This is a genomic window from Marinobacter sp. G11, from assembly GCF_021282325.1.
In the GTDB taxonomy this organism is placed as follows: domain Bacteria; phylum Pseudomonadota; class Gammaproteobacteria; order Pseudomonadales; family Oleiphilaceae; genus Marinobacter; species Marinobacter vinifirmus.
The window spans coordinates 1-56474 of sequence record NZ_JAJSPB010000021.1 but is presented as its reverse complement, the minus strand read 5'-3'; the positions used below and the strand labels follow the sequence as shown (position 1 = coordinate 56474).

The window sequence follows — 56474 nt, the reverse complement described above, 5'->3', positions numbered from 1 at the left end:
GGGTAAGGGCCGCGTGGTGAAAACCGGTTCTCTGGGCGATGTGATGCAGGAGTCTATACAGACCGCGCTCACCGTGGTTCGCAGTCGTGCAGCAGGGCTCGGAATCGCTGATGATTTCCATGAAAAGCACGATCTGCACATCCACGTTCCGGAAGGTGCGACCCCGAAAGACGGCCCGAGCGCCGGTATCGGCATGTGCACCGCACTGGTTTCTGCACTGACCCGGATTCCTGTGCGGGCCGATGTGGCCATGACCGGTGAAATCACATTGCGGGGCAGGGTACTGCCGATCGGCGGGCTCAAGGAAAAGTTGCTGGCAGCCCACCGTGGTGGCATCAAGACTGTCCTGATTCCTGATGAAAATGTCCGTGATCTCAAGGAGATACCGGATAACATCAAGGGGTCGCTGGAGATTCGTCCGGTGAAGTGGATTGACGAGGTGCTGGATATTGCTCTGGAATACGCACCGGATCCGTCTGCCGAAAATGCCCCTGGCAAAGCGGCGTCTTCGAAAGCAAAAGAAGATGCCAGTGATGTTACTGAGCGCATAAATACTCATTAATGACGGGATGAGTTGTTGACACGTCAGAGAGCCCATTGGTATAACTGTTTCGCCGTGAAGCAGCCAATACCAAGGGCTCCCGCGCAGTATGTGCCTATTCCGATCACCGGTGAAACACCGCAAGGAATAAAAAAACAGAAGAATGGAATTCTCCGACTGCTTATGCGATAGTCGGAAAAGTCCGCTAAAAAATCCGACCTATAACATCTTCAACCTGAAATCGAAGGGGTTTAGTGTGAACAAGTCCGAACTGATCGACGCAATTGCAGAATCCGCAGATATTTCCAAAGCAGCAGCTGGCCGTGCGCTGGATGCAATGACCAGCTCCATCACCGGTGCTCTGAAGAAAGGCGACCAGGTTACCCTGATCGGTTTCGGTACCTTCTCTGTGAAAGAGCGTGCAGCCCGTACCGGCCGCAACCCGCAGACCGGCGCTGAAATCAAGATCGCGGCCTCTAAAGTACCTGGCTTCAAAGCAGGTAAGGCCCTGAAAGACGCCGTTAAGTAACGGTTCTTTCTTTGGCGGCTTTCGCACGCGGGAGCTGCCGCAGGAACTCGAGGCGCATTCCGTAAAGGGTGCGCCTTTTTGCGTTAAGAAGGGGCTGCCAGAACAGCTTCTCGCCAACAAAACATCCGCACGACCTTGAACAGGGATTCAGGAATAACATGCTTCAAGATATTCGGGATAATGCCCAGGGCACCATCGCAAAGGTTATTATCGGCCTTTTGATCATTTCCTTGTCGATCTGGGGGATGGACGCGATCATCGGCGGCTTCACCGGTGAACCGGAAGTGGCCACCGTTAACGGCAACGACATTACCGAACGGGAGTTCCTGCGCACCGTTCAGCTGGAAACCCAGCAACGCCTCATGCAGATGGAAAACCCGGATCCGTCACTGGTGGATGAAGACCAGGTTCGCCGAGATGTTCTGGAGGCTTTGATCCAGGAAGCCGTGCTCACCCAGGACGCTGCCAACCAGGGCCTCGAACTTTCCGATGCCGACATCGATTCCCTGATTACCCAGATGCCCCAGTTCCAGGTGGATGGCCAGTTCAACCGCGACCGCTTTGTGGCCACTGTGCGTAACCTGGGTATGGGTGTTGCGGAATTCCGTGAAAGCCTGCGCAAGAACTACGTGGTTAACCAGATCCGTGCGGCGATTGCCCAGACTGGCCTTGCGGTTCCCGCCCAGGCGGAACAACTGCTGGCTATCCAGAACCAGACCCGGGACTTCCGCGTACTGACGATTGATGCCGATACGGTAGCCGACCAGGTGTCGGTATCGGATGCAGACATCGAGGCATACTACGAAGACAACAAAGACCAGTTCCGTAAACCGGAACAGGTTTCCGCCGCCTACATCACCCTGTCGCTGGATGCCCTGGCAAGTGCTATCGAAATCTCCGACGAGGAAGTGCGTGGCTACTATGATGAGCGGGCCGAAGACTTTGCCCGTGAAGAGCGTCGTGCCGCCCACATCCTGATTGAAGCGGGTGCCGAGGCAGAGCAAACCATGGCAACCATCCAGCAGCGTCTGGAAGAGGGTGAATCCTTTGCTGCGCTGGCGGAAGAGTTTTCGGTTGATACCGTTTCCGCCCGTGAGGGTGGCGACCTGGGCTTTGCCGGTCGTGGTGTTTATGACGAAGCTTTCGAGCAAGCGCTGTTTGCACTGGAAGAAGGTGAAACCTCCGGCCCGGTGGAAACCAGCTTTGGTGTGCACCTGATTCGCCTTGTAGAAGTGCGCCGTGCTGATGTGCCGGCATTTGCAGAGCTGGAATCCGAACTGCGTGACGAGCTGGCCCGTGCCCGGGCAACCGAGCGTTTCGCTGAAGTGCGGTCCCAGCTGGCTGATGCTGCCTATGCCGCGGATGACCTGGCGGGCCCGGCCTCCGAACTGGGGCTGGACGTTCAGGAAGTCTCTGGTGTAACCCGCGACGGCGGCCCGGGGCCGTTTGACCACGCCGGACTGGTTCGCCAGCTGTTCTCTGACGACGTGCTGACTGGCGGCTACAACACCGAACTGATCGATGTTGAAAATAATCGTGCGGTGGTGGCCCGGGTTCGCGAGTATCAGGAGCCGCGCCAGCTGGAGTTGGCGGATGTTGAAGGCCAGGTTCGTGACCTGCTGACCAGCCGTGCAACCCGCAAGGCCCTGGATGACCGTGCGGCCGAGCTGGTGGCTGCGGTAGAAGCTGGTGAGCAGCCGATGGCTGACCAGTGGCAGGGTTTTGAAGGCGAGGGCCGTAACGTGGCAGGACTGGATCCGTTCATTGCCCAGGCTGTGTTCTCCCTGCCGCATCCTGAAGGCGAGCAGCCGGTTGTCGGCAAGGCGCTGGGTGGTAGCGAGGCTGCGGTGATCGTGCTGAGCGCGGTTAACCCGGGTGAGGTTCAGGATGATAATCCTGAGTACCGCCAGCTGCAGCAGTTCCTGGCACAGCTTGAGGGGCAGCGTGAGTACCAGGCCTATCAGCAGTACCTGAGAAACACCGCAGAAGTCGAGCGGAATTAAGGTCAGGCTTCAGACTTTAAAGGGTGCCCTCGGGCACCCTTTTTCGTATCCGAGGATCAGCTCTGGGGGAAGCGGGTAGCCTTCAGGCTTTCCTTGATCTTTTTCAGGTGATCCAGGAAATCCGGGCCGCGCTTGAGGGTGACTCCGGTAGCCAGGATATCGATGACCGTCAGGTGAATAATCCGGGAAGACATGGGCATGTAGACCTCGGTATCTTCCGGTGCAGTGACACCCACAACCGCGGTGCAGGCTTCCGCCAGCGGCGACTCCGGATTGGTAATGCCGATAACCGTGGCGCCATTGGCCCTGGCCAGGTGGGCAATCTCCACGGTTTCCCGGGTACGGCCGGTAAAGGAGATCAGCACGATGGCGTCGCCAACCCCGGAACCGGCGGCCACCATGCGTTGCATCAGGGCGTCGTCGTAAGAGGTTACCGGGATGTTGAAGCGGAAAAACTTGTGTTGGGCATCCAGGGCGACCGAGGCCGAACCGCCCATGCCGAAAAAGGCAATCTGCTTGGCCTGGATCAGGTAATCCACCACTGTGGCAATGGCCTGTGGGTCCAGCGCCTGCCTTGCCTTGTCCAGGTTGGCGATGGTGCTGAGCATGATTTTTTCGCCATACTCCGCCGGGCTGTCATCCGGCTCTATATCCTGGCCCACGTAGGGGGTGCCGGTGGCAATGCTCTGGGCCAGCCGGATTTTGAAGTCCGGAAAGCCGGTTGCGGAGAATCCGCGGCAGAACCGGTTGACCGTCGGCTCGCTCACATCCGCTGCGCGGGCAAGGGCAGCGATGGAGTAACGGGTTGCCGCACTCGGGTCTTTGAGAATGGCCTCGGCAACCTTGCGCTCGGATTTATTCAGCGATTCCAGGCGATTCTGGATCTGCTCAAGCAGGTTGTCGTCTCTGCGTCCCGGGTTGTCCGCCATGCAGCTATACTCCCTTCTGTTCTGGTGGTAAGACGTCATTATACCTGCTGCGGGGAAACAAAAGGGTAGTAAATATGTCATATATCGGAAGTGCCCTTGGCTTGGCCCCGGGACAGTGCCATTATTTGGCTAAAGTTACGAAAAATCCGGCCTTGCGGTACGCCGGGCGAAGGAGACGCTGATGGTGGATCAACCTGTGTGTGCCTGCGATCTGATGCTGTTCGGAGCCTCGGGAGACCTGGCCCAGCGCAAGCTGTTCCCGGCGCTGTATCAGCTTGACCGGGCCGGATTGCTGGCGTCGGACAGCCGGGTGCTGGCCATTGCCCGGCGCGACACAGACACCGCAGCCCTGCGCAAAGCGCTGTTGGCCAGGCTGGAAGAGCAGATTCCGGAGCCGGAGTTCGACGCCACCGTAGCGCAGGGATTCGTCAGCCGTGTGGAATACCTGGAGCTGGATTTCACCGATACCGACGGTTTCCTGGTGCTCAACGACTGGCGCCATCCCGGTAACCAGTTAATTGTCTATATGGCCACGCCGCCATCCATGTATGGCGTGATTGCCCGGAATCTGAGGGCCGGTGGTTGCTGTACCGAACGTACCCGGGTGGTGGTGGAGAAACCCATCGGCCACGACCTGGAATCTTCGAAAGTGATCAATGACGAACTGGCTGAAGTTTATCGGGAAAGCCAGCTGTTCCGGATTGATCATTACCTGGGTAAGGAAACGGTCCAGAACCTGATTGCCTTGCGGTTTGCCAACAACCTGTTCGCTTCCCAGTGGGACCAGAACCATATCTCCCACGTGGAGATCACGGTGGCAGAAAGCATGGGCATTGAAGGCCGCTGGGGTTATTTCGACCAGGCCGGCCAGATCCGGGACATGATCCAGAACCACCTGCTGCAGCTGCTGTGTCTGATTGCCATGGACCCGCCATCGGACCTGTCTGCCGACAGTATCCGGGACGAAAAGGTAAAAGTGCTGAAGGCGCTGAAACGGATTACCCCGGATATGATGGCGGAATACGTGGTGCGCGGGCAGTACACCTCCGGCACCAGTGAAGGCAAGCCGGTGCCCGGTTACCTGGACGAAGAGGGCGCCAATAAAGCCAGCGAAACCGAGACCTTTGTTGCACTGAAGGCCGAGATTGATAACTGGCGCTGGTCTGGCGTGCCCTTCTATATTCGCACCGGCAAGCGGCTTCCGGAGAAAATGTCGCAGATCATCATCCACTTCAAACCGGCACCCCATTACATCTTCGATCCGGACCAGAAGCACCTGGCCAACAACAAGCTGATTATCCGGCTGCAGCCCGATGAGGGCATGGCCCTGAAGATCCTCACCAAGGACCAGGGGCTGGATAAGGGCATGCGGTTGCGCCAGGGGCCACTGGAGCTGACGTTCTCCGAAACCTTTGATACCGATCGAATTCCGGATGCTTACGAGCGGTTGCTGTGGGAAATCATGCGGGGCAACCAGTACCTGTTTGTCCGCCGCGATGAGGTAGAGCACGCCTGGCGCTGGGTCGACCAGATCATCCGTAACTGGCACGACAGCGGCGAACCGCCGAAGCGCTACGCCGCAGGCACCTGGGGGCCGGTGGCGTCGATTGCCATGATCACCCGGGATGGCAGGAGCTGGTATGAAGACGTGTGACCTGCCGCTACCCGAAGGGGTGCAGGCATTTTTCAGTGAGACCACGCAGGAATGTGCGGGCCAGCTGGCGTTACACGTAGCGGAAAGCCTGCGTGGCCGGCTCCGCCGGGGCGGACGGGCTTCGCTGGTGGTGTCCGGTGGCTCTACGCCGGTGCCCTTCTTTCAAACGCTGGCGCAGCAGGAGCTGGCCTGGGCCCGGGTCACGATGCTGCTGGCCGACGAGCGCTGGGTGCCGGAAGGGGACCCCGCCAGCAACACGACCCTGGTGCGGCAGAACCTGCTGCAGGGCAGGGCAAAGGACGCACGCTTTCTCAGCCTGCGGCAGCCGCTGTGCAGCGCCGAGCAAGCCTTGCCTGCTATCGAGCAGCTGCTGGCCGAGTTGAAGTTGCCGCTGGATGTGGTGGTTCTGGGCATGGGCAACGATGGCCATACGGCGTCGCTGTTCCCGGATGCGCCCCAGCTGCCGGAGGCAATGTCTATTCAGGCGCCCGGTCGGGTGTGCGTGATGACACCGCCGTCCCAGGCCCATACCCGGGTAACCCTGACCCGGCCGGTGCTGGCGGGCGCCCGGTTCCTGGCGTTGCATCTCAGGGGTGAGGACAAGCTGGAAACCCTGGAGCGGGCCCTGAAGGCCCCGGATGACTGGCGGGAAATGCCAATCCGTGCTTTTCTGAAGCCAGGCTTGCGAATTTACTGGAGCCCGTAACGGGCTGTTGTCCGGTTAGCGCCGGGGGAGACTTGAATGCCATTGCTGTCTGTGGAGCACCAGGAAAAGATCGAGTTTGTGATGGCGCAGTCGCCATTGATACCCGTGATCACCATCCGTGATCCGGACGATGCCATCCCGCTTTGTCGGGCGTTGTTTGACGGCGGTATTCGCGCGCTGGAGATCACCTTGCGCACAGAACATGGCCTGGATGCCATCCGGCGGGTTCGGGAAGCGCTTCCGGACGCGATTGTGGGGGCGGGTACGGTGATCAGCATCGATCAGTACCGGGACGTCGAGCGAGCCGGGGCCGAGTTTGTCATTACCCCTGGTGTAACCGATGCCATCCTGGATTTCGGTGTGACCTCGGAATCCCCCCTGCTGCCGGGCATTGCCACCGCATCAGAACTGATGATGGGGTACAGCCACGGCTACCGGCACTTCAAGTTGTTTCCCGCGGAAGTATCCGGGGGTGAAAGGGCCTTGAAGGCGTTTGCCGGCCCCTTCCCGGATGTCTGCTTTTGCCCGACCGGCGGGGTTCGCCAGCAGACGGCTGCGGCCTACCTGGCGCTGGATAATGTCTCTGCGGTGGGCGGTACCTGGCTGACGCCGGATGAAGCCGTGGCCAGTAAGGACTGGCAGACCATTACCGGCATCGCCCGGGCCAGCCTGGCGGCCATTGGCCACCGGGGCTGACCGGCGCAGGCTACTGGATGTCGGACCCTACACGAACGATTTTCATGGAGTTGGTGCCACCCTGGGCGTTCACATAGTCGCCCTTGGTGATCACCACCAGGTCGTTATCCTGCACAACACCCCGGCTCTTCAGTTCGTCGACGGCCAGTGCATTGACCTTTTCATTGGCGTGGTTGGCAGAATCGAACGGAACCGTCTGCACGCCCCGGAACAGAGCCACCCGGTGCTGGGTGGAGTGGTGCCGTGAGAAGGCAAAGATCGGCAGGCTGGATTTGATCCGTGACATCAGGCGCGGAGTAGAGCCGGTTTCTGTCAGGCAGATAATGGCAGACACACCCTGCAGGTGGTTGGCGGCGTACATGGCAGACAGGGCAATCGCCTCGTCTACCTTTTCCATGCTCTCGTGGATCCGGTGCTGGGACTGGTGCATGGACGGGTGCCGTTCCGCACCGGTGCAGATGCGCACCATGGCTTCCACGGCTTCTTTCGGGTAATCGCCCACGGCAGTCTCGGCGGACAGCATCACGGCATCCGTGTAATCCATCACCGCGTTGGCAACGTCAGATACCTCCGCCCGGGTGGGCATGGGGTTGGTGATCATCGACTCCATCATCTGGGTGGCGGTGATCACGGCCCGGTTCAGTACCCGGGCCCGCTTGATGATGTGTTTCTGAACTGCCACCAGTTCGGCATCGCCGATCTCCACGGCCAGGTCGCCCCGGGCGACCATTACGGCGTCTGACGCTTCGATAACGGCATCCAGTGCGTTGGTATCGTGGGCCAGTTCGGCCCGTTCAATCTTCGCCACCAGGCCGGCATCGGAGCCGGCTTCTTTCAGCAGCTGACGGGCCACGTGCATGTCTTCGGCGGTGCGGACAAAGGAAACCGCCACGTAGTCGGCATCCAGGCGGGCGGCGGTGACGATGTCCTGCTTGTCTTTCTCGGTGAGGGCGTCCGCTGAGAGGCCGCCACCGCGCTTGTTCAGGCCCTTGTTGTTGGACAGCGGGCCGCCGATCAGTACGGTGGAGGTGATGCTGTGGTCGTCGACCGCGGTCACTTCCATTTCAATCCGGCCGTCATCCAGCACCAGGATATCGCCCGGGCTGACGTCGTTGATCAGTTGTTCGTAATCAATGCCAACTTGCTCCGATGTGCCAGCCTCTTTGTCCATGGTGGCGTCGAGCACGAAGGTCTGGCCCCGTTCCAGGGTGACCTTGTTGTCGGTGAAGCGGGCGATGCGCAGTTTCGGGCCTTGCAGGTCGGCCAGGATGGCCACAAAGCGACCTTGGGCCGCGGCCGCTGCACGAACCCGGCGGGCTCGTTCCATATGCTCTTCGGCGCTGCCGTGGGAAAAGTTGAGGCGGGTAACATCAACGCCGGCGGCGATGATACCTGCCAGCGATTCCTCACTGTCGGTGGCGGGGCCGAGGGTGGCGACAATCTTGGTGCGCCTGAGCATAGTGCGTGTCCTTGTCTGTAAAATTTGAGTGTTCAATTGAACCTGAAAGCCTCCGGTAAAGAAAGTACACTTAGGTCTGGAATAACCACGATACAGGGAGAGAGCCCATGCACTCTACGGTTCAGAAGGTGACCAACCGCATCATCGAACGCAGCAGGGCTTCCCGCGCGGATTATCTCGAGAGGATGGCCGGGCTGGCGGCAAAGGACCCCCATCGTGGCACCTTGTCTTGCGGTAACCTGGCCCATGGCTTTGCGGCTTGTAGCCAGGGCGATAAAGACACCCTGAAATTTCTTAACCGGGCCAATGTGGCCATGGTTTCCGCCTACAACGACATGTTGTCTGCCCATCAGCCTTATCAGCGCTTTCCTGACATTATACGCGAAGCGGCCCATGGCATGGGCTCGGTAGCCCAGTTTGCCGGCGGCACTCCCGCCATGTGTGACGGGGTCACCCAGGGCCAGCCGGGAATGGAGCTGAGCCTGTTCTCCCGGGACACCATCGCCATGAGTACGGCAGTGGCGCTGAGCCACAACATGTTCGACGCGGTTATGCTACTGGGTATATGTGACAAGATTGTGCCAGGGTTGCTGATTGGTGCCCTGAGTTTCGGCCACCTGCCGGCCATTCTGGTGCCATCCGGCCCCATGCCGTCCGGGCTGCCGAACAAGGAAAAGCAGCGGATTCGCCAGCTCTATGCCGAGGGCAAGATCGGCCGGGATGAATTGCTGGAAGCCGAAAGCCAGTCTTACCACAGCCCGGGCACCTGTACCTTTTACGGCACCGCCAACAGTAACCAGTTACTGGTAGAGGTAATGGGCCTGCACCTGCCCGGTGCGGCTTTCGTAAACCCCGATACGCCCCTGCGGGATGCCCTGACCCGCGCGGCGACCGAGCAGGTCATCAAGTTGTCCCGGCCCCACGGCGGCGAGTTGGGGCTCGGCCATATGGTGGACGAGAAAGCCATTGTGAATGCCCTGGTAGCCCTGCTGGTGACCGGTGGCTCCACCAACCACACCATCCACTGGATCGCCATTGCCCGGGCGGCCGGGATCCTGGTTGACTGGAACGACTACGCCGAGTTGTCGTCGGTGGTGCCCTCCATGACCCGTATTTACCCGAACGGCCAGGAAGACATCAACGCTTTCCGCGAAGCCGGCGGCACGCCGTTCCTGATTCGGGAATTACTGGCACAAGGCTACCTGCATAACGACGTCAACACAGTGATCGGTAAGGGGCTGGATGCCTACGCCCGGATGCCGGAGCTGGAAGGGGAAAGCCTTCGCTGGCACCCAGCTGTTAGCAAGAGCCAGCGCCCGGATGTGCTGAGCAGCGCCGCAGAGCCCTTCGCCCCGGATGGCGGGTTGAGGGTGCTGGATGGCAATCTCGGGCGCGGAGTGATCAAGGTATCGGCGGTAGCACCGGAACACCATCGGGTTGAGGCGCCGGCGGTGGTTTTCAACGACCAGAACGAACTGAAAGCTGCTTTTGAAGCTGGCGACCTGAACCGGGATTGTGTGGTGGTGGTGCGCTTTCAGGGGCCGAAAGCCAACGGCATGCCGGAGTTGCACAAGCTGACCCCGTATCTGGGCGTGCTGCAGGACCGCGGCTATCGGGTGGCGCTGGTGACCGATGGCCGGATGTCCGGTGCCTCTGGCAAGGTGCCGGCGGCTATCCATGTTTACCCGGAAGCACTGGCGGGCGGCCCGCTGGCCAGGATTTGTGACGGCGATGTTATTTGCGTGGATGCCGTTAGTGGTGTGCTGTCGGTGCAGCTCGGCGAGGCGGAACTGGCTGACCGCAGCCCGGCCAGTACAGACCTGGCAGCGAACCATACCGGCTATGGCCGTGAGCTGTTCGGCTGGATGCGCCAGGGTGTCTCGAATCCGGAGCAGGGTGCCAGTGTGTTCTGGAGCGCCGGCTGATGACGGAAGCTGTTCCGCACGCCATGGCTCTGGTGGGTGATGTTGGCGGCACCCATGCCCGGTTTGCGCTGGTGGTGCCGGGATCGGTGCAGTTGCAGTCGCTGAAGGTTTTCCGCTGTGCTGATTTTTCGGGGCCCGGGCAGGCCATTGCGGCGTACCTGAAGCACATAGGGCCGGTGACTGTCTGCGAAGCCTGTGTGGCCGTTGCCGCCCCGGTTACCGGTGACGTTGTTACCCTGACCAACAACCGCTGGCAGTTCGATACCGGGCACCTGGCGCAACGCTTTGGCCTGGACCGGTTCCGGCTGGTGAATGATTACACCGCCATGGCGCTGGGCGTAATGCACGTGCCGGCCAGCCAACGGGTGCCGGTGGGCGGGGGTGACGCAGACCCGTCGCGCCCGGTACTGGTTCTTGGCCCGGGCACGGGCCTGGGCATGTCGGCACTGGTGCCGGCGGGGGATGGCTGGATACCGCTGGCAACTGAAGGGGGCCATGTGGACTTTGCGCCGCTGGATGACCTTGAGTGCGAGATTGCCCGCCGTCTTCGCGCCGCCTATGGCCGGGTTTCTGTGGAACGACTGCTGTGTGGTGCGGGTATCATGAACCTGTATCGAACGCTGGCGGAGATTACCGGCAGTAAGCCGGTACACGAAGCCCCGGAGCAGGTTTCCGCAGCGGCCATGGCAGCTAATGACGAGCTGGCAGCCCGGGCGCTCAGCCTGTTCTGTGACATTCTGGGCCGGGTAGCCGGCAACAGCGTTCTGACCCTGGGCAGTTACGGAGGTGTCTATCTTTGTGGCGGCATTGTGCCGGCGATTCTCGACTTTTTTATGGCCAGCGGCTTTCGCGCCGCATTCGAAAACAAGGGCCGGATGCGGCCGTTATTGGAGGCCACGCCGGTTCAGGTGGTGCTGGATGGCAACACCGGGCTGTACGGCGCTGCAGCGGCCCTGACCAATGCCGGGAGGTGACCATGACTCAGACGGCTAATCATCTGGATCGCCTGGACTTTGACCAGCTGGTGCAGCAGGTAAGGGCCTGTACCCTGTGTAAAGATGTCTTGCCGGAAGGGCCGAGGCCGGTTGTCCAGCTGTCCCGGTCGTCCCGCATCCTGGTGGTCGGCCAGGCGCCCGGCCGCAAGGTTCACGAAACCGGAATTCCGTTCAACGATCCCAGCGGTGACCGGCTTCGACAATGGATGGGCGTGGACAGGGAGCAATTCTACAACGACGAACAGGTGGCTATTCTGCCCATGGGATTCTGCTTTCCCGGCACCGGAAAATCCGGTGACCTGCCGCCGCGGCCGGAATGCGCCGAAACCTGGCGCGAGGCCTTGCTGGCTCGGCTGGACAAGGTTGAGCTGACCCTGGTGATCGGCCAGTATGCCCAGGCCTGGCACCTGCCGGACAGCCGCAAATCGGTAACAGATAATGTCAAAGCCTGGCGGGAATACTGGCCGGGGCTATTGCCCATGCCTCACCCGAGCCCGCGCAATATCCGCTGGCTGAAAAGCAATCCCTGGTTCGAGCAGGAGGTGATTCCCCGGCTTCAGGCCCGGATCGGGGAATTACTCTGACCCGGCGGCGGTGAACAGGCTCTGGTGCCGGGTTGCCGCCCGATGGATGTAGCTGTCCAGCTGCTCCCGTTGCTGCTCAGTGATATAGAGCCCCTGCTTGGTACGCCGCCAGAGTACGTCTTCCGCGCTCAGTGCCCACTCGTGGGCAATCAGGTAGTCTACTTCACGCTGGTACAGGGTGGCGGTGTAGGCGTGGCCAAGATCCTCTGTGCCGGTACAGCCTTTGAGGATGTGGTGGCTGTCGGTGCCATAGCTGCGCACAAACCGGCGGATAATGGCGCGGTCCAGCCAGGGGTAGTGCAGTTGCAGCTCTTCTGCGAGCTGTTGCTGGCTGGCAAAGTCGGCCCCCGGTAACAGGGCGTTCCGGGTCCAGGATTTGCCCGCTCCGGGGAAGTAATCGCATACGGCATCGGTGACCGCCTCGGCCAGCTTACGGAAGGTGGTGATCTTGCCACCGAACACGGAAATCAACGGCGCCTGGTGATCCTGGTCGTCGACCTCGTAGGAGTAGTCGCGGGAAGCGCTCTGGGCATTGCCGCCTTCATCGTCCATCAGCGGCCGGACCCCGGAGTAGCTCCATATCACATCGCCGGGTGTCAGTTGCCGGCGGAAATACTGGTTCACCACGTCCAGCAGGTAGCGGGTTTCCTCTTCGGAAATTCGTGCTTCCGACGGGTTGCCCTCGTAGTCCACATCGGTGGTGCCAACAAGGGAGAACTCATCTTCGTAGGGAATGACGAACACAATGCGCTCGTCGGCATTCTGGAGAATGTAGGCTTCGGTATCCTGGTTAAGGCGGGGCACCACAATGTGGCTGCCCTTGACCATGCGGATCTGTTTGGGGGCAGTCATGCCCAGGCTTTCACCGAACAGACGGCTGACCCAGGGCCCGGTGGCATTCACCACCACCCTGGCGCTGAGGGTTCGTGTGTGCCCGGTGAGGGTATCTTCCAGTACCGCTTGCCAGCCAGAGCCCTTGCGTTCGGCCCGGATACACCGGGTGCGGGGCAGGATACTGGCGCCTTTTTGCTGGGCTTTGCGAGCTGAGAGTACCACCAGCCTTGCGTCGTCTACCCAGCCATCGGAGTATTCAAAGCCCCGGGTGATTTCCGGTTTCAGGGGGGATTCTTTGCCGAAGTTGATGGCCCGGGAGCCGGCCAGCAGTTCACGCTTGGCGAGGTGGTCGTACAGAAACAGGCCCGTGCGGATCATCCAGGCCGGTCTCAGGTGAGGCTGGTGGGGTAAGCGAAAACGCATCGGCCACATGATGTGGGGAGCATTGCCCAGCAGGGCCTCCCGTTCCGCCAGTGCTTCACGCACCAGCCTGAACTCGTAATGCTCCAGATAACGCAGGCCGCCGTGGATCAGTTTGCTGCTGCTGGACGACGTCGCCGAGGCCAGGTCGTTCATCTCACACAAGACAACCCTGAGCCCGCGGCCGGCGGAGTCCATGGCAATGCCTGTGCCGTTTACGCCGCCACCGATAACAAGTAAATCGCAGTGGTCCGGAAATCCGCCGAGCGGTGATGTTTCTGTGCTGGTTTTTGATGCTTTCCGAACCACTGTCTGCTCACTCCTTGTGTCAGAGCCGGAGTGGCTTGCCGGCCTCGCGGCGGCGCTCCTCCCACTCTTCTTGGGTTTGTGCGGCCTGGTCTCCGGCCATGGAGCCGATGATCTCGAAATAATCCGAGGCAAATTCATCGGCCATCACCTGGTCACGGGGTTTTACCTTCACCACGTAAACGCTTTGTACGTTCTGGTGATCAAACTCGCGCCAGTACTGCTCGTCTTTCAGCAAACTGTAGCGGTGGCCTTCCAGTGCCCGGATCACATCGGCAGTATTCGTAGTGCCGGCACGCTCAACCGCTTCCTTGTACTGGTACACAATACTGTAGGCCGAGGCCGCAGAGGAAGAGGGGCGCATTTCATAGCGGGCAGAGAAGGCTTCAACAAACTCCTTGCCGCGGGGGTAGTTGTTCTCGTACGGCAGGGTCCATACCCAGGGTGCGCCGCCAATCACACCTTCCATCATCGCCGGGCCCACCTGCCGGGCCATGCCCAGAGTCAGGTTGGGAACCACCACCTGCATGCGCTTGGTCAGACCCATTTCATAGGCCACCTGCAGCGCGCGCACCATGTCGTCGCCAAACAGTACCATCATCAGCACCTTGGCGTCAGATTCGGCAGCCTGTTCCAGGGCCTTGCGGAAGTCGGTAATCAGTGCCCGGGGAAACGGGGTTTTGACGCCCGGGTGGCGTTCGGTGTCCTGGGTATTGGAAAACTGGCGAACGGACTCTTCCACTGACCAGCCCCAGGTGTAGTCCGAGGTGATGTAGAAGTAATCGTCGTTTGGGTGGTTCTGGTTCAGGTAGTCGCCCAGTGCCTTGGCGGTCATCCAGGCATTGTATGGCTCCCGGAACATGAACGGGTGGCCTTCACTGCCGGTGGTGGCGTTGGAATAGGTGAGGGTACCGAAGTAAATGCGGTTCCTGTCGCGGGCGGCCTTGCCGGAGGCGATGGCAACGGCGCTGGATACACCGCCAAACACCATCTGAACACCTTCCTGGTCAATCATTTCGGCGGTGTTGCGGGCGCCTTTTTCCGGCTCGCCGCGGGTGTTGCGGATGACCAGTTCCAGTGGTTGCCCCAGCACACCGCCGGCCTGGTTGATTTCCTCAACCGCAAGGTAGGCTGCCAGGCGTTGTTGCAGGCCCTGGTTTTTATAGCGTCCCGTTTCCGGGTAGTTAAGACCGATCTTGAGAGATTCGGCGGAAACAGTGGCGCTGCCGAGCAAAAGCAGACATGCCGAGAGCAGGAAAGTCCTGAAAGTCATTGCAGATTGGCCTCCGGTTTAGGGTTCGCACAGCCTATTCTTGTTTTATGTCAGGCTGAAGTAATAGCGTAGTTTCTGCCCGGGGCTTTGAGGCAACAATGGGACTAAAGTGTAAAACGCCCGCTAATTCGCGGGCGCTTGATTTGCGTCAGTTTACGGGGTTATTGCCGTTGCCGGTTTGCGGGGTTATCGACGGCTTTCGGGTTGAAAAGCTGGTATCCGTCACGGCCACTTTGCTTGGCCAGGTACATCGCAATGTCTGCGCCATTAAGTAATTCTTCGCTGGTCTTGCCGTCACCCGGATACAGGCTGATACCGATACTGGTGCTCACTGCAAGGTGGTGGCCATTGATAACGTAGTCTGGGGCAGACGCCCTGACCAGCCTTTCTGCAACGTTCAGGACGGCTTCGGGGCTTTTTACCTCCGGCAGCAGGATAATAAACTCGTCTCCGCCCAGCCTGGCGAGGGTATCGTCTTCCCGAAGGCAACTACGCACCCTTGCAGTGAACTGTACCAGTAATTCGTCACCTGTCGCGTGGCCGAGGCGATCGTTCACGTCCTTGAATTTGTCCAGGTCCATGAACATGACAGCCAGTAACTGTTTGGTTCGATGAGCATGTCGGATGGCGTGGTCCAGGCGGTCTTCAAGCAGCCGCCGGTTGGGGACCCCGGTCAGGGCATCGTAATAGGCAAGCTGGCGGATTTGTTCTTCGTTTTTGCGGTTCTGGGTAATATCCGTAAACAGGCCGGCATAATGGGTAGCGTTGTCGTTGTCATCGGTGATTGCGGTAATGGTCAGCAATTCCAGGTAAAGCTCGCCGGTTTTACGCCGGTTCCAGATTTCACCGCGCCAGTATCCGTGGTGTTCAAGAGACTGCCACAGACGTGTGTAAAATTCTGAATCGTGGCGGCCGGAGGAAAGAACTTCCGGTGTGCGGCCGATCACTTCTTCCGGGCTGTAGCCTGTGAGGTGCGTAAAGGCCGGATTCACGAACTCGATTCGGGCATTTTTGTCGGTCACCATGATGCCTTCGAATGACGATTCAATAACACGTTCTGCCAGCTGCAGGGTCCGGCTCGACCGGGCAAGGGCTTTGTCGCGCTGTTCGAGTGCCTGCCGAAGGTCATCCAGGTACATTTGCTCGGCACCCGACAGCATATCGTTGTAACCGATCAGCCCGATGATTGCCCCTGTTTGGTCCAGCACACCGAGATGGCGAATGCGGTGGTCCAGCAACAAATCACGGGCGTGGATGAGCGGATCTTCTTCCTTCGCGGTAACCAGCGGGCGGGACGCTAATTCGCCAATACGGGTATTGCTGGTATGCCTGGCGATGAAGCGAACCATATCGCGCTCGGTGACAATACCAAAGCCGTCCTCACCGAAATTGACCACCACTGCGTCGGCTCCCCGGCGGTGCATCAGGTCGGCCACCTGGGCCAGGGGCAGCGATTCAGGTACGACTGCCGGTAAATGCGGAATGGCTGCGCCAACTTCCCTCAAGCGCAGATAGGGTTCCAATCCCTGATTCAGGGCCAGGTCTGTACGGGAAATAATGCCAACGGGTTGGCCGTCTTCGTCGGTAACCAGGGCATGTCGCTGGTTCTGGTTTTTTAGCCTGATTGCCGCCTGGGCAGTATCCATGGTGGCAGGTAACGACAGCACCGGCGATCTCATCACCGAGCGGACCGGTTGGCTGAACTGGTCCGGATCGGCGAAGTTGATGGCCAGGGCATCCCGTTCCGTCCATATTCCGACCACGGTGTTGTCCTGGCTGATCAAAATGGAAATGACCGAACTCTCCGCCATCCGCGCTGCGGCTTCGGAAATCACCGTTTCCGGACTGCATTGAAGCAGGAGGCCACTGTGCATGATCTGGGATACGGGAATTGGTTGCCCCATGTGTGCTCCTGTTGTCGATGCCGGAAGTTCCTGAATTATATCAATGTCCGGCGTCGGCTGCTTTTACTTTCACGTAACTGCCAGGGGCATCTTCAATGACCTCGAGTTTTCCTTCGCCGGGCTGTCGGGCCGGCACCTGGTCGCCTTCATAGCCGGCAATCCATTCCCGCCAGTATGGCCACCAGGAGCCCGGATGCTGCTCCGCACCGGAGAACCAGGCGTCCGGATCTTCCGGCAGGGTGTTGTTGGTCCAGAAGCCATATTTTTTTTTGTAGGGCGGGTTGATCACACCGGCGATGTGCCCGGAACCGGACAGGACAAAGCGGACATCGCCGCCGTAAGCGTGTGCCCCGTGGTAAGTGGTTTTCCACTTGGCGATGTGGTCCTGTCGCGCCGACAGGAAGAACGATGGCACCCGGATTTCCGACAGGTTGATGGTTTCGCCGTTCATGGTCAGGGCATCCGGCTGCACCAGCCGGTTATGCAGGTACATTTCCCGCAGATAGTAACTGTGCATTCTGGACGGCAGGTTGGTGCCGTCGGTGTTCCAGTACAGCAGGTCAAAGGCGGCGGGTTTCAGGCCTTTGAGGTAGTTGTTGGTCCAGTACGACCAGAACAGGTCGTTCTCGCGCAGCAGGTTAAACGTGAAGGCCATGGCCCGGCCGTCCAGGTAGCCCTTGCGCTCCATGGCCCGCTCGATGCCACGGATGGAGTGATCGTTGATGAATACGCCGATGCCGCCGGGATCCGAGAAGTCCAGCAGGGTGGTCAGATAGGTGGTGCTGATGATCGGGTTACGGTTCTTCTTCTCCAGCCAGGCCATGGTAGAGCCCAGTAGGGTGCCGCCAATGCAGTAGCCGATGGCGTTCATCTGCTCTTCGCCGGTGGCCTCTGTTACCGCATCGATCGCCGCGAGGGGGCCGAGCTTCATGTAATCATCCCAGCCGGTCTCTTTCTGGGCCGGTCCCGGGTTACGCCAGGACACTACAAACACCGTCTGGCCCTGGCTCACGAGCCAGCGGATAAACGAGTTGCGCTCGGTCAGATCCAGTATGTAGAACTTGTTGATCCAGGGCGGGATGACCAGCAGCGGCCGCTGCGCTACCGTCCTGGTGGTGGGTGTGTACTGGATCAGCTGCATCAATTCGTTCTGGTACACCACCTTGCCCGGTGTGGTGGCCAGGTTGCCGCCGACTTCAAAAGCCGAACGGTCGGTCATCCCAACATTGAACAGGCCGGGGTTCTGGCGCAGGTCTTCCACCAGGTTACGGGCGCCATCCACCAGGTTCATCCCCTTGCGTTCCCAGGTAATGCGCAGTACTTCCGGGTTGGTCAGGGGGTAGTTGGAGGGCGACAGGGCGCTGGTCAGTTGCCGGGCATAGAACATCATCTGGTCCCGGGCGGGGCCGGGCAGGCCCTCCATGTTTTCTACCCAGTTCAGGAACGCGCCGGAATTGATCAGGTATACCTGCTGAAGCACATCGAAAGGCACATGCTTGCGCCAGTCGTCAGCCAGGAAGCGACGATCGTCGGATTCCGGAACGGCTACCGGCTCTGGCTGTTTGCCGGTCAGCCGGCTGAAAGTGTAACGGGCGAGGCCCAGATGCCTTTTGCCCAGCTCGATCTCGGCGCTGGCAAAGCGAAGCGGATGCAGCAGCAAGTCTTCGGCCATGGCACGATAGGCGTCTGACATTTCGCTGAGGGTGGACAGCTTGGCGTGGTCTACCATGCCGGTGTCGCCCAGCCATTGTTCCAGTTGCTGCTGGCCCTGACGCACGTTGTCGTCAAAGGTTTTCATCATCTGCTTTGCGGTTTTACTGATGTAGTCCATACCCAGCATCGAGGTTCTCCTTGCCACGGATACAAAAAGGCCGGAGCGTCGCAGACGTTCCGGCCCGGCCGGTCATTCAGGGTGTCAGGCAGCGGTTTTGCTGTTGCTGCCTTTACCGGTGGCCGGTGTTTTTTCCGCTGTGTTATCAGCCGGTTTTGCCTCGAACACCTGCTGCAGTTGCTCGCGGGTTTCGTTGGCGTAGTCCTGCCAGGCCTTCCAGTCTGCAGATACCTGCTCGCTGATGGTTTTCAGGGTTTCGGCCTGGTCTGTGGTCAGGGTTTTCAGGCTTTCGAGGTCGCGTACCTCGGCCATCTTCCGGGCCTGTTCCATGGCAACATCGGCATAGCGGCGGAACGCTTCCATCTGCATTTCCGCAGCTTTGCCGAACTGGTTGAACAGGGTTTCATTGAGGCGGTTGGCTTTTTCGAACAGCTCATTGTTCATGGGGTACAACTCCTTTGTAGTTGGAATGACTGGAATCCTCAGTCTAACTTTATATGCGTGACACCATTTTGACAGGCATCAAATGCCGTTCCAGCATATTCTTTAGTCTGGAATTTGTAACCTTACAGTGGAGAAAACCATGAGCAGTCGCAAATCCGAACTGGAAACCCTGAAAGCCGAACTCGAAGCACGGCTGGCCCGTTATAAGGCGCACCAGCACCGTGAGGGCGGGGCGCTTGACAAGGATTTTGAAGAGCAGGCCACGCAAACCCAGAATGACGAAGTGGTCGATTCACTGGAAGTGGAAACCCGCGCCGAACTGGTACAGATTGCCCATGCACTGGAGCGGATCGACAGCGGAGCAGGGGACGAATGCGAAAAATGCGGTGAGCAGATCGATCCGCGCCGGCTTCAGGTGTTGCCTTATACCACCGTTTGTGTAGATTGCGCCGACAACTGAATTCCGTCAAACACTGAGTGGTAAAGATGACACAGAACCCCGCTGGATCAGAACCGAAGCAAGGATTGCCCAAAAGCCAGGTCATTGGTTTGTTTCTTGGCGCCGCTTTCCTGCTGGTTACCCTGCTGGTGCCGGCTCCGGAGACGATGGGGCCGAAGGCCTGGGCCGCCCTGGGCATGATGCTGATGATGGCCACCTGGTGGTCTACCGAAGCCATTCCCATTCCGGCTACCTCCCTGTTGCCGATTGTGCTGATACCGGCGCTGGGGTTGGGAAGTATCAGCCAGGCCACATCGCCCTACGCTAATCCGATCATCTTCCTGTTCCTGGGCGGGTTCACCCTCGGCCTGGCCATGCAGAGGTGGAACCTGCACCGGCGGATTGCGCTGCTGACCTTGCGGGCGATGGGGGACAAGCCGAAACGGCAGATTGCCGGCTTCATGCTGGCAACAGCCTTCCTGAGTATGTGGGTGAGCAACACCGCCACCGCGATCATGATGCTGCCGATCGGCTTGTCGGTCATCGGCATGATGGGTGACAGCAATCCGGACGGGGTTCGCCGTTATGCCACGGCCTTGCTGCTGGCCATCGCCTATTCCGCCAGCGTGGGTGGTATTGCCACCCTGATTGGCACGCCGCCCAATGCCTTGCTGGCGGCTTACCTGAGCGAAAACCAGGGCATTTCCGTGGGCTTTGCCCAATGGATGCTACTCGGTGTGCCTGTGACGGTGGTGATGCTGACATTGACCTGGTGGTGGCTGACCCGCAAGGACTTCGGCATTGAAGGCGCCCAGGAAAGCGGCCAGATGATCCGGGACGAACTGGCCGCGCTCGGCCCCATGAGCAAGGGTGAAAAGCTGGTTGCACTGGTGTTTGTGGTGACAGCGTCGCTGTGGATTTTCCGGCCCTTGCTCTCTGGCAGCATTGCGCCCTGGCTGAGTGACACCGGTATTGCCATTGCTGCAGCCATTGCCATGTTCCTGATTCCGGTAAGCACCCGGGACAGGACCTTCGTGCTGGACTGGGATTCGGCTAACCGCCTGCCCTGGGGCGTGCTGCTGCTGTTTGGTGGCGGCCTGGCCATGGCGGGCGTGATCAGCAGTTCCGGACTGGCCGAGTGGATTGCCGAGAGCATGGGCGTGGCTGGCACCTTGCCGGTACTGGTGATGATGATCCTGGTGGCTGGGGTGATTATCTTCCTCACCGAGGTGACCAGTAACACCGCTACAGCGGCGGCGTTCCTGCCGCTGCTGGGTGCCCTGGCGATGTCGCAGGACGTCTCTCCGCTGCTGTTGACGGTGCCGGCTGCCATTGCCGCCAGCTGTGCCTTCATGATGCCGGTGGCCACGCCGCCGAACGCCATCGTGTTCTCCAGTGGCCACATGAAGATTTCCGATATGATCAGGGCCGGTTTTGCGCTCAATATCATGGGTATTGTCGTGGTAACCCTGATTACCTACGCGCTGCTCGGAACCGTTTTCTCAATGTGATTCAGGGCCGGATGCTGTCCGGCCTTTCCCTCCCTTGAACCAGTTCTCAGTACTGTCGCTGCTGGCCCCGCCTGCAGCGACAGATTTGAGGCACAGTTATCTTTAAGCCCGATTCGATTTCGGTATCTTACGGTTACAACATGTAACGCCGACGTTGCACATCCAAGAAAGTTGCACATCCAATAAAAACAGGAACTTTGCAAAATGCTGCTGGTGCTGGCCGGATCCCTTCTCACATTCGCCATGGTGCAGGAAGCCACCGAGGTAGAGCCGTTCGAGCCGGGCACCATCGTGCTGGAGCACAAGGTGGATGCGAGCCCGGTTGAGCAACGCTCTGATGTGCGGGTGGAGCCCCTGGTTGAGCAGAAGTTCCGGAACATCGTGCGCCAGGCCTACGACTACAGCTGTGGCAGTGCGGCACTGACCACGGTCCTCAATTTCTATCTTGGCCGGACCCTCTCTGAACGGCAGGTGATGGAAGGGCTGCTGCATTACGGTGAGAGCGATCGCATCGTCCAGCGCCGGGCCTTTTCCATGCTCGATATGAAGCGCCTGGTAACGGCTTTGGGTTATCCCTCTGGCGGCTTCAAAGCCGAGATTGACGACCTGATGGAGCTGGATCACCCGGCTATCGTGCCCATCGACCACGCCGGCTTCAAACACTTTGTAGTGCTCCGCACCATCCGGGATGACCGGGTTTACCTGGCCGATCCCGCCGTCGGCAATATTTCCTTTACCGTGGCCCAGTTCCAGGAGAAGTGGGACGACAACGTGCTGTTCATTGTCTTCCCGGGCAGCGACAAGCCGCTGGACAACCTCGAACTGAAAGAGGAAGACCTGCGCTTTGTAGACGACCAGACCATGACACTGCTGGCTATCCAACAGATGCCGGCGTTCGCCGAATCCACAGAAAGACGCGTCCAGAACTTGCTGGAACGCCAGAAGAACAATCCTGACGGTAGCGTTGAGAATACCCGTAAACAGCTTTACTACCGTCGAAACTAATTTTCCGGGCGGTTTTCCCCGGATCAGGAATAAAACCAATAAGAGTAGGGAGTCAGGATGAATCGTTGGTTAGTGCGAGGTTTTATCCTTGTTTCCGCGGCCGGTGTGCTTCCGGGCATGGCGATGGCCCAGGACGGAAATGTTGACCAGGCGCGGGAAGCCCTGTCACGCCAGGAAGGTGATGAAGATTCCACCAAGCAGCTCGAGGAAGTGTTCCTGGCTGCCGAGAAGAACTATTCGTTGCAGAAGAAGGGATCTCACTACCTGAACTATTCCTTCGACTATTCCTACACCGGGGATCAGCGCCTGGACCTGGCCATTACCAATGGTTCGGTGCGCAATCTGGATGTGGTGCCGTCAGCTACCCATAACTTCACCAATGCCTTTTCCTACGACTACGGCTTGCTGGACAACCTTACGGTTGGTACCCGGGTACCGCTGGTGGTCAAGTACGATACCGAGGACGAGCTGAATGTTTACGACTTCGGCGACATCTCCTTTACGGCCCGCTGGCAGCCCTTTGCCTACGTACCCGGCAAGGCATCGGCTACCTTCTTTGGCACCCTGAACAGCAAGACTGGTGTCAGCCCCTACGAGATCGACATCAAGGAACAGCTGTCTACCGGTAGCGGTTATTACTCCGTTGGTGGCGGCCTGAGTATGTCCAAGGTGCTGGACCCGGTGGTGGTGTTCGGTTCGCTCAGTGCAACCTACAACCTGACCGAAGACGGCCTGGAACAGGTTCGTGGTGCCCGCCTGCTCGAGAAGGTGGAGCCCGGCTTTGGTCTCTCCGGCTCCGCGGGCTTTGCCTATTCACTGTCTTATGACATTTCCCTGAGTATCTCGGCCCAGGTCAGCTACAGCGACCAGACCGTTCTGACCTTCTCCAACGGCGACCAGGCCGTAGCCCAGGACCAGATGACGGGCTTCCTGAGCATGTCGCTGGGTACCCGGGTCAGTGATATGACCATCGTAAACACCAGTCTGGGGATTGGCCTGACCGAAGATGCCCCGGATTTCTCTCTGGGTATATCCCTGCCCATTAATTTCTCCGGCCTCAAAGAGTGATTGGAGCTGCAGACGTTTCACGGGAAGGGAAGATTTTCATGGGACAACCTAGTCAAAAGCGACGCATTCTGGGAGCGCTGATCGCGGCAAGCCTGTCCGGCGGTGCCCAGGCGCAGCTGACCCAGAACCTGACGCTGCACCCCAAGGCACTGGCACTGGGGAACGCGGTCACCGCCGATCCCCCGGGTTTGATGGCCATTCACTACAACCCGGCAGGCCTCACCAAGCTGGATGGTCGCCAGCTTGAAGTCAACGTGTTGAGTATCTACCTGGATATTGATGCCGACTTCATTGCGGATGAAGACTACGAGATTTTCGGTATCAAAGGCCTGGAAACAGACCCCCTGACCGGCAAGCAGCGGGACCCGGTGGCCAATACTCGCAGCCACACCAACAACGTCGCCCTGTACGTTCCCGGGTATGGCATTCTGCGGTTGCCGCCGGGGCCGGCGGTAGCGCCCTCTGCGGGTATCAGTATCAAGCCACCCGGCTCAAAGCTGACCTTTGCCAACGCGTTCTATATGCCGATGGCCGCGGGTTTTTACCGGGAGAAAGACGATCCCGGCCGTTACCAGCCCCAGGCCGCAACGCTTCAGCGGACAACCTATCTTTCCCCCACGGTTGGCTATGAGATAAACGATGAATGGTCGGTGGGTGCCGGTATTCACCTGTCCCATTTCGGGTTTGCGGCAGACCAGTACATGCGGGCGCCGAACATGCTGATTGGTGTGGCAGAGGTTCTGCAAGACGCCTTCAACTGTGAAAGCGGTGACGAACCCCTGCAACCCTGGCTGGCCCTGTGTGGCGGTAATGTGGGCCCCTGGGACGATATCGGCGCGATGAACCTGAACCTGCAGGAAACCATCTCGCCCACCTACGCCCTGGGTGTCATGTGGGAGCCCACGGACTGGTTCCGCTGGGGTGCCAGCTACACCTCCGAAGCGGACATGAACCTGAAAGGCCAGTTCGAGATCCAGTACACCGATGACTGGTCCGGGTTCTGGCAAAGCGTTAACGGCTCAGTGCTGGGGGCCATCACCTCGGCTATTCTGAGCCTGCCTTCCGGTGCCCCCCGGGAGGCCGGTAACGTCAGTATGGACCTGGTGTATCCGCAGCATTTCCAGACAGGGATCAGCGTGGATGTACACCCGCTGCTCACCCTGAACGCCGACATCGGCTGGACCGACTTTGCCCAGTGGGACGCCTTCGAATTCAAGTTCGACCGCAAGCTGGAGTTCCTGAACGCTGCCCGGATTTTGTCGCCGGACAACGCCACACCAGACAGCCTGCGCCTGCCGCTGGGCTACAAAAGCCAGTGGAACTGGGCCTTTGGTGCGGAACTGCATGTGTCTTCCCGGCTTGACCTGCGCGCCGGTGTCGAGATAAGGGACTCGGTGATTCCCGATGACCAGCGCTCGATCATGGCGCCGTTCGGCGGAGCCAACCTGTACAGCGTAGGGCTGGGGTATCGCTGGGACAAAGACACGGAAATCGACCTGAACCTGTCTTACCTGCAGTCTATCGAGACTATTCCGGCAGACAGCAGCTGTAACGTAAACTGTGACAACATCACCAATATCATTTACAACCCCTATGCGGATCTGGAGATCAAGACCTCGCTGCGGGTTGTGATGGCGGGGCTGAGTTTCCGTACCAAATTCTGATGCAGTCCGGGGAGTAGTTTGTCATGGTTCTGATGCGATCCGTCCGGTTGGCAGGCTGTGTCCTGGCAGTGGCCCTGTCGGCGGGCTGCCAGTTGGGTGGAACCCCCATCGAGCAGCGGGACGGTTACTTCACCTGGGTAGACGAACAGGGCCAGGTACGTTACTCCCGCATTCCCGAAACAGAATCCGAATCCGAAAGTCCGGAAAGCGAAGATGTTGCCGAGACTGCGGGCTTACCTCCCAAGAGGGCACTGGGCGAGCCCGATGCTGCCAGCAAGCTTGAGGATGCCGGCGACTACACCACCGAAAACTACCCGGATGGCGAAGAGCTGGCCCGGGACGGTTTTATCCGGCCGGGCCAGCGGCAGCCCTATTACACCTGGCGAGATGCCGACGGCATTGTCCGGGTCAGCTATTACAAGCCCGATACCCGCACCGAGCGGCAACGTAACCCGGACATGGCGCCACTGAACCTGACCCCCGCCAGCGTTTACCTGCCCCGGCAGGAATCCGGAGAGGCCGAGCCCGTAGCCGGCCATGATCCGGATGCCTTTGCCGTCCTCGGCATCGAGCGTGAACCGGAGAACGTGTTGACCACCTTTGCCGGCAACTGCTGTGAAGCGTTATCCAACAAGGAGTTCGAGCACTGGCAGGAGGGAAGGGAGTTCGGGGTTCGTATCACCGAAGATTCCCCGGTTTATGATTTCAGCAGTGGCGAGTCCGCCTTCCAGTTGGTGGCCTTGCCCTCCGGTGAGTTTACCCATGGCTTTGTAACGCGCCTGCGCTCCTACGCCCACAAGGGCGTGTTCGTGCCTACACTGGCGTTTCTGGATCGGGATTTTCGCCCGGTTCGCCTGATTACTGACCTGGTGATGGATTATTATCCGGAAACCTGGCGTAAGCGGGGCTACCTGGAAGCCTGGGTGCCGGTATTTCCGGGGCAGGGTGAGCGTTGGTTATTGGTGATCACCCGTAGCGAAGACCTGCGCGCGCAAACCGTGTATGACGCCGATCACGGCCCCGTGGCGATTCCCCATGTGCCTTACGGTGAACTCGGCTTGACCACCTTCGAAGAGTAAGGGATCAGTCTTCCGGAGCGTCCAGGTTCAGCCATTGCTGGGATAGCCAGTAGTAGCGGCCATCACCTGCCGGGTGGGTACAGTTATAGCGAAAACGCCGGCTGTCGAATGCCTTAGGTGCCTTCACCGAGACCCGATTGCCGGTTGTCCGGAATTCGATGCGGCCCTGGCCGGAGGCAAAGCAGGTGAGCCGGTCTGCGGTCAGTTTTTCCCCCAGTTCGAACACCAGTTCCGGCGGGTTGGCTTCCAGTACGCCGTCGGGTAACTCGCTGGCGGGCACCGGGAAGGCCTTGCTCAGCAACTTGTCTTTCAGGCTTCCAAGCTGGCCAAAGCTGTTCGCCATGGGAAAACGGGGCAGTCGGGTGCTGTGGGAATAGCGGCCAATCGCCCCGGACTGTTGCCCGAATCCCAGCCAGCCCCTGGCTTCCAGTTTGCCCTCCAGTTTTTCGTCGAACTCACCGTAGGGGTAGGCAAACATCGGCTCCTCCACCCCGAGCCTGGTTTTCAGCGTGCCCTGAGCCTGGTCCAGGCTGTGCTCTGTCCGCTTGTGCCATTGCGCTTCGGGTTCACCGGGCTTGCGCGCCAGGTGGCCGTGGTCAGTGCTGTGGTTGGCAATGGTCACCTGTTCACCGGTGGCCAGCTCCTGTAACTGTTCCCAGCTCATGTAGCCCCGGCTGCCGATGGCGTCGGTGTTCACGAAGATGGTGAAGGGCAGGCCATGACGTTCAAGCAACGGGGCGGCATTTTGATAGACTGACTCGTAGGCATCGTCAAAGGTGATGGCAACACGGTTGCTGTCATCCTCACCGGCCAGCGCCTGCCGGGTTGCGGGCAGCAGTGGCACAACCTCAAGGTTCAGGTCCCTGATCATGTCCAGCTGGGCTTCAAACAACGAGCGGGAGGTGCTGGTGGCCGGAGGCGTATGGTCCGCCACATGGTGATACTGCAGCACAACAAGGTCGGCAAGGGCGTGGGGTGCGGAGGCAGTCAGGCCAAGAATGGCCGCGGCTGCGAATCGGTTGAGTCGAGTCATGTCAGTCTATTGCCGGGTAAAGTGACGTTTGAGGACGGAAAACGCCCGGTTCAGCTCCTGGATATCTTCTGTGCGCCCGCCGCGATCCGGATGGGCTTGCATCACCCGCCGGCGGAATCGCTGCTTCACGGTATCGAAGTCGCCGGGCAGTGTATCAAAGCCGAGCACCTGCGCGGCTTCCTGAACGTCCTCCGGGCTGCCGGCCAGTGTTACGCCAGCCAGGAAACGCTCCATCATGCCCCGGATATCGTGGCCGGACAGGAAGTACCGGGACAGATCCAGGTAAAAGCTTCTGAGTGGATCTTCTTCTGCCGGCAGGGCCCGGGTATTGCCGGAGCCGGTGGTCAAAATACATAATCGAAGCGGGGAAATCACCAGTGTTTCCCCGGCCTGGGCCAGCTCCGATTGCAGCCGGTAAAGGGCATGGAACAGCAGGAAGTGCACAGGATAGAGCGCGGTCGGGTCGCTGAAGGTGACGGGCTCGATGAGTTGCCAGCGCGGGCTTTGTAAGGCACGGATCAAAGCCAGTTCTGTCAGCCCGGAAGCCCCCGCCGCCCGAAGTTCATGTTCGGCAGCCACCTGCAGGTGATCGGCCTGCTGCTCAAGCCAGGCGAGCTGATCGCGGCTGATCGGGGATTGATCCGGTCGGGCGGAAGGTGCGGGTGTATTCATGGCGGCCATGGTATGACACTCTGCCAGCACGTGAAAGCACAGGAGTTGAGGGAAGTGGCGTGCGGCGCACTTAGGAAAGTACCGAGCGCGGGGCCCCTGTCACTCGGCAATCGGGGCGCGTATAATTGCCGCCTCATTTACCTTGCAAGTGTGCCAACAGAATGTCCGAAGCCATGATCGCCAATGCCGAGCAGGCGCCGATGTCCGAGCAGGAGCGTCGCCAGAAACTGGAGCTGAACAAACTGCAGAAACGGCTGCGCCGGGACGTGGGGCAGGCCATTGCCGACTTCTCGATGATCGAAGCAGGCGACAAGGTGATGTGTTGCCTGTCTGGCGGCAAGGATTCCTACGCCATGCTGGATATTCTGCTGAACCTGCAGAAAAGCGCGCCGGTACGTTTCGAGCTGATTGCCGTCAACCTGGATCAGAAGCAGCCGGGCTTCCCGGAAGAGATCCTGCCTGAGTACCTGAAGTCGCTGGGTATCGAATACCACATCATCGAGAAAGACACCTACAGCATCGTCAAAGAGAAAGTGCCTGAGGGCAAGACGACCTGTGGTCTGTGTTCCCGCCTGCGGCGAGGCATTCTCTACAACTTTGCCGAAGAGCACGGTATTACCAAGATCGCCCTGGGCCATCACCGCGATGACATGCTGGAAACCCTGTTCCTGAACATGTTCTATGGCGGCAAGCTGAAATCCATGCCCCCGGTTCTTCACAGCGACGACGGCCGTAACACGGTCATCCGGCCGCTGGCCTATGCCCGGGAGAAGGACATTGCCCGCTATGCGGGACTGCGGAATTTTCCCATCATTCCCTGCAACCTGTGCGGTTCCCAGGAAAACCTCCAGCGGCAGGTGATCAAGGAAATGTTCCAGGCCTGGGACAAGCAGCATCCGGGGCGGCTGGAAACCATGTTCCGGGCCCTGTGCAACGTAGAGCCATCGCACCTGGCGGATCCAAACCTGTACGACTTCAAGGAAGGCAAGCGGCTGGGCGGCAAGCGCCAGGCGGTGGTGCAGTCTGCGGAGCCGGAACAGGACTTCGGCCGGCTGGACGTGCTGAATCTCTGATCAGCCAGCAACCGTCGGCCGTTGGATCAGTGCATCAACAAGGCCTGGAACGGTAGCGTCCACAAGCCGAACAGGATCAGCAGGACACCGCTGATCTTGCGGAAGCCCTGATGGCTCTTGATGCCGCGAATCCAGTTGGCGGCGTAGCCGGTGGCCAGCATCGAGGGCAGGGTGCCCAGGCCGAAGAAAAACATGGTCAGGGCGGCGGCCGGCACCGTTGGCTGAAGCGCCGCCCAGCCCAGCGTGCTGTACACCAGTCCGCAGGGCAACCAGCCCCACAGAGCCCCCAGGGCCAGCGCCTGGCCGGCATTATTGACCGGAATAAAACGTTTGGTCAGCGGCGATAACGCCTTCCAGACCGGTGTCCCCACCCTTTCAACAAAGCGTATGCCCTGCCACCACTGGCCCATGGAAAGACCCATGAAAATCAGCAGCAGGCCGGCTATGGTCATCAGCAGCAAGCCGGCCCAGCGCCATTGGCTGGCGGCCTGGGTGCTCAGCAGGGCCACGAGGGTGGCGATCAGGGCGTAACTGCCAATCCTGCCGAAATTGAAGGCCAACAGCAGTAGTGTCTGGCGCAGGCGAAACCCTTTGCCGACCGGCAACGCCACCGACAGCGAAGCGCTGATTCCCCCGCACATGCCCAGGCAATGGGTGCTGCCCAGCAAGCCGATAACGAAGGCGCTCGAATAGCTCAGGTAAAGTTCCGGCTGCATGGTTCCGGTCAGGCCTTGTTATCGGGGTTTTGGTCAGAATCCCCGGTGCTGGCCTGTCCTTCCTGATCCGCTTTTTTGTCAGTGCGGGCATCATCCGGAATCATGTCTTTATCGTCGTCATACAGAATGCGATGGGCCGGCCCGTCCAGGTCGTCATACTGGCCATTCTTGACGGCCCAGGAGAACAGGAACACGCCCAGGGCCACCAGAAGCAGCATCAGGGGGACCAGGAACATGACAATGTGCACGACAACCTCCTTGCATGGGGAATGCGACAGGTGTTTCAGGCCTTCCGGCTAAGGCGCAGGGCGTTAAGCACCACAATGAGTGAGCTGGCAGACATGCCGATCGCGGCCAGCCAAGGCGCCACCAGCCCTGCGGCAGCCAGGGGCAGCGCACAGACATTGTACCCGAAAGCCCAGATCATATTCTGGCGGATAATCCGGCGGGTCTGCCGGCTGGTGTTGAGAGCCTCCACCAGCTGGTAAAGCTGGCCATTCAGCAGGACCGCATCGGCTTTGAGCTGGGTCAGGTCGGCGGCAGTGCCCATGGCCACCGAAATACCGGCGCCGGCCATGGAGGGCAGGTCGTTCAGGCCGTCGCCGACCATCATTACCCGATGACCCTCGGCCCGGAGCTGGTCCAGTACTTCCAGCTTTTTCTCCGGAGAGGCTTCCCCGATTGCCCGTTCAATGCCCAGCATTTGCGCAACAGTTTGCACGTGGCCAGAGCGGTCCCCGCTGAGCAGGATCGTCTGGATGCCTGCGTCCTGCAAGGCGCGCACGGCCTTGCCGGCATCGTCCCGAACCTGGTCGTCCAGCTGGAAACTGGCCAGCCACTCGGTATCGCTTGCAAGCCAGATCTCCATGCCCCGGGTGGGGGCTGACTCGGGCGCAGGTGCCCGGGTGTATCCGGCTACAAAGTCCTTGTGGCCGATATACACCGGCTGGCCCTTGAAGGTGCCGGACAATCCGCCACCCAGATGGTTGGTTACGTCGCTCACAGGCACCGATGGCAGGCTGTGAAAGACCTTGGCAATCGGGTGCTCCGAGTGCTTCTCCAGCCCGGCTGCCAGTTTTAGGGCGTCGGCTTGCTCCAGGCTGCCAAATTGCTGCTGGCCACTTAGGCTGAGTTCGCCGCGGGTCAGAGTGCCGGTTTTGTCGAACACTACCGTGTCGATGGTGTTCATAGATTCCAGGGTATGGCCCCGGGTGGGCAAAAAACCGAGTTTGCGCAGGCGCACGGTGGCAGACGTAATGGCCGTTGGCGTAGCCAGTGACAGAGCGCACGGGCAGGTGACCACCAGAACCGACAGGGTGATGTCGAAGGCGTTATCGGCACCGGCCAGCCACCATCCGATCCAGACCACCGGCGCCAGAATCAGGACACGGCCAACGAACTTGCCGGCAATCCGGTCTGCCATCCGGGCCACCGGCGGCTTTTCGGACTGTACGCGATCCAGAACTCGCAGGATTCCGGACAGCCGGGTCTGGGCCCCGGCATGGGTCACGCGGATGTCGAGAGGGTTTTCACCATTTACGCTGCCGGCATGTACGGTGTCGCCCGGCTTCCGGGTTTCCGGCAGATATTCGCCGGTGAGGGCAGCTTCGTTCAGGGTGGACTCTCCCGAGACGATTTCGCCATCCACAGGCAGTGTTTCCCCTGGCCGAACCCGGATCACATCACCCGGTTGTACCTGGTGAATGGCGATGATCTCTGCCTCACCGTTCCGCACCCGTGCGGCTACAGAGGGTTGGAAGCCGGCAAGCGCATTGCCGCTCAGCCCGGCGCGATAGCGGGCCTGAACTTCAATGTATCGGCCCAGCAGCAGGAAAAAGGTAAACATGCACACGGATTCGAAATACACTTCCTCGCCGCCGACCACGGTTACCCAGGCGCTTGCGCCGTAGGCCAGCCCGATGGCGATGGCCACCGGCACGTCCATGGTCAGATGGCGGGAGAGCAGGTCCCGGCGGGCATTGCTAAAGAACGGGCGGGCACTGTAGAACACCACCGGTGTGGCAACCAGCAGGCTGAACCAACGGAAAAAATCCACGAAATCCGTGGAAAGATCGCTGATTAGCTCAAAATACAGTGGGAATGCCAGCATCATGCTCTGGAAGGAACCGATGCCGGCCACCGCCAGACGAATCAGCATCGACCGGTGTTCCGCCTTGAGCGCCTGTTCTGCTTCGTCGGCCTGGTAGGGACGAGCGGTGTATCCCAGTTCATGGATGGCAATCAGCAGGTCGCTCAGACGTGCCTTGTCCGGTGCCCAGACCAGGCGAGCGCGCTGCGTGGTATGGTTTACGGTAAAGCTCTGCACGCCAGGCTGCTGCTTCATGTGATTCTCAAGCAGCCAGATGCAGGCAGCGCAGGTAATGCCGCCGATCAGTAGCTGTGCCTCCTGGCCAGCTTTGACTGGTGCCACAAAGGCTTGCTGAACCAGGGGGTGATCCAGCTCCCGGATACGGTCAAGTTCCGACCGGGTCAGCTCCCGCGGTGTAACAGCAGGTTCGGTGCGAAACTCATAGAAGCCGGTCAGACCTTCCTGGTGGATGGTCTGACACACCGCCTTGCAACCCTGGCAACAAAAATGCCTTTGCTGTCCCTGCAGTTCCAGGGTGATCGGGGGCTCGCCGTCCGCTGGTTCTCCGCAATGGAAACAGTTCAGGGTGGTCACCCTTGGGCGTCGCCTTCTGCGTTAATGCTTATGGGGGTAGAGGAAGGGAGTCTTGCCTCACCCTTTATCCTCCAGTCGTTATCCGGCCCCTGGAGGTCGTAGTACCAGCGACCACTGACATCCTCAAGCAGTTGGCCCCGGTACTGACCGGGAGCGACCTGCGTAAACTGGACGGTTTTATCCTGACCTGACAATGTCGGGTGATACAGGTTGAACACAAGATAGGGGTAATCCGCAGCACCATTCACGGTACTCAGATCCAGTGTTGCAGAACGGCCATTCAGGCTCAGTGAGCCTTTCATCTGGAGATCGGCCGCCTTTTCATCCCGGGCAATGGACATATTGATGCCACGCCCCTGTTTGGAGTAGTCGTCGGTCACCAGCGAATTGTCCATGTTGGATGATACTGTCAGGGCGGTAATTCCCCACATGATCGACGCCAGCGGGAAAATGGTCAGAAACCAGAACCACGGCTGGCGATACCAGGGGGCAGGAGTTGCGTTATCAGTCATTACGGTCTTGTCTCGGTTTATGACTTCAGAGCCGATTGTCGGGCCCTCTTGTTAGCGGGGCCTTGGACCAACAAATCGGCTTTCAGTTTCAAGTTTAATCAAGGAGTCCGGTTGGGATTCCGCGTAGAAACGAATATCGTTATTGGTGTCCACCAGCGCTTCCGGCGGCACGTCAACAACCGTGGGCAAGGAGAGGTTTTCGCCGCTGCTCACCGTCACCGTGGTGTCTGTCAGAATGCGCATGTCCTCAAGGCCATCCACAGACAGGCTGAAGGTTTGTGGTACTTCTGACATGTTCTGGATCTTGACGGTATACGAGTTTTCCACCCGCCCTTCGCCGTTGAAACTGAACAGTGCACCACGGTCTCGCAGCACATCCATCTTGGCCGGAACCCGGGTAGCGATGGTGAAGATCACCGCGCTGATCATCAGTACGAGCACTGCGCCATAACCGAAGGTACGCGGGCGCAGCAGCTTGGAGGTCTTACCTTCCAGCTCGTTCTCGGTGGTGTAGCGAATCAGCCCTCTCGGGTAATTCATCTTGTCCATGACTTCGTCGCAGGCATCAATACAAAGTGCGCAGCCGATACACTCGTATTGCAGGCCGTCGCGGATATCGATGCCGGTCGGGCACACCTGCACACACTGTTCACAATCGATGCAGTCACCCAGGCCAACTTCTTCCGGTGCGACGCCTTTCTTGCGTTTGCCGCGCGGCTCGCCCCGGTTCGGGTCGTAGGAGACCACCCGGGTGTTCGGGTCAAACATCACAGACTGGAACCGGGCGTACGGGCACATATACAGGCACACTTGCTCGCGCATCCAGCCGGCGTTCAGGTAGGTGGCAATGGTAAAGAAGGCGACCCAGAAGTAGGCCCAGCCGTTGGCCTGCAGGGTAAACAGGTCAATGATCAGTTCGCGAATCGGGTAAAAGTAGCCAACGAAGGTGAGGCCGGTGGCAAGGGCAACAAACAGCCACAGTGCATGTTTGATGGTTTTCTTGGTGACTTTTTCCCGGGAGTTGGGGGCCTTGTCGAGTTTCATCCGCTTGTTGCGGCTGCCTTCCACCTTCTCCTCAATCCACATGAAGATAAAGGTCCACACAGTTTGCGGGCAGGTGTAGCCGCACCAAACGCGACCGAACAGGGTGGTGATGAAGAACAGGCCGAAGGCGCTGATAATCAGCATGCCCGAGAGCAGGAAGAAATCTTTAGGAAAGAAGGTGACCCCGTACAGGTGGAACTCCCGGGCGGGCAGGTCAAAGTGGATCAGGGGCTGGCCGTCGAGGGTGAGCCAGACAAACAGGAAGTACATGCCCATGAGCACGGTCAGGCTGACATTCCGGATTCTCTGGAAAAAGCCTTTTACCTCTTTTACGTAAATCTTCTCGCGGCTTGCGTAGAGGTCAACCGTCTCATCTTTCTTGTTGTTCTTGTTCGAGTGATCGGAAGATGGGTCAACCTGCTTGACAGGAATCTCGTTACTCATGGGTACCTCCCGGTATAGGGTAAAGCTGGGAGCGGGCCTCGGCGGGTCTGCTGATCTTCTCAAGCCTGTACCCGCGGGCGCAGATACAGGGTTGAAAAGACCGGGCCAGGGCGAGCCTGGCCGGGTCGGATTTAGTTAGACAGGCTGTAAACGTAGGCTGCCAGGATCTGGATCTGATCGTCTGTCAGACGACCTTCCTGTGCGGGCATCTGGTTCTGTCGACCGTTAACCACGGTCTCCTTGATCCACTCATAGGTGGAGCCATACAGCCACACGTTGTCGGTCAGGTTCGGCGCGCCCATGGCGGTCATGCCGGTGCCATCGGCACCGTGACAAGCCGCACACGCCTGAGCGAACACCTGCTCGCCGGCTTTCGCCGCTTCTGCGTCCAGTTCGCGGCCGCTGAAGCTCAGCACGTAGTTAACCACCTGGTCGACCTGCTCGTTGGTCATGTTCGGCATAACGCCCTTTGCCGGCATGTTGCCGTTACGACCCTTGGCGATACTGTGCAGGATCTGGTCCGGCTCGCCGCCCCACAGCCAGTCGTCGTCAGTCAGGTTGGGGAAGCCCACCTGGCCGCGCGCGGCAGTGCCATGACAAACCGAACAGTTGTTGGCAAACAGGCGCTGGCCGATCTTCATGGCGTCATCGTTCTGCGCCAGTTCAGGAATGGCAGTGTCGCCGAACTGGGCATAGATTTCGCCATATTTCTCTTCGGCAGCTGCCACTTCCGCTTCCCACTGGTTGGTGGATGTCCATCCCAGCAGACCCTTGAAGTTGCCCAGGCCCGGGTACAGAGCCAGGTAGCCAAGGGCGAAGATGCAGGTTGCTACGAACAGGTAGAACCACCATTTCGGCAGAGGGTTATCGTATTCCTCAATGCCATCAAAGGAATGGCCCATTGTCCGGTCGGTTTCAGTATCGGTTGTCTGGCTCTTGCGGGTGGCCCAGAGGAGCCACCAGCAGCCGAAAACGGTACCGAGCACGATCACACTGACCCAGATGCTCCAGAAGGTACTCATTGTTTCTTCTCCGTTTTTTCCTGTTCGAGAGTACGCTTTTCGACTTCGTCGTCATCGAAGGGCAGGTGTGCTGCCTCGTCGTTGGCCTTCTTGCGGTGGGCGCTGTAAGCCCACCAGACGATTCCGAAGAACGCTGCCATTACCAGCAGTGTGTGAATGCCGCGTAACTCATTAATATCCATGGGATCACCGCTTCTCTGAAATCACAGTACCCAGCTGTTGCAGGTATGCGACCAGCGCTTCGATTTCAAATTTTCCTTCAATCTCACTCGCTGCGTTGGCAACCTGCTCGTCGCTGTAGGGCACGCCAAGCGTCTGCAGCGTCTTCATTCGGGACTCAATGGAACCGTGATCAACACGATTCTCGAACAGCCACGGGAAGGCAGGCATGTTGGATTCGGGTACCACGCTGCGAGGATCGTACAAGTGCTGGCGCTGCCAGGCATCTGAGTAACGACCTCCTACACGAGCCAGATCCGGCCCGGTACGCTTGGAACCCCACAGGAACGGACGGTCATAAACGAACTCGCCCGCAACGGAGTAGTGGCCATAACGCTCAGTCTCAGCCCGGAACGGACGGATCTGCTGGGTATGGCACACGTGGCAGCCTTCACGGATGTAAATGTCCCGGCCTTCCAGCTCAAGAGCGGACAGAGGCTCCAGGCCTTCGACCGGCTGGTTAACCTCTTTATGGAAGAACAGGGGCACTACTTCCGCAAGGAAACCACCACTGATGGTCAGCACGATCAGCACGATCATCAGACCAAGGTTCTTTTCGACTATTTCGTGTCTCATCTGGTCTCTCTCCCTTACGCCGCCTGAACCGCAGCATTATCTTCTGCAACGGCGTCTTTCTGGCGTACGGTCATGTACACGTTGTAGGCCATGATCAGCATTCCGGTCAGGAAGATCGCGCCACCAATGAAGCGTACAAAGTAGCCAGGGTAGGAGGCTTCAAGCGCTTCCACGAAGCTGTAGGTCAGGGTGCCGTCTTCGTTCACAGCACGCCACATCAGGCCTTGCATGATGCCGTTAACCCACATGGCAGCGATGTAGAGCACGGTGCCTACGGTAGCCAGCCAGAAGTGAACGTTGATCAGCGCAGTGCTGTACATCGCCTGGATGCCCCACAGTTTCGGAACCAGGTGGTAGATCGCACCGATACTGATCATGGCAACCCAGCCCAGGGCACCGGAGTGCACGTGGCCGATGGTCCAGTCAGTGTTGTGGGACAGGGCGTTTACGGTCTTGATGGACATCATCGGGCCTTCGAAGGTAGACATACCGTAGAAAGACAGGGATACCACCAGGAAGCGCAGGATCGGGTCAGTGCGTAGTTTGTGCCACGCGCCAGACAGGGTCATCATGCCGTTGATCATGCCACCCCAGGACGGAGCCAGGAGGATCAGGGACATTACCATACCGGCAGTCTGTGCCCAGTCAGGCAGGGCAGAGTAGTGCAGGTGGTGGCCGCCGGCCCAGACGTAGGTGGCGATCAGTGCCCAGAAGTGGACGATAGACAGGCGGTAGGAGTATACCGGACGGTTGGCCTGCTTGGGTACGAAGTAGTACATCATGCCCAGGAAGCCGGCGGTCAGGAAAAAGCCTACAGCGTTGTGGCCGTACCACCACTGCATCATGGCGTCGGTAACACCGGCGTATGCAGAGTAGGATTTGAACGCAGTAGCCGGCAGCGCCAGGTTGTTACCGATGTGCAGTGCTGCAACGGTAATGATGAACGCGCCGTAGAACCAGTTAGCCACGTAGATGTGGGGGGTGCTGCGCTTGGTCACGGTACCGAAGAATACCAGGGCGTAGGTTACCCAGACGACGGCGATGGCGATGTCGATCGGCCATTCCAGTTCGGCGTATTCCTTGGATGAGGTCAGGCCCATTGGCAGGGTAATGGCCGCAGCCACGATAATGGCCTGCCAGCCCCAGAAAGTGAATGCCGCCAGGCTATCCGAGAACAGGCGGGCCTGACAGGTCCGCTGAACTACGTAATAGGAGGTAGCAAACAGGGCACTACCACCAAAGCCGAAGATAACGGCGTTGGTATGCAGCGGCCGCAGTCGGCCGAAGTGGGTAAAGGGCAGGTCGAGGTTGAGGGATGGCCAAACCAGCTGTGCTGCAATCAGCACACCCAGAGCCATGCCTACAATACCCCATACCACTGTCATGATGGCGAATTGTCTCACCACCTTGTAGTTGTATGTCAGGTTCGCATTTACTGTGCTCATAGCCTTACCAATGGGTTCAGGATGGGGAATTATGCGGGCGCAAGTATGGAGAAACCGTTAGGTGTTTGCAATGATTCAGGTCAACTCCTGATATCCGTCAAATTCGCCGGATTCCGGCGTTTTACCAGTAAGTTGCAATGAAAATCATTCCCGGCCCGGCGGCAGTGCCAGGTCAACGGGTACCCCCTTGCACGGGGTTAAATGATACCCCCTCAGAGTTAACAGGTGAACGATGTGGAGCTGATTAAGACCAAAAGCTATGGTGAACAGGCCGAAATGATCATGATTCTGGCCCATGGGGCCGGTGCGCCGATGGACTCTCCGTTCATGGAGGCCCTGGCCGAAGCTCTGGATGATCAGGGCATTGCCTGTGTTCGCTTCGAATTTCCCTACATGCAGAAGCGGCGGGAAGACGGCAGGAAGCGACCGCCAGACCGTCAGCCGAAATTGCTCGAATGTTTTTCCGGAGTGATCTCGGCCGTCCGGCAGGAAATCGGCTCCGGGGCCAGGCTGCTGATCGGCGGCAAATCCATGGGCGGGCGCATGGCCTCAGTGCTGGCCGGCGAAGCCGGAGCGGGAGTCAGTGGTGTGGTGTGTTTTGGCTATCCGTTCCACCCTCCGGGCAAGCTGGACCGCTGGCGCATCGATCACCTGGCTGGGGTGACTTGCCCTCTGATGGTGGTGCAGGGTACCCGGGACCCGTTCGGTAAGCCGGATGAGTTGGCAGCCCAGGGCGATATTTCCGGCATTTCGAAATTGGTGTGGCTGGATGGCGGCAACCATGATTTCCAGCCGCCGGTCCGGCATCTGGAAACCCAGGCCAGCCTGATTCAGCAGGCCGCGCGCCATACCCGTCAGTTTGTTGCGGATTTTGTCCCCGCCTTGTGAATGCCCGGTGCGACGGGCTTCGGCACAGAGTTCCTCGGCTCGGTCCGCGCCTGGTGCTCGATATCCAGCAGTTTCCAGTGTGACGGGCAGCAGGTAATAACGGTAATCTACGCCCCGGCTGGCGAAGGGGAAGCGGTCACCTGTTTGCAGGGGTGGTTCCTTGAGTATAGACAACATCCCGTAACAGCAAAGCGGGAAGTGTAGCCAGAACAGACCAGAACGACCGTTAAACAGGTTCAACTTTCTTGGCCGGCCAGGTGTCATTTTCCTGACGGCCCCGGGAAACACATTATATGCAACAGATCATGCTGATATGCCGGCCAGGTTTCGAGACCGAAGCCGGTCAGGAGTTGACCGACCAGGCCGCAGCGGCCGGTATCTTCGGGTTCTTTCAGCCCGGCAAAAACACCGGGTTACTCCGCTTCACCATTGGTGGAAACGAGCCGGCCGAAGAGCTGATGCGCCGTGTGGCCCTGGAGGAGCTGGTCTTCACCCGGGACTGGTTTGCGGTTCTGGGCGATTGTGAGCTGCCGGTCCAGGACCGGGTAGGGGCAATCCTGGCGTTTATGAACGATCAGGGTTGGCAGGGTAACCGCTGTGCCCGGCTTGAAGTAAGGTTGCCGGAAACCAACGACGACCGCGACCTGGGCAACTTCGCCCGCAAATGGGTTGCCCCCCTGTCGAAGGGGCTGCGCGGGGCCGGCCTGCTGAAAGACGACCCCGAGGCTCCGGCACCGGCGCGGCTGGAAATCCTGCTGACCGGCTTTACCACCGCCGTGGTGGGCTACAGCCTGACCGGCAACCGGGCACCCTTTGTTGGCGGGATACCCCGGTTGCGGCTGCCGGCGTCGGCCCCCAGCCGCTCGGCGCTGAAGCTTGAAGAAGCCTGGAAGGTATTCTTGCCGCAAGAGCGTTGGTTAGAGTATCTCGGCGGCGGCAAAAAGGCGGTTGACCTGGGCGCCGCTCCCGGCGGCTGGACCTGGCAGTTGGTGCGGCAGGGCATGATGGTAACGGCGGTAGACAATGGCCCCATGAACCCGGAGCTGATGGCCAGTGGCCATGTGGAACATGTGGAGGCCGATGGCTACGCCTGGCGGCCGAAGCGGGCCGTGGACTGGATGGTGTGCGATATTGTTGATAAACCCCGCCGGACGACGCGGATGGCGGTGGACTGGATGGGTGAGAAGCTGTGCCGCTACGCGGTATTCAATCTCAAGCTGCCGATGAAAAAGCGATACGAGGAATGGCTGGTGTGCCGGGAAATCCTGGTTCAGGGCCTGGAGGATGCGGGCCTGCATTGTCAGATGAAGGCCCGCCACCTGTACCATGACCGTGAAGAGATCACCTGTTTTATCGAGCGGCTCGACTAGCCTCTCAAGGCATGGGGCTTTGCTCGAGCACGGTGATGGCCTCATCCTGGTCCATCATCGGTATCAGTTCGGCCATCAGGTTCTTGCGGGTTTCCGAGTGGAACCAGCGTTGCCAGTCGGCTTCGGAGCGCCAGTTGGCCAGGGTGATGCGATGGTTGGGGTCGTGGCTGTCGACCAGGGTTTCGCCGGAAATAAACCCCGGCGCGCCCACCGCCTGTTGCAGCACCAGTCGGGACCGCTCTTCATAGGCAGTTTCGAGTGTTTCGGCAATATGGCGTTCAATCAGAACCCGGATCATTAAAATCTCCTTTATTTTCGATGCTATAAACAATAATTTAGCACTGAATTCTGAAAAATCACGAGAACTTCTGGAGGCAATGTTGGCAGGTTCAGATTTTGACGCGGAACTCGATGCCCGGGGGCTGTTTTGCCCGGAACCGGTGATGATGCTGCACAACCGCATTAACGATGTGGAGCCCGGGCAAGTGCTGCGGGTACTGGCCACAGACCCGTCGACGACCCGCGATATTCCGCGTTTCTGCCAGTTCCTTGGCCATGAGCTGATAGGTGAACACGAGCAGGATGGGGAATACGTATACCTGATCCGGCGCAGCGAAGGCTGACGCCGGACAGGTCAACGCAAGTCAGCTCAGCTTTCCCGGGCGACCTTGCCCAGATGATCCATGAACTGCTCCCTGTCCATTTCTCCCAGAATCCGGGCCTGGCCCAGCTCCTCGCCATTGTTGCGGTAAAACAGGATGGCCGGCGGGCCGAACAGGCCCAGTTCGTCCAGAAGGGCCTGCTGGGCCCGGGTGTTATCTGTCATATCAATCTGCAACAGGGTGTAGGGCTGTAATGCCTGAATCACATCCGGCTTGCTGAACACGTTGCGTTCCATCACCTTGCAGGAAATACACCAGTCGGCGTAGAAGTCGAGCATTACGGGCTGCCCGGCGCTGCGGGCATCGGCCAGCATGGCGCGGATCTGCTCCGGGTCTTCTACCCGCTCGAAAGGCGCGTGGGCTTCGGTAGCGCCAGCCGCTGACACGGTACCGGCGGTGGCTACAAAGGGATCCAGCGGGCGCAGGGGATCACTGGCCCCGCCAGCCGCGCCGGCCAGCAAGGCCAGGCCGTAGGCAAAAAACACCAGGCCGAAGCCTTTGCGGGTGCGCTCCCAGCCGGCCCTGGCGGCATCAAAGGCGCCCAGTTGCACGCCGGTGATGGCAATCAGCAGACCCCAGAGCGTCAGCCCGGCCCAGGCCGGAATCAGCCGCTCGACCAGCCAGATGGCCACGGCCAGCAGCATCACACCATAGAAGTGTTTGACGGTAGTCATCCAGTGGCCCGAGGTAGGCAGCAGCTTGCGCCCGCCCACGGCTACCAGGATCAGTGGCACGCCCATACCCAGGCCCAGGGACAACAGGGCAACGCCGCCAATGACCGCATCCTGGGTGGTAGAAATATAGAGCAGGCTGCCGGCAAGGGGCGCCGACACGCAGGGTGAGACAATCAGGGCAGACAGCGCGCCGATACCGAACAGGCTCAGTACCCGGCCGCCGGTCATCTTCTGGCTGGCATCGTTCAGGGGCTCCCGGATAAAGCGCGGCAGCTGGATTTCAAACATGTCGAACATCGACAGGGCAAAGACAACAAACATCGCCGCAAAGACCCCGAGCACCCAGGGCGATTGCAGGTGCGCCTGCAGGTTGAAGCTGGCTCCCAGCAAACCGGTGATCACCCCGGCGGCGGCATAGGTAATGGCCATGCCCAGCACATAACTGCCGGACAGCATTAGCGCCTGGCCGGTGGAGCGGGTGTTATGGCCCGAAACCATGCTGGACATGATCGGCACCATGGGCAGCACGCAGGGGGTAAAGGTCAGGCCCAGCCCCAGCAGGAAAAACAGGCCGGCAATCATCCAGATGGTCTGGCTGGACAGGAAGCTGGCAAGGCCGCTGGCGCTGGAAGTGTCTGCCCCCGGAACAGAGCCCGGGCCGGAATTTGTGCCGGAAGCGCTGCCGCTGCCGCTGCTGTTGCTGGTTGCGACAGCGGCGGATTCACTGCCGTCGCCGCCCGGATAATACAGCACATCCCGGGTCTGTGGCGGGTAGCAAAGACCGGCTTCCGCACAGCCCTGATAGGTCACCTGGAGCTCTGCTTCGCGGACGCCATCCGGCAGATTTACCGGTACCCGGGCTTCTACGGGATCAAAGAAGACCTCCATTTCACCGAAAAAGTCGTCTTCGGTGAGGGTGCCCGGCCGGGAAAAGACGGGGTCCCCAAGGGTAACGCCCTCGGTAACGGCACTGACCCTGATTCGGGCTTTGTACAGGTAGTGCCCGGGCGTGATATCCCAGGACAGCACAACAGCGCCCTGATCGGTGGAGAAGTTGAAGGGCAGGGCTTCATCCACGGGCAGGAAGTCGCCGTTTCCGCCGCCGAAAAGGGAGTTTCCGGAGTTGCCGAAAGCCTGCACGGGCGAGGACGCCAACAGGCCCAGCATGGCGAGCAGGAGCAGTGCAGGCAGCAGCAGGGCGTGGCGGCGGATACTGGGGTCAGAGAGCGTTGTCATGAATTCGTGATAATCCTGTGTCGTAAATGCATGAAGTCGTTCTGCCTGGGGTGGACACGGGGGCCCCGCTAAAGTTCCCTCTGGTATTGGCCGCAGTAAAGTCGCACAATAGCCAACCGATGAACCACAATCCAGACGATCTTATCATGCTGTTCAATGACCTGTTCCGGGAAAGCTGCCGGACGCTACTGGTCAGGGGCAGCGACGAACCGGAATACATTCCTGCAAGTGAGCCCGACGGGTTTGCCCGGGTGGTTTTTGCCCACGGATATTTTGCCAGCGCCCTGCACGAAATTGCCCACTGGTGTATTGCCGGTGAGCACCGCCGCACACTGCACGACTATGGTTACTGGTATTGTCCGGACGGGCGTACCCCGGAGCAGCAGCAGGCCTTCGAGAACGTTGAAATCCGGCCCCAGGCCATCGAGTGGCTGTTTTCGCTGGCGACCGGTTCGCGGTTCCATATCAGTGTGGATAACCTGGCAGGCGACGGCGCGGCCGACGAACAGGCCTTCCGGCGCAACGTTTGCAAACAGGCTGCGGATTACCTCGAGCATGGCCTGCCGGAACGGGCCCAGCAGTTTTTTGACACACTTAAACAGTTCTACAACACTTCAACCCGCATCGGCCATGACTGGCATCACGACAAGGTTCGCATCGCACCGGCGGGGAATGAATACCTTAAATCAAGGACAGCAGACACTCTATGACATCTGAAACCAAGCACACAGGCGATCTACGCTTCAGTGACCTGAACCTGGACCAACGCCTGCTGGATGCCATTACCAAAATCGGCTTTGAATACTGCACGCCTATCCAGGCGGAAACCCTGCCCTGGACCCTGGCCTGCGAAGACCTGATTGGCCAGGCCCAGACCGGCACCGGCAAAACCGCGGCCTTCCTGATTACCGCTATCCAGACCTTGCTGGAAACCCCGATCGACGAAAAAGATCGCTTTGCCTCGGAGCCGAGGGTCCTGGCCCTGGCGCCAACCCGCGAACTGGCCATGCAGATTGCCAAGGATGCCGAGCAACTGTGCCAGTATACCGGCCATAATGTGGTGACCGTGGTGGGCGGCATGAACTACGACAAGCAGCGGGAGCAGTTGCAGAACGAAATCGTGGATATCCTGGTGGCTACGCCGGGCCGCTTGATCGACTTCCTGGGCTCCCAGGATGTGTTCCTTGACCAGCTCGACATCCTGATTCTGGACGAAGCCGACCGGATGCTCGACATGGGCTTTATTCCGGACGTCAAGCGCATTATCCGCAAATGCACCCCCAAGGACGAGCGCCAGACCCTGTTGTTCAGCGCCACCTTCAACCAGGACGTATTGAACCTGGCCTCCATGTGGACCCGCAATGCCGAGTTTGTGGAGATCGAGCCAGAGCAGAAAACCGCCGAGCGGGTTGAGCAAACGGTCTACCTGGTGTCTGACGACGACAAACTGCCAGTACTGGTGAATTACCTCAAGCGGCCGGAAGTGGATAAGGCCATCGTGTTTGCCAACCGCCGTGACCAGTGTCGTGACCTGGAAGAAGACCTCCGCAACCAGGGCGTGAAAGTGTCCCTGATGTCCGGAGAAATTGCCCAGAACAAGCGCCTGAAAACCCTGGACCAGTTCAAGAAGGGGCAGATCCAGGTGCTGGTGGCAACCGATGTGGCGGGCCGGGGTATTCACGTAAACGGCGTAACCCACGTGTTCAACTACAACCTGCCGGAGAACGCCGAGGACTATGTGCACCGGATCGGCCGTACCGGCCGGGCGGGCAGCACCGGTGTTTCCATCAGCTTTGCCGGAGAAGAAGACTCTTTCGCCTTGCCGGAGATCGAGAAGTACATCAGCCAGAAGCTGAAAACTGCGGTGCCTGATCAGGACCTGATGGCGTCCATGGAGAATCCGCCGATCACCCGCAAGCGGGGAGGTCGCCGGCCCCAGGGCAACCGGGGTTCTGGTGGCCGTGGTGGCCCGCGCCCGCGTCGCAACTGATCGGGAGTCCGGAGACAGGTTATGTTGATTGTTGCAGATGAGAATATTCCGTTACTCGACGCCTTTTTCGGGGATATCGGTGACATTCGCCGGGTTACCGGAAGAACCCTGACCCGGGACCAGGTGCAAGATGCCGACATCCTGCTGGTGCGGTCGGTCACCCCGGTAGGGTCCGGATTACTGGAAGGTACCCGCGTAAAGTTTGTGGGCACCACCACCATCGGCACCGATCACGTTGACCTCGACTGGCTGGAACAACAGGGTATCCGCTTTGCGGCCGCCCCCGGTTGTAACGCCAGCAGCGTGGCGGAATACGTGTTATCGGTGCTTTCCCTGTTCGCAGAGCGTCAGGGCCTGGATGACTGGAGTTCCCTGAGTGTCGGGATTGTCGGTGTCGGCAATGTGGGCGGAACCCTGGCCCGGGTGCTGGACCGGCTCGGCTTTGAGGTCCGGTTGTGTGATCCGCCAAGGCAGGATGCCGAGCCGGAGTCAGAGCAAGCCTTTGTCAGCCTGGCGGAAGCCCTGGAGTGCGATGTCATTACCTTGCACACGCCGCTGACCCGAACCGGCGCCCATGCTACCCACCACATGATTTCCAAAGCCGAACTTTCGACCCTTCGGCCCGACCAATTGCTGATCAACTCAGGCCGTGGCGAAGTGATCGATAACGGAGCCCTTAAGCAGCGTCTCGAGCAGGCAGATGCACCACTGGTGGCGCTGGATGTCTGGGAAGGTGAGCCCCGTATCAGTCCCGAGCTGGTGGCGCTGACCTGGCTGGCAACGCCCCATATTGCCGGCTACAGCCTGGAAGGCAAGGTGCAGGGAACCGAAATGATCTACCAGGCACTGTGTCAGTTTCTGGGGTTGCCGGTGCGCAAGAAGGCTGGCCAGTTTTTGCCGGAACCGGCCATGAGCAAGGTGTCGTTCACCAGCAATGCCGCCGAGGATGTGGCCAACCGCATTGCGCTCCGGGCCTGTTACGATCCCCGACAGGACGATGCCCGTCTGCGTCTGGCGATGAAAGGAAGCCCGGAAGAGCGGGGTGTGGCCTTTGACCGGCTTCGCCGGGACTACCCGGTACGGCGGGAATGCTCCAGTCTGAAGGTTCAGCTAAAGGGCAGTAGCAAGTCCCTGCAGGACAGCTTCAAGGCGATGGGTTTCAAGCTCAAGATCTGAGGGCTGGCAGGTAGCTGCGGATACAAAAAAGGGGCGTGAATTCGCCCCTTTTTGCTTTTTAAACCCTACGCCTCAGAGCTGCGCATTCTGTAGTGCTGCAATGCGGTCTTCCAGTGGCGGGTGAGTCATGAACAGGGCCGCCAGGCCGGAGCGGGCTCCGCGGTTGATAGCGAAGGCCTGCAGGGTATCCGGCATCTGGTCCGGTACCTCGCTTTCCTGTTTCAGGCGGGCCAGGGCACTGATCATGGCACCGCGCCCTGCCAGTTGGGCGCCGGCAATGTCAGCCCGGAATTCCCGGCGACGGGAGAACCAGAACACAATGGTGCTGGCCAGGATACCCAGTACAAGTTCCGCGACCATGCTGACCACAAAGAAACCAATCCCGTGGCCGTTTTCGTTCTTGAATACCACCCGGTCGACAAACGAGCCGATCACCCGGGAAGCGAAGATCACAAAGGTGTTCACCACGCCCTGGATCAGGGTCAGGGTCACCATGTCGCCATTAGCGACGTGGCCGATTTCATGGCCTAGCACCGCACGGATTTCGTCTTTGTTGAACCGGTGCAGCAACCCCTCACTGACGGCGACCAGCGAGTCGTTCTTGTTCCAGCCGGTGGCGAAGGCGTTGGACTGTGTGGCCGGAAAGATAGCCACCTCCGGCATCCCTATACCCGCTTTCTTTGCCAGCTCTGCGACGGTGTCTACCAGCCAGCGTTCAGCCGGTGTGCGGGGGGAATCAATCACCCGGGCCTTGGTGCTCCACTTGGCCATGGGCTTGGAAATCAACAGCGAAACGATGGCCCCGGCAAAGCCGAAGACTGCGGCAAACGCCAGCAGTGAGCCGTAGTCAATGCCTTGCCCGGCCAGATAACTGTCGACCCCGAGCAGGCGCAGGGTAAAACTTGCCACCAGGATAACGGCCAGGTTAGTGGCCAGGAACAACAGTATGCGCATAGCTTTTTCCTGTGTTGAAGTACGCAGAACTTTGTCGGCTTTCTGACCGTTATATGTGGCCCGGGTTCACGGCTTCAAGATCCTTACAGCGATTTAATGCAGTTCCCGGGCACTGAAATCCGTAAAGAAAGCGGCCTGAACGGCCAGGCTGATCCGGGTGGAACTGCCGTTCTTCAGTGCGGCCCGGAGCAGGTGGATATAGGTAGACAGGTCTTGCTGGACCGAGGCCGGAAGGCTGGCTTCCCCGGGGGGCAGGGCATTCAGCTTGCGGGCGAGTGCTTGCGGTGCCGGGGCGCTGAGGCGAACGAAGGCTTCCCGGGTCAGCACCGCCTGGTCCAGAGCTTCCTGGCGGATGGTGTCGACGTACCGCAGTAAACCTTCTTCCTGAAGCCACAGCAGGGCGCCAAAGCAAGCCATGTGGCGTTTACTGTGAAGCCCGAATTCGTCCGGTTCGTCCGGGCCGGCAATGTCTTCCACAAACAGGTTGGTGCGCCTGGGGAAGGCAGCGTATAGCTGCGCCAGGGCGATGGCGACGTCCTTGTAAAATTCCTCGACATGAATGTCGGCCATGATAAATCCTGATTATTGGCGGTAGTGTTCCAGGAAGTTGGCCAGCCGCCCCATGGCATCAGCCATGGTGTCCTGGCGGGGCAGGAACACCACCCGGAGGTGTTGCTTGTCGTCGATGTTGAAGGCGGAACCCTGTACCAGCAGGATTTTTTCCTGCAGCAGCAAGTCCAGCACCAGTTTTTCATCGTTGGCGATGGGGAAGTGCTTCGGGTCCAGCTTCGGGAACATGTACAGGGCGCCCTGAGGTTTCACACAGCTGACGCCCGGAATGTCGTTGAGCATGCGCCAGGTGGTTTCGCGCTGTTCATAGAGCCGGCCGCCGGGTGCCACCAGGTCGTTGATGGACTGGTAGCCGCCCAGGGCGGTCTGGATGGCCAGCTGGGCCGGCACGTTGGCGCACAAGCGCATGTTCGACAGCATCTCGATGCCTTCGATCAGGTCCCGTGCCCGGTGCTTGGCGCCGCTGATGATCATCCAGCCGGAACGGTAGCCGGCAGCCCGGTAGTTTTTCGACAGGCCGTTGTAGGTAAAGAACAGCACGTCTTCGGCCAGGGAGGCGATGGACGTGTGCACGGTGCCGTCGTACAGAATCTTGTCGTAGATTTCGTCAGCCAGGATGATCAGGTTGTGCTTGCGGGCCAGTTCGATCACCTGGTGCAGCAGCTCATCCGAATACACCGCGCCTGTGGGGTTGTTCGGGTTGATCAGAACAATGGCCTTGGTGCGACGGGTGATCTTCTTCTTGATGTCGTCGATATCCGGGAACCAGTTCTGCTGCTCGTCGCAACGGTAGTGCACCGGCTTGCCGCTGGACAGGGTGACGGCTGCGGTCCACAGCGGGTAATCCGGGGCCGGTATCAGCACTTCGTCGCCGGTATTGAGCATGGCCTGCATGGACATCACGATCAGTTCACTGACGCCGTTACCCAGGTAGATGTCATCGATGTCTACCCGGGGAATGCCGCGCTGCTGGCTGTAATGCATGACCGCCTTGCGGGCAGAGAACAGGCCCTTGGACTCCACATAGCCCTGGGCCTGGTGCATGTTGTAGATCACATCTTGCTGGATCTCTTCGGGCACATCCAGTTCGAAGGCGGCCGGGTTGCCGATATTGAGCTTGAGTACCCGGTGGCCTTCTTCCTCGAGCCGACGCGCCTCACGCAGAACCACGCCACGAATTTCATAACATACGTTGTCGAGTTTGGCGGATTTGAAATAGTTCTGCATGGCGTGATGCGTCCTTAACGAAAAACGGGAAAAGTTTCCGGATAACGGAAGCTTACTATTCTAGCGGAGGGATGTACCGGGGTAACAGGGGCAATTGTGACCAATTGTGGCGAATTACGGATTGATCACATAGCAGCTCTGGTTTTAAGCAATTAAATTGTGCACAATTGATATTCATTCGGCTCACAACAGGACAGGTGATTTATGTCGGAAGCAACCGTTTACGATTTCAGTGCCACGGACATCAAGGGCAACGAAACGTCCCTGGCGGATTATCGGGGCAAAGTTTTGCTGATCGTGAATACCGCATCCAAGTGCGGCTTCACGCCCCAGTTCGAGGGGCTGCAAGCCTTGCACAAGGACCTGGGAGAAAAGGGCTTTGAGGTGCTGGGATTTCCCTGCAACCAGTTTTTGAGCCAGGACCCGGGTGACGATAACGCTATCAGCCAGTTCTGCTCGCTAAACTACGGCGTGAGCTTCCCGATGTTTGCCAAGATTGAGGTGAACGGCGAGGGCACCCATCCGCTGTTCCGGTTCCTGAAAAAAGAAGCCCGGGGTGTGATGGGGTCGGAGAAGGTCAAATGGAACTTTACCAAGTTTCTGGTAAACCGTGATGGTGCTGTAGTCCGGCGCTATGCACCCACCGCCAAGCCGGAGGATATCCGCGCTGACATTGAGAAGCTGCTCTGAATCCATGACGGACCACAGCCCGATGCTGGCACTCGATAACCAGATTTGTTTTGCGCTCTATGCGGCCAACCGGGCTGTGACGGCCCGGTACCGTCCTTTATTGGCCGGGCTCGGGCTCACCTATCCGCAGTACCTGGCGATGCTGGTGCTGTGGGAGCTGGATGACGGTGGAGCCGGGCCAAGGGTGTCTGACCTGGGGCAGCGGTTGCGGCTGGATTCCGGAACCCTGACACCCTTGCTCAAGCGGCTCGAAGAACGCAAATTGCTGTTGCGTACCCGCCGGGGGGATGACGAGCGGGTGGTGCGCATAGCCCTGACCGATGCTGGCCGCGAACTGAAGGCCCGGGCCGCGGGCATACCGGAACAGTTGTTGTGCGGGCTTGACGTGGAGCCCGCTCAGTTGGTGGCGCTGCGCCAGCAACTCAGGGGGCTGCTGGCGGTTCTTGAGCAGGCGGAGCCCAGCGCTCAATAACCGCCCTGAGCTCGTCCCGTTTATAGGGTTTGGTGATGTAATCGTTCATGCCGCAGGCCAGGCAATGTTCCCGGTCGCCCTGTAACACGTTGGCGGTAACGGCAATAACCGGAAGTTCGGCCCACTCGGGGTTCTGGCGAATGGTCCGGGTTGCCTCGAAGCCGTCCATGACGGGCATCTGGCAATCCATCAGGATGATGTCATATTGCTGGCGCTGCAGTGCAGCCAGCGCCCGCTCGCCGTTCTCGGCCATGTCAACCCGGTGCCCGAGTTTTCTCAGCAGCCCGCTGGCAACCAGTTGGTTTACCCGGTTATCTTCCACCAGCAGAATCTTCAGGGGTGACACCTTTGAAGATTCGTCTGCTGGTTCGGAGGCTGGCATCCGGGGTTCGGTCTTCGCCACTGCCAGGGGCAGGATGACGGTGAAATGGGTGCCAGCGTCTATGCGCGAATCGACCAGGATCCGGCCCTTCATGTGTTCCACGAGCTGCCTGCACAGGGCCAGGCCCAGACCGGTTCCGCCATAGAGCCGGGTTGTGCCGGTATCCGCCTGAGAAAATGGCGAGAAAATTCGGTCAAGGCCTTCGTCAGACATGCCGATGCCGGTGTCTATCACTTCGATACGCAGGCTGCCCCCGGTCCAGCTGGTGCGCACTTTCACGCTACCGTTGTCGGTGAATTTGATGGCATTGCTCAGAAGGTTATTGATGACCTGTCGGGTGCGGGTCGGATCACCAAGAAAGCAGTCGGGTAAGTCCGGATCGGTTTCGCTGATCAGCTGGATCTGTTTGCCTACGGCCTGCTGGCGATGCAACGTGGTGCATTCGTCGATCAGCTCGCGCATGCTGAACGGTATGGTCTCCAGGCTTAGCTTTCCGGCCTCCACCTTGGAAATGTCCAGGATATCGTTGAGCAAACCAAGCAGGTTTTCCCCGGCATTCAGGGCAATTTCCAGGCGATTGCGCTGGCCCTGGTCTTTCTCGCTATCCAGCGCCAGCCCCAGCATCCCAAGCACGCCGTTCAGGGGGGTGCGGATTTCATGGCTCATGCTGGCCAGGAAGTTGGCCCTGGTGCGGGCACGCCGTACCGCATCTTCCTTCGCCTTGACCAGGGCCCGGTTACCCCGCTGAAGGGCGTCGTTTTTCTCGGAAATTTCCCGGGTCCGGTCCGCAACTTCCTGTTCCAGCTGGCTGGAATAGTTCTTCATGGTAGCTTCAGCCGTTCGCAGTTGCGAAACGCTGTTGTCCATGTTTTCCAGGTGTTCATTGATAATGCCCACCATGGTGCCGATCTCGTCTTCCCGGTGGTTTTCCGGAACCGGCAGGCGAACTTTTTCCGGGGAGCTGGCGTTTACCTGGCTCAGGGCGTTGATTACGTTGAGCATGGGGCGGGTGAGCACAAAGTAGAAAATGGCCAGCAACACCCCGGATAACGCCAGGCTTTTCAGTAGCCCGATAACCAGGGTGTAGGTGGCACGCTCAAGGAACCGTATGCCGTAGTGGTAGGTATCGATGGTCACCACCAGCCGGCCCAGGGGCAGGTCTGCCAGCTGGGGTACCCGAAGGTTTTCCCGGAACACCCGGTCTGCGCCGAACAACAGGTCGCTGGCCCAGCGGTAGCGGGATTCCGGGCTGCTTTCGCTGGAGGCCGACATGGTCTGGCCTTCGTTATCGATCAGCCGGGCATCGATGGCCGCCGGGTGCTGCAGCAGGCCGTCGAGGAGTTCATCGGCCAGCCGCATGTCTATGTTGTAGGCAATCTGCGACGCGGGGCTGTGGCTGGTTTCAATCAGGGCTTTGACTTCCCGCTCCATGGAATCGCGGGCGTCAAAATAATCCAGGGTAATCTGGATCAGGTTCAGCACCAGGCCTACGGCCATGGCAACCAGAACGGTGTCCCGGGTAAGGCGGTAGGAGAGCCGTTGCCTGAAACTTTTGAACACGGTGGTGGTTGATCCCTGGATAAGCGCGGTGTTTTGCGCCAGAGCGTAGCAGAATTCTCCGGATCAGTCCGTTAACCTGCGTAACCGCATCATCCCATTCATTTAATGAATCATGTGATTCCTGTATATTGAAGCGGTGAATAGTCGTCCGGTTGTCAAGCCGTGAACCCCTGATGGAGTCGCCCATGGATATTTCCCGCGTAGACCTCAACCTGCTCGTATACCTGGATGTGTTGCTGCGGGAGCGCAATGTAACCAAGGCCGCCAACCATCTGGGCATTACCCAGCCGGCCATGAGTAACGGCCTGCGCCGCTTGCGGGACTTGTTCGGTGATCCCTTGCTGGTTCGTACCAGCGAAGGCATGACCGCGACTGAACGGGCCCGGGAGCTGCAGCCCCTGGTGCGGGGGATCTTGTCGAACATCGAACAGGCGGTGCAGGAAAAGACGCCGTTTGCGGCCCACGACAGCCAGCGCGTGTTCCGGATCATGGCCAGTGACTACGCAGAATCCTGCCTGATGCCGAGGGTATTGCGGCGGATTCGCCAGGAAGCGCCCCATGTGACCCTGGATGTCCTGACCCCCAGTGATGTCAGCTTCCTGGACGTGGAGCAGGGCCGGCTCGACATGGCTATCAACCGCTTCGACAAGATTCCCCAGTCGTTTCACCAGAAAACCCTCTGGACCGAATACTTTGCCTGCCTGATGAATTCCCACAATCCGATCCTCAGGCAGCCGTTCACCCTGGACACCTACCTGGAAGCCAGCCATATCTGGGTCAGCAAAACCGGTTTTGGTGTGGGTGTCGGGGTAAACCCGAAAGATGTCCAGCGTTTGGGGTGGGTAGACGAAGCTCTGGGGCGGATGGGGCGTAAACGCCAGATTTCCGTGTTTACCCGCCATTACCAGGTGGCCATGTTGCTGGCCGAGCAGCACGACCTGATTGCAACGCTGCCGTCACGGGCGGCCTGGTTGCAGAAAGATAATCCGAACCTGGTGGTGAAGGTGCCGCCGTTCGAAATCCCGCCGTTCGAACTGAAAATGGCCTGGAGTCCCTTGCTGCAGCACAACAGTGACCATCAGTGGTTGCGCCGGCTGATTATTGAAGTGGCCGAGGAGGTGGATGAGGAGTTTGCGCCGTTCGGTGCCCGTTTCGAATCGCCCCAGGCAATCTACGGGCAACACTCAGAGCGGTAGTTCCCGCAGTTCCATGGAGGGACGGGCGGCGTCCCACATGCGCTGGAAGGATTCTTCCATCAGCTTTACCCGGCCTGATGCGGCGAAGCCGGCAAAGCCGTCGGGTTTGTTGAAGTGGTGGCGGTAAAGAACCCCTTCACGGTCAACCAGCATGAACGGCTGGTCTTCCATCGGGTAGTCGGCGTTTACCAGCCTTAGCTCCATGCGGCTGCTCAGGCGACGCATCAGCTCAACCAGCTGGTGCCGGCGTTTCACCAGGGGTTTGTCGTCGTGGATCAGCAGGCGGACTTCGCTCAGGCGGTGTCGGCGGGCTACCGCAGAAATCAGTTCCCGCAGCCGGTAACGGTCATACAGGTCGTGGTCCAGCAGGTTGTCATACAGCCACAGGCGCTGGCCGGCCTGGCCCACCAGCGAATCCATCAGGCCGAGCATGGTGGCTTCGTCGTGGAACAGCCAGCTCTCGGTGTCGGCCCCGAGAATCAGCGGTTGGGTGCGGTCAGCGAGTGCCTGGTGGGCCAGCGAGGGCGCAAGGCAACGCATATCCAGGTGGGGGATGCCGGCGTCATCGTAGGGCTCGGAGCAAATATGGAAGCCGAAGCGCCCGTAGAAGCCGGTGGCGTGGTTCTGGGCTGATAGCCGAAGTTCCTGGAAGCGCCCGGCTGATTCCGCAACCAGGTGCCGCAGCAGCGCCTCGCCCACACCTTGGCCACGGTATTCCGGAAGCACAGCCATTCGCCCGATAAAACCGGTTTCTTCCATGGTGGAAAACAGCCGGGCGGTGGCCATGGGGGTATTGCCATGATCGACTGCCAGGTAATGATCGGCAATCTCGTCAGTGTCGTCCCACTCAAGCTCCGGCGGCACCTTCTGCTCATCGATAAACACCCGCTGACGGATGTCGCGGATGGAGGCAGGGGCCAGTTGCCAGCTGTATTTGCGAAATCTCGGAGTCATAGCTTACTCGAAGTACAACGAACCCTGGTTATACAGGTTGGTCAACAGGCCCAGCAGGGCCTCGTCACCGGCAAATTCGGCCAGGGCCGACATATCAATGCGGGCTCCGGCACACAGCAAGGGTGCCAGTAGCTGGGCATCGCCTTTCAGCAGGTATTGCTCACCATCCACAAACAGGGCGGTTTCACCGGCCAGTTCATGGTAGGCAAAGCGGGAGCCTTCGTTCCAGCGCAGCTGCTCGCCGGCGCGGATGGCTTCCGCCAGGTCTTCTGCTTCAGCGGGTTCCTCTGCCGGCACCACGATGTCCATGCTCTTGGGAGCGGTGGTGAACTGGCCGAACCACAGGGCCAGGTTGCGGCGGTCGCCCAGCTGTTCGCGGATTACCGTATCCAGCCGGTCGATAACCTCCGCACCGATGGTGCCCGGGTTGTCCTGAACCTGTAGGTCCGGGTCGTCCAGGTGTTCGGCGGCCTTTTCTTTCTGACTCAGGAAATCGGTAAAGCTGGTCAGGATGTCGTCGATGGTGGGCGCACGAAAGCCGACAGACAGGGTGATGCAGTCGTCTTCCGCCACACCGTGGTGGCCGATACCCGGGGGCAGGTACAGCATATCGCCCGGTGCCAGGGTGACGGTTTCTTCGCCGCCCCAGCTGCTCAGGATGCGCAGGGGCGTGCCTTCCACCCTTGGCGATGTGTGGTCGCAGTGGCCGCCAAAGGTCCAGCGGCGATGGCCCTGGGCCTGCAGCAGGAAGACGTCGTACATGTCGTAGTGAGGGCCAACGCTGCCACCTTTCGGGGCATAGCTGGCCATGATGTCATCCAGGCGCCAGTTGGGGACGAAACGGAAGTTGTCGAGCAGGTCGGCAATTTCCGGTACCCAGTGGTCCAAGCCCTGAACCAGCAGGGTCCAGTCCTGTTCCGGCAGGTCGCTGAAGCGATCCGGGTTGAACGGGCCGTTGTGCAGTTGCCAGGGTTTGCCGGCATCGTTCTCGATGACGATGCGGGATTCCACCGCTTCTTCACAAGCCAGGCCGGCCAGTTCGTCCGGGCTGACCGGGCACTGGAAACCGGGAAATGCCTGACGGATCACCAGGGGCTTTTTCTGCCAGTAATCCCGCAGAAATTCAGAAGCTGTCAATCCGCCAAGCATGTCCATGGTGTTGCTCCCGTTTAAATGTTGCCGGCCTGTTCGACGGCATTACCGATGTAGGTGTCCGGAGTCAGGTTGCGCAGTTCGGCCTTGGCTTCTTCCGGAATTTCCAGGGTCTCCACGAAATTCTTGATGACTTCCGCGCTCATGGTTTTGCCGCGGGTCAAGTCCTTGAGTTTTTCGTAGGGCTTTTCGATGTTGTAGCGGCGCATCACGGTCTGGATCGGCTCGGCCAGTACTTCCCAGGCGTTGTTCAGGTCTTCGTTCAGGCGGGCCGGGTTGATTTCCAGCTTGCCCAGGCCTTTCAGGGAGGCTTCGTAGGCAATCAGGCTGTGGGCGAAGCCAACGCCCAGGTTGCGCAGTACGGTAGAGTCGGTCAGGTCACGCTGCCAGCGGGAAATCGGCAGCTTGGCAGACAGGTGGCCGAAGATGGCGTTGGCGATGCCCAGGTTGCCTTCGGAGTTTTCGAAGTCGATGGGGTTCACCTTGTGGGGCATGGTAGAGGAGCCAATTTCGCCGGCCACCGTCTTCTGCTTGAAGTAACCCAGTGAGATGTAGCCCCAGATGTCCCGGTCGAGGTCGATCAGGATGGTGTTGAAGCGGGCAATGGCATCATACAGCTCGGCAATGTAGTCGTGGGGCTCGATCTGGGTGGTGTACGGGTTCCAGTCCAGGCCCAGGCTCTCGACGAACTCTTCGGCGTTGGCGGCCCAGTCTACATCCGGATAGGCAGACAGGTGGGCGTTGTAGTTGCCCACGGCGCCGTTGATCTTGCCCATGATTTCCACTTCACGAATCTGCAGCAACTGGCGGCGCAGGCGGTAAACCACGTTGGCCAGTTCCTTGCCCACGGTCGTGGGAGAGGCGGTCTGGCCATGGGTGCGGGACAGCATCGGCTGTTCGGCGTGTTCCTTGGCCAGCTCGGCCAGCTTGTCGACCACCTTTTCCATGCCTGGCAGCAGTCCATGGTCCAGTCCTTCGCGCAGCATCAGGGCGTGGGACAGGTTGTTGATGTCTTCGGAGGTGCAGGCGAAGTGCACGAATTCGGTCACTGCGTGCAGCTCGGGCACCTCGGCGATCTTTTCTTTGATCAGGTATTCGACCGCTTTCACATCGTGGTTGGTGGTGCGTTCGATTTCCTTGATGCGCTCGGCATCGGCCAGGCTGAATTCGCTGACCAGCTTGTCCAGGAAGGCGTTGGCTTCGGCAGAGAACGCCGGCACTTCGGTAATGGCCGGGTGTGCGGCCAACTGTTGCAGCCAGCGGATTTCGACGGTTACCCGGTTACGGATCAGGCCGTATTCACTGAAGATGCTGCGAAATACGCTGACTTTACTGCCGTAGCGGCCATCGACCGGGGAAATAGCGGTCAGGGCGGTGAGTTCCATCGAAAACCTCTCAGTTCATCAAAGAAAAATCGGATCGGGAAAATATGAAGGCGTTAATGATACACCAGAGGGCGCTGCGAATCAGCGCAGCAGCTCCCTGGCGTGCAGGATCACTTTCTTGCGCTTGAAGATCAGTTGCCAGCGGTGGCCGCCACTCTGGCGCCAGAGTACAGCCGAACGGATGCCGGCCAGCAGCAGGGCACGGACTTTGTGCTGGTTGTCTTCCCGCTGCAGCATGTTGGGGTTACCGCTGACCTGGATGCGCGGGCCCAGGGTACTGATGGTGTCGCTGTATACGGATGCCAGGTTGCTCAGCAGGTTGCTGTGGGTGTATCCGAAATGGCTGGCGGTGTGGCGGGCCTGCTCAATGCGGTTGCCGAGCACATCCATTACATCGCCCTTGCGCTTGAGCTTGGATTCCAGGTGGATCAGGTTCAGCACATAGCGCAGGACCTCTGCGTCCTGCGGGCGGGCTTGCTGGGCGAATACGGTCGACAGCACCTGCAGGCCATCGCGGATGTCGGACAACTCACCACCGTAAACATCCAGCGTGGTCTCGGGATCTGTGGCAAACAGCGAGCGGATGCAGGTTTCCATGGCCGCTTCGTTGCAGTAACCGGTGTGTGCAATTTCCCGCACCAGCGCGGCTGCCTGGAAGATACCCGCCAGGGCCAGGGTCTGGTCGTGCAGGGAACGGC

At 59.5% G+C, this 56474-nt stretch carries 53 protein-coding genes (1 of these 53 running past the window's edge); 25 read left to right on the top strand and 28 right to left on the bottom strand.

The genetic code is table 11. The features are described from left to right. The 3 genes from lon to LWH94_RS13460 form a co-directional block, all read left to right on the top strand. A protein-coding gene (gene lon, locus LWH94_RS13470) for an endopeptidase La (protein ID WP_232902553.1) crosses the window boundary here: on the top strand, positions 1 to 562 show its 3' end. The gene continues 1856 nt to the left of window position 1, outside the view; only the last 562 of its 2418 coding nucleotides appear in the window; the start codon falls outside the window, past its left edge; the stop codon is at positions 560 to 562. Positions 563 to 797: 235 nt separating this feature from the next. Further along, positions 798 to 1070, top strand: a complete 273-nt coding sequence (locus LWH94_RS13465; RefSeq protein ID WP_022988046.1) for an HU family DNA-binding protein — start codon at positions 798 to 800, stop codon at positions 1068 to 1070. 158 nt (positions 1071 to 1228) lie between these two features. Further along, positions 1229 to 3073 (top strand): SurA N-terminal domain-containing protein, encoded by a 1845-nt coding sequence (locus tag LWH94_RS13460; protein ID WP_232902552.1) that lies wholly within the window; start codon positions 1229 to 1231, stop codon positions 3071 to 3073. Positions 3074 to 3129: 56 nt separating this feature from the next. Here the strand turns inward: LWH94_RS13460 and LWH94_RS13455 are convergent, their stop codons facing one another. Further along, on the bottom strand, positions 3130 to 4002 hold the full coding sequence (locus LWH94_RS13455) for a MurR/RpiR family transcriptional regulator (protein WP_232902551.1): 873 nt from the start codon (positions 4000 to 4002) through the stop codon (positions 3130 to 3132). A 181-nt stretch (positions 4003 to 4183) separates the two neighbouring features. Between LWH94_RS13455 and zwf the strand changes: the two genes are divergently transcribed. From zwf to LWH94_RS13440, 3 genes are read left to right on the top strand one after another with little or no spacing between them, the layout of a single operon-like run. Beyond that, positions 4184 to 5656, top strand: a complete 1473-nt coding sequence (zwf, locus tag LWH94_RS13450) for a glucose-6-phosphate dehydrogenase (RefSeq protein ID WP_058340075.1) — start codon at positions 4184 to 4186, stop codon at positions 5654 to 5656. After that, positions 5643 to 6362, top strand: coding sequence for a 6-phosphogluconolactonase (gene pgl / locus LWH94_RS13445; protein ID WP_232902550.1), 720 nt, complete (start codon positions 5643 to 5645; stop codon positions 6360 to 6362). Before zwf ends, pgl begins: the two co-directional genes overlap by 14 nt. 36 nt (positions 6363 to 6398) lie before the next feature. Further along, complete coding sequence (locus tag LWH94_RS13440; RefSeq protein WP_022988041.1) at positions 6399 to 7058, top strand: bifunctional 4-hydroxy-2-oxoglutarate aldolase/2-dehydro-3-deoxy-phosphogluconate aldolase; 660 nt, start codon at positions 6399 to 6401, stop codon at positions 7056 to 7058. Positions 7059 to 7068: 10 nt separating this feature from the next. Here LWH94_RS13440 and pyk read toward each other — a convergent pair whose 3' ends face one another. Then, the gene (gene pyk, locus LWH94_RS13435) at positions 7069 to 8517 is read right to left on the bottom strand and encodes a pyruvate kinase (protein WP_199455947.1); all 1449 of its coding nucleotides are present in this window, start codon (positions 8515 to 8517) and stop codon (positions 7069 to 7071) included. 107 nt (positions 8518 to 8624) lie between these two features. Between pyk and edd the strand changes: the two genes are divergently transcribed. From edd to LWH94_RS13420, 3 genes are read left to right on the top strand one after another with little or no spacing between them, the layout of a single operon-like run. Continuing rightward, positions 8625 to 10442: a phosphogluconate dehydratase gene (gene edd / locus LWH94_RS13430; RefSeq protein ID WP_232902549.1), complete on the top strand. Its 1818-nt coding sequence runs from the start codon at positions 8625 to 8627 to the stop codon at positions 10440 to 10442. After that, complete coding sequence (gene glk, locus LWH94_RS13425; protein WP_232902548.1) at positions 10442 to 11416, top strand: glucokinase; 975 nt, start codon at positions 10442 to 10444, stop codon at positions 11414 to 11416. The genes edd and glk overlap by 1 nt, the downstream gene beginning before the upstream one ends. A 2-nt stretch (positions 11417 to 11418) precedes the next feature. Continuing rightward, the gene (locus tag LWH94_RS13420; protein ID WP_232902547.1) at positions 11419 to 12021 is read left to right on the top strand and encodes a uracil-DNA glycosylase family protein; all 603 of its coding nucleotides are present in this window, start codon (positions 11419 to 11421) and stop codon (positions 12019 to 12021) included. Here the strand turns inward: LWH94_RS13420 and glpD are convergent. The 5 genes from glpD to LWH94_RS13395 all read right to left on the bottom strand — a co-directional run bounded on the left by glpD (position 12013) and on the right by LWH94_RS13395 (position 19033). Continuing rightward, on the bottom strand, positions 12013 to 13584 hold the full coding sequence (glpD, locus tag LWH94_RS13415) for a glycerol-3-phosphate dehydrogenase (RefSeq protein WP_332875497.1): 1572 nt from the start codon (positions 13582 to 13584) through the stop codon (positions 12013 to 12015). The two genes, LWH94_RS13420 and glpD, sit on opposite strands and share 9 nt — an antisense overlap. Before the next feature lie 19 nt (positions 13585 to 13603). Continuing rightward, a complete protein-coding gene (locus LWH94_RS13410) occupies positions 13604 to 14854 on the bottom strand; it encodes an ABC transporter substrate-binding protein (RefSeq protein ID WP_232902546.1) in 1251 nt (416 codons plus the stop codon). Between the two features lie 161 nt (positions 14855 to 15015). Then, positions 15016 to 16758 carry a diguanylate cyclase domain-containing protein gene (locus LWH94_RS13405; RefSeq protein WP_232902545.1) on the bottom strand — a complete coding sequence of 581 codons (1743 nt, stop codon included), beginning with the start codon at positions 16756 to 16758 and terminating at the stop codon, positions 15016 to 15018. 40 nt (positions 16759 to 16798) lie between these two features. Further along, positions 16799 to 18598: a PHA/PHB synthase family protein gene (locus LWH94_RS13400; RefSeq protein ID WP_199455954.1), complete on the bottom strand. Its 1800-nt coding sequence runs from the start codon at positions 18596 to 18598 to the stop codon at positions 16799 to 16801. 75 nt (positions 18599 to 18673) lie between these two features. After that, complete coding sequence (locus tag LWH94_RS13395) at positions 18674 to 19033, bottom strand: phasin family protein (RefSeq protein ID WP_094624211.1); 360 nt, start codon at positions 19031 to 19033, stop codon at positions 18674 to 18676. A 139-nt stretch (positions 19034 to 19172) separates the two neighbouring features. Between LWH94_RS13395 and LWH94_RS13390 the strand changes: the two genes are divergently transcribed. The 6 genes from LWH94_RS13390 (at position 19173) to LWH94_RS13365 (ending at position 25799) form a co-directional block, all read left to right on the top strand. Beyond that, the gene (locus LWH94_RS13390; RefSeq protein ID WP_199455955.1) at positions 19173 to 19493 is read left to right on the top strand and encodes a TraR/DksA family transcriptional regulator; all 321 of its coding nucleotides are present in this window, start codon (positions 19173 to 19175) and stop codon (positions 19491 to 19493) included. Between the two features lie 26 nt (positions 19494 to 19519). Continuing rightward, a complete protein-coding gene (locus LWH94_RS13385) occupies positions 19520 to 20983 on the top strand; it encodes an SLC13 family permease (RefSeq protein WP_232902544.1) in 1464 nt (487 codons plus the stop codon). Between the two features lie 204 nt (positions 20984 to 21187). Continuing rightward, positions 21188 to 21988 (top strand): C39 family peptidase, encoded by an 801-nt coding sequence (locus LWH94_RS13380; protein WP_022988030.1) that lies wholly within the window; start codon positions 21188 to 21190, stop codon positions 21986 to 21988. A 57-nt stretch (positions 21989 to 22045) separates the two neighbouring features. Continuing rightward, the gene (locus LWH94_RS13375) at positions 22046 to 23056 is read left to right on the top strand and encodes a transporter (protein WP_199455958.1); all 1011 of its coding nucleotides are present in this window, start codon (positions 22046 to 22048) and stop codon (positions 23054 to 23056) included. Between the two features lie 38 nt (positions 23057 to 23094). Beyond that, positions 23095 to 24720, top strand: a complete 1626-nt coding sequence (locus LWH94_RS13370) for an OmpP1/FadL family transporter (protein ID WP_199455959.1) — start codon at positions 23095 to 23097, stop codon at positions 24718 to 24720. Positions 24721 to 24743: 23 nt separating this feature from the next. Then, on the top strand, positions 24744 to 25799 hold the full coding sequence (locus tag LWH94_RS13365; protein WP_199455960.1) for a MalM family protein: 1056 nt from the start codon (positions 24744 to 24746) through the stop codon (positions 25797 to 25799). Positions 25800 to 25803: 4 nt separating this feature from the next. Here the strand turns inward: LWH94_RS13365 and LWH94_RS13360 are convergent, their stop codons facing one another. Then, positions 25804 to 26832, bottom strand: a complete 1029-nt coding sequence (locus LWH94_RS13360; protein WP_082640843.1) for a polysaccharide deacetylase family protein — start codon at positions 26830 to 26832, stop codon at positions 25804 to 25806. A gap of 6 nt (positions 26833 to 26838) precedes the next feature. Next, positions 26839 to 27513: a DNA-J related domain-containing protein gene (locus LWH94_RS13355; protein ID WP_199455962.1), complete on the bottom strand. Its 675-nt coding sequence runs from the start codon at positions 27511 to 27513 to the stop codon at positions 26839 to 26841. A gap of 191 nt (positions 27514 to 27704) precedes the next feature. Between LWH94_RS13355 and ttcA the strand changes: the two genes are divergently transcribed. Further along, positions 27705 to 28577, top strand: a complete 873-nt coding sequence (gene ttcA / locus LWH94_RS13350) for a tRNA 2-thiocytidine(32) synthetase TtcA (RefSeq protein WP_232902559.1) — start codon at positions 27705 to 27707, stop codon at positions 28575 to 28577. A 26-nt stretch (positions 28578 to 28603) separates the two neighbouring features. Here the strand turns inward: ttcA and LWH94_RS13345 are convergent, their stop codons facing one another. The 9 genes from LWH94_RS13345 to ccoN all read right to left on the bottom strand — a co-directional run bounded on the left by LWH94_RS13345 (position 28604) and on the right by ccoN (position 37238). Further along, positions 28604 to 29293: a sulfite exporter TauE/SafE family protein gene (locus LWH94_RS13345; RefSeq protein WP_232902543.1), complete on the bottom strand. Its 690-nt coding sequence runs from the start codon at positions 29291 to 29293 to the stop codon at positions 28604 to 28606. 8 nt (positions 29294 to 29301) lie between these two features. Beyond that, positions 29302 to 29541: a cbb3-type cytochrome oxidase assembly protein CcoS gene (gene ccoS, locus LWH94_RS13340; protein WP_022988021.1), complete on the bottom strand. Its 240-nt coding sequence runs from the start codon at positions 29539 to 29541 to the stop codon at positions 29302 to 29304. Positions 29542 to 29576: 35 nt separating this feature from the next. Continuing rightward, complete coding sequence (locus LWH94_RS13335) at positions 29577 to 31976, bottom strand: heavy metal translocating P-type ATPase (protein WP_232902542.1); 2400 nt, start codon at positions 31974 to 31976, stop codon at positions 29577 to 29579. Beyond that, positions 31973 to 32488 carry a FixH family protein gene (locus LWH94_RS13330; RefSeq protein ID WP_232902541.1) on the bottom strand — a complete coding sequence of 172 codons (516 nt, stop codon included), beginning with the start codon at positions 32486 to 32488 and terminating at the stop codon, positions 31973 to 31975. The genes LWH94_RS13335 and LWH94_RS13330 overlap by 4 nt, the downstream gene beginning before the upstream one ends. A gap of 51 nt (positions 32489 to 32539) precedes the next feature. After that, positions 32540 to 33976 carry a cytochrome c oxidase accessory protein CcoG gene (ccoG, locus tag LWH94_RS13325; RefSeq protein WP_232902540.1) on the bottom strand — a complete coding sequence of 479 codons (1437 nt, stop codon included), beginning with the start codon at positions 33974 to 33976 and terminating at the stop codon, positions 32540 to 32542. Between the two features lie 131 nt (positions 33977 to 34107). Continuing rightward, entirely contained in the window at positions 34108 to 34998 is an 891-nt protein-coding gene (gene ccoP / locus LWH94_RS13320) for a cytochrome-c oxidase, cbb3-type subunit III (protein WP_232902539.1), read from the bottom strand. Beyond that, positions 34995 to 35180: a CcoQ/FixQ family Cbb3-type cytochrome c oxidase assembly chaperone gene (locus tag LWH94_RS13315; protein WP_011785266.1), complete on the bottom strand. Its 186-nt coding sequence runs from the start codon at positions 35178 to 35180 to the stop codon at positions 34995 to 34997. Before LWH94_RS13315 ends, ccoP begins: the two co-directional genes overlap by 4 nt. Positions 35181 to 35184: 4 nt before the next feature. Further along, the gene (ccoO, locus tag LWH94_RS13310; protein ID WP_232902538.1) at positions 35185 to 35793 is read right to left on the bottom strand and encodes a cytochrome-c oxidase, cbb3-type subunit II; all 609 of its coding nucleotides are present in this window, start codon (positions 35791 to 35793) and stop codon (positions 35185 to 35187) included. A gap of 14 nt (positions 35794 to 35807) precedes the next feature. Then, complete coding sequence (ccoN, locus tag LWH94_RS13305) at positions 35808 to 37238, bottom strand: cytochrome-c oxidase, cbb3-type subunit I (RefSeq protein WP_232902537.1); 1431 nt, start codon at positions 37236 to 37238, stop codon at positions 35808 to 35810. A gap of 234 nt (positions 37239 to 37472) precedes the next feature. Between ccoN and LWH94_RS13300 the strand changes: the two genes are divergently transcribed. Further along, a complete protein-coding gene (locus tag LWH94_RS13300; RefSeq protein WP_232902536.1) occupies positions 37473 to 38126 on the top strand; it encodes an alpha/beta family hydrolase in 654 nt (217 codons plus the stop codon). 293 nt (positions 38127 to 38419) lie between these two features. Further along, positions 38420 to 39496, top strand: a complete 1077-nt coding sequence (gene rlmM, locus LWH94_RS13295; protein ID WP_232902535.1) for a 23S rRNA (cytidine(2498)-2'-O)-methyltransferase RlmM — start codon at positions 38420 to 38422, stop codon at positions 39494 to 39496. A 4-nt stretch (positions 39497 to 39500) separates the two neighbouring features. Here the strand turns inward: rlmM and LWH94_RS13290 are convergent, their stop codons facing one another. Beyond that, a complete protein-coding gene (locus tag LWH94_RS13290) occupies positions 39501 to 39794 on the bottom strand; it encodes an antibiotic biosynthesis monooxygenase family protein (protein ID WP_058340050.1) in 294 nt (97 codons plus the stop codon). A 79-nt stretch (positions 39795 to 39873) separates the two neighbouring features. On the opposite strand from LWH94_RS13290, the gene tusA reads away from it, so the two are divergent. Continuing rightward, on the top strand, positions 39874 to 40119 hold the full coding sequence (gene tusA / locus LWH94_RS13285) for a sulfurtransferase TusA (protein WP_022988009.1): 246 nt from the start codon (positions 39874 to 39876) through the stop codon (positions 40117 to 40119). A gap of 26 nt (positions 40120 to 40145) precedes the next feature. Here the strand turns inward: tusA and dsbD are convergent, their stop codons facing one another. Further along, complete coding sequence (gene dsbD / locus LWH94_RS13280) at positions 40146 to 42068, bottom strand: protein-disulfide reductase DsbD (protein ID WP_232902534.1); 1923 nt, start codon at positions 42066 to 42068, stop codon at positions 40146 to 40148. Positions 42069 to 42214: 146 nt separating this feature from the next. On the opposite strand from dsbD, the gene LWH94_RS13275 reads away from it, so the two are divergent. The 3 genes from LWH94_RS13275 to pdxB are packed head-to-tail and all read left to right on the top strand — an operon-like array spanning position 42215 to position 45234. Continuing rightward, entirely contained in the window at positions 42215 to 42778 is a 564-nt protein-coding gene (locus tag LWH94_RS13275; protein WP_442914994.1) for an elongation factor P hydroxylase, read from the top strand. Next, positions 42775 to 44058, top strand: a complete 1284-nt coding sequence (locus tag LWH94_RS13270) for a DEAD/DEAH box helicase (protein WP_232902532.1) — start codon at positions 42775 to 42777, stop codon at positions 44056 to 44058. Before LWH94_RS13275 ends, LWH94_RS13270 begins: the two co-directional genes overlap by 4 nt. A 21-nt stretch (positions 44059 to 44079) precedes the next feature. Beyond that, positions 44080 to 45234 (top strand): 4-phosphoerythronate dehydrogenase PdxB, encoded by a 1155-nt coding sequence (gene pdxB, locus LWH94_RS13265; RefSeq protein ID WP_232902531.1) that lies wholly within the window; start codon positions 44080 to 44082, stop codon positions 45232 to 45234. A 72-nt stretch (positions 45235 to 45306) separates the two neighbouring features. Here pdxB and htpX read toward each other — a convergent pair whose 3' ends face one another. From htpX to LWH94_RS13250, 3 genes are all read right to left on the bottom strand, one after another. Further along, the gene (gene htpX, locus LWH94_RS13260) at positions 45307 to 46188 is read right to left on the bottom strand and encodes a protease HtpX (protein ID WP_232902530.1); all 882 of its coding nucleotides are present in this window, start codon (positions 46186 to 46188) and stop codon (positions 45307 to 45309) included. A gap of 93 nt (positions 46189 to 46281) precedes the next feature. Beyond that, entirely contained in the window at positions 46282 to 46758 is a 477-nt protein-coding gene (locus LWH94_RS13255; protein WP_232902529.1) for a hypothetical protein, read from the bottom strand. A gap of 12 nt (positions 46759 to 46770) precedes the next feature. Next, entirely contained in the window at positions 46771 to 47985 is a 1215-nt protein-coding gene (locus tag LWH94_RS13250; protein WP_022988002.1) for a pyridoxal phosphate-dependent aminotransferase, read from the bottom strand. 204 nt (positions 47986 to 48189) lie between these two features. Here LWH94_RS13250 and LWH94_RS13245 point away from each other — a divergent pair, with 204 nt between their 5' ends. Then, on the top strand, positions 48190 to 48675 hold the full coding sequence (locus LWH94_RS13245; RefSeq protein WP_022988001.1) for a glutathione peroxidase: 486 nt from the start codon (positions 48190 to 48192) through the stop codon (positions 48673 to 48675). Positions 48676 to 48679: 4 nt separating this feature from the next. Next, entirely contained in the window at positions 48680 to 49147 is a 468-nt protein-coding gene (locus tag LWH94_RS13240; RefSeq protein WP_232902528.1) for a MarR family winged helix-turn-helix transcriptional regulator, read from the top strand. Here the strand turns inward: LWH94_RS13240 and LWH94_RS13235 are convergent. Further along, entirely contained in the window at positions 49098 to 51089 is a 1992-nt protein-coding gene (locus tag LWH94_RS13235; protein ID WP_232902527.1) for an ATP-binding protein, read from the bottom strand. The genes LWH94_RS13240 and LWH94_RS13235 overlap by 50 nt on opposite strands. Before the next feature lie 185 nt (positions 51090 to 51274). On the opposite strand from LWH94_RS13235, the gene LWH94_RS13230 reads away from it, so the two are divergent. Next, on the top strand, positions 51275 to 52285 hold the full coding sequence (locus LWH94_RS13230) for a LysR family transcriptional regulator (RefSeq protein WP_022987998.1): 1011 nt from the start codon (positions 51275 to 51277) through the stop codon (positions 52283 to 52285). On the opposite strand, the gene LWH94_RS13225 is transcribed toward LWH94_RS13230, so the two are convergent. The 4 genes from LWH94_RS13225 to hflD form a co-directional block, all read right to left on the bottom strand. Beyond that, a complete protein-coding gene (locus LWH94_RS13225) occupies positions 52274 to 53239 on the bottom strand; it encodes a GNAT family N-acetyltransferase (protein ID WP_199455980.1) in 966 nt (321 codons plus the stop codon). The two genes, LWH94_RS13230 and LWH94_RS13225, sit on opposite strands and share 12 nt — an antisense overlap. A 3-nt stretch (positions 53240 to 53242) precedes the next feature. Further along, positions 53243 to 54394, bottom strand: coding sequence for a cupin domain-containing protein (locus LWH94_RS13220; RefSeq protein ID WP_232902526.1), 1152 nt, complete (start codon positions 54392 to 54394; stop codon positions 53243 to 53245). A gap of 14 nt (positions 54395 to 54408) precedes the next feature. After that, positions 54409 to 55776, bottom strand: a complete 1368-nt coding sequence (gene purB, locus LWH94_RS13215; RefSeq protein WP_232902525.1) for an adenylosuccinate lyase — start codon at positions 55774 to 55776, stop codon at positions 54409 to 54411. A gap of 81 nt (positions 55777 to 55857) precedes the next feature. Next, positions 55858 to 56474, bottom strand: a 617-nt coding sequence (gene hflD / locus LWH94_RS13210; RefSeq protein WP_232902524.1) for a high frequency lysogenization protein HflD, incomplete at its 5' end; no start/stop codon positions are given.

Excerpts from the sequence above, each read along its gene's own strand:
- LWH94_RS13390 (WP_199455955.1), top strand. The coding sequence starts at position 19,173 with ATGAGCAGTCGCAAATCCGAACTGGAAACCCTGAAAGCCGAACTCGAA.
- LWH94_RS13275 (WP_442914994.1), top strand. The coding sequence starts at position 42,215 with ATGCTGTTCAATGACCTGTTCCGGGAAAGCTGCCGGACGCTACTGGTC.
- ccoO (WP_232902538.1), bottom strand. The coding sequence starts at position 35,793 with ATGAGACACGAAATAGTCGAAAAGAACCTTGGTCTGATGATCGTGCTG.
- LWH94_RS13220 (WP_232902526.1), bottom strand. The coding sequence starts at position 54,394 with ATGGACATGCTTGGCGGATTGACAGCTTCTGAATTTCTGCGGGATTAC.
- LWH94_RS13225 (WP_199455980.1), bottom strand. The coding sequence starts at position 53,239 with ATGACTCCGAGATTTCGCAAATACAGCTGGCAACTGGCCCCTGCCTCC.
- zwf (WP_058340075.1), top strand. The coding sequence starts at position 4,184 with ATGGTGGATCAACCTGTGTGTGCCTGCGATCTGATGCTGTTCGGAGCC.
- LWH94_RS13385 (WP_232902544.1), top strand. The coding sequence starts at position 19,520 with ATGACACAGAACCCCGCTGGATCAGAACCGAAGCAAGGATTGCCCAAA.
- purB (WP_232902525.1), bottom strand. The coding sequence starts at position 55,776 with ATGGAACTCACCGCCCTGACCGCTATTTCCCCGGTCGATGGCCGCTAC.
- edd (WP_232902549.1), top strand. The coding sequence starts at position 8,625 with ATGCACTCTACGGTTCAGAAGGTGACCAACCGCATCATCGAACGCAGC.
- LWH94_RS13245 (WP_022988001.1), top strand. The coding sequence starts at position 48,190 with ATGTCGGAAGCAACCGTTTACGATTTCAGTGCCACGGACATCAAGGGC.
- tusA (WP_022988009.1), top strand. The coding sequence starts at position 39,874 with ATGTTGGCAGGTTCAGATTTTGACGCGGAACTCGATGCCCGGGGGCTG.
- LWH94_RS13440 (WP_022988041.1), top strand. The coding sequence starts at position 6,399 with ATGCCATTGCTGTCTGTGGAGCACCAGGAAAAGATCGAGTTTGTGATG.
- glk (WP_232902548.1), top strand. The coding sequence starts at position 10,442 with ATGACGGAAGCTGTTCCGCACGCCATGGCTCTGGTGGGTGATGTTGGC.
- LWH94_RS13455 (WP_232902551.1), bottom strand. The coding sequence starts at position 4,002 with ATGGCGGACAACCCGGGACGCAGAGACGACAACCTGCTTGAGCAGATC.
- ccoN (WP_232902537.1), bottom strand. The coding sequence starts at position 37,238 with ATGAGCACAGTAAATGCGAACCTGACATACAACTACAAGGTGGTGAGA.
- ttcA (WP_232902559.1), top strand. The coding sequence starts at position 27,705 with ATGTCCGAGCAGGAGCGTCGCCAGAAACTGGAGCTGAACAAACTGCAG.
- LWH94_RS13355 (WP_199455962.1), bottom strand. The coding sequence starts at position 27,513 with ATGGCCGCCATGAATACACCCGCACCTTCCGCCCGACCGGATCAATCC.
- LWH94_RS13255 (WP_232902529.1), bottom strand. The coding sequence starts at position 46,758 with ATGGCCGACATTCATGTCGAGGAATTTTACAAGGACGTCGCCATCGCC.
- LWH94_RS13375 (WP_199455958.1), top strand. The coding sequence starts at position 22,046 with ATGAATCGTTGGTTAGTGCGAGGTTTTATCCTTGTTTCCGCGGCCGGT.
- LWH94_RS13405 (WP_232902545.1), bottom strand. The coding sequence starts at position 16,758 with ATGGGGCAACCAATTCCCGTATCCCAGATCATGCACAGTGGCCTCCTG.
- pdxB (WP_232902531.1), top strand. The coding sequence starts at position 44,080 with ATGTTGATTGTTGCAGATGAGAATATTCCGTTACTCGACGCCTTTTTC.
- LWH94_RS13315 (WP_011785266.1), bottom strand. The coding sequence starts at position 35,180 with ATGGATATTAATGAGTTACGCGGCATTCACACACTGCTGGTAATGGCA.
- LWH94_RS13240 (WP_232902528.1), top strand. The coding sequence starts at position 48,680 with ATGACGGACCACAGCCCGATGCTGGCACTCGATAACCAGATTTGTTTT.
- LWH94_RS13270 (WP_232902532.1), top strand. The coding sequence starts at position 42,775 with ATGACATCTGAAACCAAGCACACAGGCGATCTACGCTTCAGTGACCTG.
- rlmM (WP_232902535.1), top strand. The coding sequence starts at position 38,420 with ATGCAACAGATCATGCTGATATGCCGGCCAGGTTTCGAGACCGAAGCC.
- ccoP (WP_232902539.1), bottom strand. The coding sequence starts at position 34,998 with ATGAGTACCTTCTGGAGCATCTGGGTCAGTGTGATCGTGCTCGGTACC.
- LWH94_RS13360 (WP_082640843.1), bottom strand. The coding sequence starts at position 26,832 with ATGACTCGACTCAACCGATTCGCAGCCGCGGCCATTCTTGGCCTGACT.
- LWH94_RS13365 (WP_199455960.1), top strand. The coding sequence starts at position 24,744 with ATGGTTCTGATGCGATCCGTCCGGTTGGCAGGCTGTGTCCTGGCAGTG.
- LWH94_RS13250 (WP_022988002.1), bottom strand. The coding sequence starts at position 47,985 with ATGCAGAACTATTTCAAATCCGCCAAACTCGACAACGTATGTTATGAA.
- pyk (WP_199455947.1), bottom strand. The coding sequence starts at position 8,517 with ATGCTCAGGCGCACCAAGATTGTCGCCACCCTCGGCCCCGCCACCGAC.
- LWH94_RS13410 (WP_232902546.1), bottom strand. The coding sequence starts at position 14,854 with ATGACTTTCAGGACTTTCCTGCTCTCGGCATGTCTGCTTTTGCTCGGC.
- LWH94_RS13230 (WP_022987998.1), top strand. The coding sequence starts at position 51,275 with ATGGATATTTCCCGCGTAGACCTCAACCTGCTCGTATACCTGGATGTG.
- ccoG (WP_232902540.1), bottom strand. The coding sequence starts at position 33,976 with ATGAGTAACGAGATTCCTGTCAAGCAGGTTGACCCATCTTCCGATCAC.
- LWH94_RS13420 (WP_232902547.1), top strand. The coding sequence starts at position 11,419 with ATGACTCAGACGGCTAATCATCTGGATCGCCTGGACTTTGACCAGCTG.
- LWH94_RS13380 (WP_022988030.1), top strand. The coding sequence starts at position 21,188 with ATGCTGCTGGTGCTGGCCGGATCCCTTCTCACATTCGCCATGGTGCAG.
- LWH94_RS13330 (WP_232902541.1), bottom strand. The coding sequence starts at position 32,488 with ATGACTGATAACGCAACTCCTGCCCCCTGGTATCGCCAGCCGTGGTTC.
- LWH94_RS13395 (WP_094624211.1), bottom strand. The coding sequence starts at position 19,033 with ATGAACAATGAGCTGTTCGAAAAAGCCAACCGCCTCAATGAAACCCTG.
- htpX (WP_232902530.1), bottom strand. The coding sequence starts at position 46,188 with ATGCGCATACTGTTGTTCCTGGCCACTAACCTGGCCGTTATCCTGGTG.
- LWH94_RS13460 (WP_232902552.1), top strand. The coding sequence starts at position 1,229 with ATGCTTCAAGATATTCGGGATAATGCCCAGGGCACCATCGCAAAGGTT.
- LWH94_RS13290 (WP_058340050.1), bottom strand. The coding sequence starts at position 39,794 with ATGATCCGGGTTCTGATTGAACGCCATATTGCCGAAACACTCGAAACT.
- dsbD (WP_232902534.1), bottom strand. The coding sequence starts at position 42,068 with ATGACAACGCTCTCTGACCCCAGTATCCGCCGCCACGCCCTGCTGCTG.
- pgl (WP_232902550.1), top strand. The coding sequence starts at position 5,643 with ATGAAGACGTGTGACCTGCCGCTACCCGAAGGGGTGCAGGCATTTTTC.
- LWH94_RS13345 (WP_232902543.1), bottom strand. The coding sequence starts at position 29,293 with ATGCAGCCGGAACTTTACCTGAGCTATTCGAGCGCCTTCGTTATCGGC.
- LWH94_RS13400 (WP_199455954.1), bottom strand. The coding sequence starts at position 18,598 with ATGCTGGGTATGGACTACATCAGTAAAACCGCAAAGCAGATGATGAAA.
- LWH94_RS13370 (WP_199455959.1), top strand. The coding sequence starts at position 23,095 with ATGGGACAACCTAGTCAAAAGCGACGCATTCTGGGAGCGCTGATCGCG.